Annotated in this window: 41 protein-coding genes, 2 tRNA genes and 3 pseudogenes; 30 read left to right on the plus strand and 16 right to left on the minus strand. The window is 42.3% G+C overall.

Translation table 11 applies throughout. The features are described 5' to 3' along the window. From V7K31_RS15550 to V7K31_RS15560, 3 genes are all read right to left on the minus strand, one after another. Positions 1 to 2,286 (minus strand): two-partner secretion domain-containing protein (locus V7K31_RS15550; protein WP_335095206.1); only part of this gene is annotated, 2,286 nt, incomplete at its 3' end. Positions 2,287 to 2,327: 41 nt separating this feature from the next. Continuing rightward, positions 2,328 to 2,975, minus strand: coding sequence for a DUF928 domain-containing protein (locus V7K31_RS15555; protein ID WP_335095207.1), 648 nt, complete (start codon positions 2,973 to 2,975; stop codon positions 2,328 to 2,330). Positions 2,976 to 3,136: 161 nt separating this feature from the next. After that, a complete protein-coding gene (locus V7K31_RS15560; protein WP_335095208.1) occupies positions 3,137 to 5,494 on the minus strand; it encodes a CHASE2 domain-containing protein in 2,358 nt (785 codons plus the stop codon). Between the two features lie 279 nt (positions 5,495 to 5,773). On the opposite strand from V7K31_RS15560, the gene V7K31_RS15565 reads away from it, so the two are divergent. Then, positions 5,774 to 6,028: a hypothetical protein gene (locus tag V7K31_RS15565; RefSeq protein WP_335095209.1), complete on the plus strand. Its 255-nt coding sequence runs from the start codon at positions 5,774 to 5,776 to the stop codon at positions 6,026 to 6,028. Between the two features lie 355 nt (positions 6,029 to 6,383). Here the strand turns inward: V7K31_RS15565 and V7K31_RS15570 are convergent. The 4 genes and pseudogenes from V7K31_RS15570 to V7K31_RS15585 all read right to left on the minus strand — a co-directional run. Continuing rightward, positions 6,384 to 6,602 (minus strand): annotated as a pseudogene (locus V7K31_RS15570) (zinc finger domain-containing protein); the annotation flags it as partial. Positions 6,603 to 6,647: 45 nt separating this feature from the next. Next, positions 6,648 to 9,446 carry a tetratricopeptide repeat protein gene (locus V7K31_RS15575; RefSeq protein WP_335095211.1) on the minus strand — a complete coding sequence of 933 codons (2,799 nt, stop codon included), beginning with the start codon at positions 9,444 to 9,446 and terminating at the stop codon, positions 6,648 to 6,650. A gap of 221 nt (positions 9,447 to 9,667) precedes the next feature. Next, positions 9,668 to 10,063, minus strand: a complete 396-nt coding sequence (locus V7K31_RS15580; RefSeq protein ID WP_335095212.1) for a hypothetical protein — start codon at positions 10,061 to 10,063, stop codon at positions 9,668 to 9,670. 119 nt (positions 10,064 to 10,182) lie between these two features. Beyond that, entirely contained in the window at positions 10,183 to 10,425 is a 243-nt protein-coding gene (locus V7K31_RS15585) for a hypothetical protein (RefSeq protein WP_335095213.1), read from the minus strand. Between the two features lie 46 nt (positions 10,426 to 10,471). Between V7K31_RS15585 and V7K31_RS15590 the strand changes: the two genes are divergently transcribed. Continuing rightward, a complete protein-coding gene (locus tag V7K31_RS15590; RefSeq protein ID WP_334826602.1) occupies positions 10,472 to 10,864 on the plus strand; it encodes a hypothetical protein in 393 nt (130 codons plus the stop codon). Positions 10,865 to 10,904: 40 nt separating this feature from the next. Here V7K31_RS15590 and ileS read toward each other — a convergent pair whose 3' ends face one another. Next, on the minus strand, positions 10,905 to 13,871 hold the full coding sequence (gene ileS / locus V7K31_RS15595; protein WP_335095244.1) for an isoleucine--tRNA ligase: 2,967 nt from the start codon (positions 13,869 to 13,871) through the stop codon (positions 10,905 to 10,907). Between the two features lie 160 nt (positions 13,872 to 14,031). Between ileS and V7K31_RS15600 the strand changes: the two genes are divergently transcribed. The 12 genes from V7K31_RS15600 to V7K31_RS15655 all read left to right on the plus strand — a co-directional run bounded on the left by V7K31_RS15600 (position 14,032) and on the right by V7K31_RS15655 (position 23,652). After that, entirely contained in the window at positions 14,032 to 14,400 is a 369-nt protein-coding gene (locus V7K31_RS15600) for a Crp/Fnr family transcriptional regulator (protein WP_335095214.1), read from the plus strand. 192 nt (positions 14,401 to 14,592) lie between these two features. Then, positions 14,593 to 14,958: a Lin0512 family protein gene (locus V7K31_RS15605; RefSeq protein ID WP_335095246.1), complete on the plus strand. Its 366-nt coding sequence runs from the start codon at positions 14,593 to 14,595 to the stop codon at positions 14,956 to 14,958. Between the two features lie 135 nt (positions 14,959 to 15,093). Continuing rightward, entirely contained in the window at positions 15,094 to 15,969 is an 876-nt protein-coding gene (locus V7K31_RS15610; protein WP_335095215.1) for a M48 family metallopeptidase, read from the plus strand. Between the two features lie 394 nt (positions 15,970 to 16,363). Further along, positions 16,364 to 17,308: a hypothetical protein gene (locus V7K31_RS15615; protein ID WP_335095216.1), complete on the plus strand. Its 945-nt coding sequence runs from the start codon at positions 16,364 to 16,366 to the stop codon at positions 17,306 to 17,308. A 162-nt stretch (positions 17,309 to 17,470) separates the two neighbouring features. Beyond that, entirely contained in the window at positions 17,471 to 18,595 is a 1,125-nt protein-coding gene (locus V7K31_RS15620) for an alpha-hydroxy acid oxidase (protein ID WP_335095217.1), read from the plus strand. Between the two features lie 104 nt (positions 18,596 to 18,699). Further along, positions 18,700 to 18,783: transfer RNA gene (locus V7K31_RS15625), tRNA-Leu, on the plus strand. Between the two features lie 33 nt (positions 18,784 to 18,816). Then, positions 18,817 to 19,068 (plus strand): hypothetical protein, encoded by a 252-nt coding sequence (locus V7K31_RS15630; protein ID WP_335095218.1) that lies wholly within the window; start codon positions 18,817 to 18,819, stop codon positions 19,066 to 19,068. Between the two features lie 602 nt (positions 19,069 to 19,670). Further along, positions 19,671 to 19,805, plus strand: a complete 135-nt coding sequence (locus V7K31_RS15635; protein ID WP_335095219.1) for a hypothetical protein — start codon at positions 19,671 to 19,673, stop codon at positions 19,803 to 19,805. Next, on the plus strand, positions 19,777 to 20,574 hold the full coding sequence (locus V7K31_RS15640) for a WecB/TagA/CpsF family glycosyltransferase (protein WP_335095220.1): 798 nt from the start codon (positions 19,777 to 19,779) through the stop codon (positions 20,572 to 20,574). The genes V7K31_RS15635 and V7K31_RS15640 overlap by 29 nt, the downstream gene beginning before the upstream one ends. 54 nt (positions 20,575 to 20,628) lie before the next feature. Then, on the plus strand, positions 20,629 to 21,894 hold the full coding sequence (locus V7K31_RS15645) for a glycosyltransferase family 4 protein (RefSeq protein ID WP_335095221.1): 1,266 nt from the start codon (positions 20,629 to 20,631) through the stop codon (positions 21,892 to 21,894). Positions 21,895 to 22,134: 240 nt separating this feature from the next. Next, positions 22,135 to 23,322 (plus strand): glycosyltransferase family 4 protein, encoded by a 1,188-nt coding sequence (locus V7K31_RS15650; RefSeq protein ID WP_335095222.1) that lies wholly within the window; start codon positions 22,135 to 22,137, stop codon positions 23,320 to 23,322. Between the two features lie 258 nt (positions 23,323 to 23,580). After that, positions 23,581 to 23,652, plus strand: a tRNA-Gln gene (locus V7K31_RS15655). A gap of 88 nt (positions 23,653 to 23,740) precedes the next feature. Here V7K31_RS15655 and V7K31_RS15660 read toward each other — a convergent pair. After that, positions 23,741 to 24,220, minus strand: a complete 480-nt coding sequence (locus V7K31_RS15660; protein ID WP_334826610.1) for a hypothetical protein — start codon at positions 24,218 to 24,220, stop codon at positions 23,741 to 23,743. A 203-nt stretch (positions 24,221 to 24,423) separates the two neighbouring features. Between V7K31_RS15660 and V7K31_RS15665 the strand changes: the two genes are divergently transcribed. Further along, positions 24,424 to 25,710, plus strand: a complete 1,287-nt coding sequence (locus V7K31_RS15665; RefSeq protein ID WP_335095223.1) for a hypothetical protein — start codon at positions 24,424 to 24,426, stop codon at positions 25,708 to 25,710. 189 nt (positions 25,711 to 25,899) lie between these two features. Here V7K31_RS15665 and V7K31_RS15670 read toward each other — a convergent pair whose 3' ends face one another. Further along, positions 25,900 to 27,102: an FtsW/RodA/SpoVE family cell cycle protein gene (locus V7K31_RS15670; RefSeq protein WP_335095224.1), complete on the minus strand. Its 1,203-nt coding sequence runs from the start codon at positions 27,100 to 27,102 to the stop codon at positions 25,900 to 25,902. Between the two features lie 413 nt (positions 27,103 to 27,515). Here V7K31_RS15670 and V7K31_RS15675 point away from each other — a divergent pair, with 413 nt between their 5' ends. Both V7K31_RS15675 and V7K31_RS15680 read left to right on the plus strand, forming a co-directional pair. Beyond that, on the plus strand, positions 27,516 to 28,226 hold the full coding sequence (locus V7K31_RS15675) for a hypothetical protein (protein ID WP_335095225.1): 711 nt from the start codon (positions 27,516 to 27,518) through the stop codon (positions 28,224 to 28,226). A 304-nt stretch (positions 28,227 to 28,530) separates the two neighbouring features. After that, positions 28,531 to 30,648, plus strand: coding sequence for an EAL domain-containing protein (locus tag V7K31_RS15680; RefSeq protein WP_335095226.1), 2,118 nt, complete (start codon positions 28,531 to 28,533; stop codon positions 30,646 to 30,648). A 257-nt stretch (positions 30,649 to 30,905) separates the two neighbouring features. On the opposite strand, the gene V7K31_RS15685 is transcribed toward V7K31_RS15680, so the two are convergent. The 4 genes and pseudogenes from V7K31_RS15685 to V7K31_RS15700 all read right to left on the minus strand — a co-directional run. Then, positions 30,906 to 31,112 (minus strand): phycobilisome linker polypeptide, encoded by a 207-nt coding sequence (locus tag V7K31_RS15685; RefSeq protein ID WP_335095227.1) that lies wholly within the window; start codon positions 31,110 to 31,112, stop codon positions 30,906 to 30,908. 223 nt (positions 31,113 to 31,335) lie between these two features. Next, positions 31,336 to 31,824 (minus strand): allophycocyanin subunit beta, encoded by a 489-nt coding sequence (gene apcB / locus V7K31_RS15690; RefSeq protein ID WP_069068902.1) that lies wholly within the window; start codon positions 31,822 to 31,824, stop codon positions 31,336 to 31,338. A gap of 65 nt (positions 31,825 to 31,889) precedes the next feature. Beyond that, the gene (gene apcA / locus V7K31_RS15695) at positions 31,890 to 32,378 is read right to left on the minus strand and encodes an allophycocyanin subunit alpha (RefSeq protein WP_335095228.1); all 489 of its coding nucleotides are present in this window, start codon (positions 32,376 to 32,378) and stop codon (positions 31,890 to 31,892) included. Positions 32,379 to 32,842: 464 nt separating this feature from the next. After that, positions 32,843 to 36,130 (minus strand): annotated as a pseudogene (locus V7K31_RS15700) (phycobilisome rod-core linker polypeptide); the annotation flags it as partial. A gap of 494 nt (positions 36,131 to 36,624) precedes the next feature. Here V7K31_RS15700 and V7K31_RS15705 point away from each other — a divergent pair. Beyond that, positions 36,625 to 37,155 carry a hypothetical protein gene (locus tag V7K31_RS15705; RefSeq protein ID WP_335095229.1) on the plus strand — a complete coding sequence of 177 codons (531 nt, stop codon included), beginning with the start codon at positions 36,625 to 36,627 and terminating at the stop codon, positions 37,153 to 37,155. A 225-nt stretch (positions 37,156 to 37,380) separates the two neighbouring features. Here V7K31_RS15705 and V7K31_RS15710 read toward each other — a convergent pair whose 3' ends face one another. Both V7K31_RS15710 and V7K31_RS15715 read right to left on the minus strand, forming a co-directional pair. After that, a complete protein-coding gene (locus V7K31_RS15710) occupies positions 37,381 to 38,220 on the minus strand; it encodes a glucosamine inositolphosphorylceramide transferase family protein (RefSeq protein WP_335095230.1) in 840 nt (279 codons plus the stop codon). 417 nt (positions 38,221 to 38,637) lie between these two features. Continuing rightward, positions 38,638 to 38,859 carry a hypothetical protein gene (locus V7K31_RS15715; protein ID WP_335095231.1) on the minus strand — a complete coding sequence of 74 codons (222 nt, stop codon included), beginning with the start codon at positions 38,857 to 38,859 and terminating at the stop codon, positions 38,638 to 38,640. 514 nt (positions 38,860 to 39,373) lie between these two features. On the opposite strand from V7K31_RS15715, the gene V7K31_RS15720 reads away from it, so the two are divergent. The 12 genes and pseudogenes from V7K31_RS15720 (at position 39,374) to V7K31_RS15775 (ending at position 50,144) form a co-directional block, all read left to right on the plus strand. Continuing rightward, a complete protein-coding gene (locus V7K31_RS15720) occupies positions 39,374 to 40,477 on the plus strand; it encodes a sugar transferase (protein ID WP_335095232.1) in 1,104 nt (367 codons plus the stop codon). A gap of 10 nt (positions 40,478 to 40,487) precedes the next feature. Next, positions 40,488 to 41,504, plus strand: a complete 1,017-nt coding sequence (gene galE / locus V7K31_RS15725; RefSeq protein WP_335095233.1) for a UDP-glucose 4-epimerase GalE — start codon at positions 40,488 to 40,490, stop codon at positions 41,502 to 41,504. A gap of 74 nt (positions 41,505 to 41,578) precedes the next feature. Beyond that, a pseudogene (locus tag V7K31_RS15730) lies at positions 41,579 to 41,773 on the plus strand (element excision factor XisI family protein); the annotation flags it as partial. Between the two features lie 82 nt (positions 41,774 to 41,855). Beyond that, a complete protein-coding gene (locus V7K31_RS15735; protein ID WP_335095234.1) occupies positions 41,856 to 43,037 on the plus strand; it encodes a class I SAM-dependent methyltransferase in 1,182 nt (393 codons plus the stop codon). Between the two features lie 547 nt (positions 43,038 to 43,584). Then, positions 43,585 to 44,025 carry an ATP synthase subunit I gene (locus V7K31_RS15740; protein WP_335095235.1) on the plus strand — a complete coding sequence of 147 codons (441 nt, stop codon included), beginning with the start codon at positions 43,585 to 43,587 and terminating at the stop codon, positions 44,023 to 44,025. A gap of 60 nt (positions 44,026 to 44,085) precedes the next feature. Beyond that, positions 44,086 to 44,847, plus strand: a complete 762-nt coding sequence (atpB, locus tag V7K31_RS15745; RefSeq protein WP_292801679.1) for a F0F1 ATP synthase subunit A — start codon at positions 44,086 to 44,088, stop codon at positions 44,845 to 44,847. 152 nt (positions 44,848 to 44,999) lie between these two features. Then, positions 45,000 to 45,248, plus strand: a complete 249-nt coding sequence (gene atpE, locus V7K31_RS15750; protein WP_196521630.1) for an ATP synthase F0 subunit C — start codon at positions 45,000 to 45,002, stop codon at positions 45,246 to 45,248. A gap of 325 nt (positions 45,249 to 45,573) precedes the next feature. Further along, positions 45,574 to 46,005 (plus strand): F0F1 ATP synthase subunit B', encoded by a 432-nt coding sequence (locus tag V7K31_RS15755; RefSeq protein ID WP_335095236.1) that lies wholly within the window; start codon positions 45,574 to 45,576, stop codon positions 46,003 to 46,005. A 162-nt stretch (positions 46,006 to 46,167) separates the two neighbouring features. Next, positions 46,168 to 46,740 carry a F0F1 ATP synthase subunit B gene (locus V7K31_RS15760; RefSeq protein WP_335095237.1) on the plus strand — a complete coding sequence of 191 codons (573 nt, stop codon included), beginning with the start codon at positions 46,168 to 46,170 and terminating at the stop codon, positions 46,738 to 46,740. Continuing rightward, positions 46,737 to 47,291, plus strand: coding sequence for an ATP synthase F1 subunit delta (atpH, locus tag V7K31_RS15765; RefSeq protein WP_335095239.1), 555 nt, complete (start codon positions 46,737 to 46,739; stop codon positions 47,289 to 47,291). The genes V7K31_RS15760 and atpH overlap by 4 nt, the downstream gene beginning before the upstream one ends. Positions 47,292 to 47,555: 264 nt before the next feature. Then, a complete protein-coding gene (gene atpA / locus V7K31_RS15770; RefSeq protein ID WP_335095241.1) occupies positions 47,556 to 49,076 on the plus strand; it encodes a F0F1 ATP synthase subunit alpha in 1,521 nt (506 codons plus the stop codon). Positions 49,077 to 49,196: 120 nt separating this feature from the next. Continuing rightward, complete coding sequence (locus V7K31_RS15775; protein WP_335095242.1) at positions 49,197 to 50,144, plus strand: F0F1 ATP synthase subunit gamma; 948 nt, start codon at positions 49,197 to 49,199, stop codon at positions 50,142 to 50,144. Positions 50,145 to 50,412: the final 268 nt, after the last annotated feature.

Raw genomic sequence — 50,412 nt, forward strand, 5'->3', positions numbered from 1 at the left:
ACTAGCACGATCAAAGGTGATAGCTCGACTGGCTCGAATCCTCACATTCCCCGCATTCCCTTGTCCAGAAGTTGAGGCATCAAGTCCAGCGCGATCAAGTGATAGTGTTGCAGCATTGATGTCGATATCACCTGCCTTACCCACACCCTCTACTCTCACATGGCTGAAGATGCTAGCATTATTTGCAAGGGAAACAGAATCTTTTGCACGCACTGTCACATTTCCCGCATTCCCTTGTCCAGAAGTTGAGGCATCAAGTATAGCGCGATCGCTTAATGAGAAAGAACCAGAATCGATAGTAATATTACCCCCATTGCCTTCAGTCCCAGTTTTCACAAAGCTGCCAATCCCACTTAAACCATTTTTCCCCCCAGCAATATCAACAGCGCCAGTCACATTCACATTGACATTTCCCGCATCTCCCCGTCCTGCTGGCTGGAGATCAGATGCATTATCAGTAACAGTTTGCAATTGAGCGCCATCAATTAGTGATAGTTTTGCAGCATTGATGTTAATATTGCCACCTTTTCCTACAGCCCCTGATTCCACCCTGCTGAAGATAGCAACATCTGCAAGAGAAACAGCATCTCGTGCCCGCACTGTCACATTCCCTGCATTCCCTTGTCCAGAAGTTGAGGCATCAAGTATAGCGCGATCGCTTAATGAGAAAGAACCAGAATCGATAGTAATATTACCCCCATTGCCTTCAGTCCCAGTTTTCACAAAGCTGCCAATCCCACTTAAACCATTTTTCCCCCCAGCAATATCAACAGCGCCAGTCACATTCACATTGACATTTCCCGCATCTCCCCGTCCTGCTGGCTGGAGATCAGATGCATTATCAGTAACAGTTTGCAATTGAGCGCCATCAATTAGTGATAGTTTTGCAGCATTGATATCGATATTACCTCCCTTACCTACACCCCCTGCTTCCACCGTGCTGAAGATGGCAGCATTATCTGCAAGAGAAACAGCATCTTTTGCACTCACTGTCACATTCCCCGCATTCCCTTGTGCATAAGTTGAGGCTTCAAGTCGAGCGCCATCAAGTGATAGTGTTGCAGCATTGATATAGATATTACCTCCATTACCTACACCTCCTGGTTCCACCGTGCTGAGGATGCCAGCATTATCTACAAGAGAAACAGTATCTCGTGCCTGCACTATCACATTCCCCGCATTCCCTTGTCCATAAGTTGAGGCAGTAAGTCCAGCGTCATCAAGTGATAGTGTTGCAGCATTGATATAGATATTGCCCCCATTACCTTTTAACCCCAAACCCACTTCATTAGAAACTATGCTCCCAGATGCAACTTTGATTTCCCCGGTAGCATTAAGCGTAATATCTCCTGCAACAGTATCAGGTGTTCCCAAACCTTCCCCAATACCAGCACTTAGGACAGTTCCTTCTAAAATCTCTAGATTCCTGCCATTGACTGCAATATTACCGCCACCAGCAGCTTCTACAAAAACACCGGCGCTATTAGTAAAAGATATATCTGCTCGCGTTACATTCTCAGGAAATTTCAAACTGAGATTATCACCATCTACACCCAGCGCTACACTACCAGGTTCCGCCAACCCTCCTAACTCAACTTGTCCACCATAAGCATTTAATCGTCCTTTATCCATGCTGACATTACCACCCACTAGCAGCAAACTTTTCCCATCTGGTACTCGTAAACCTAATGCATCAAAGCCTGCTGGATTTGTTCGGGCGGGTGCAACTGAGCTATTTTGAATCACTGCGTTTTGATTAATCTGATTAAACAGGAATGCTGAAGGATTAATAGTCAACAACGGTGAAGGGATATTTTTATCAGTGGCGCTAAAAAATCCAATATTTCCAAATTGCAGTGCATTCGCTGTACTCGCCACAAACGAACCACCAATATTTAATCTGGCATTTTCACCAAATACAATTCCATTAGGATTAATTAGAAATAGGTTAGCATTGCCCTTAGCACGAATTAACCCATTAATATTAGAAAATGACCCACCCGTAACTCGGCTAATAATATTTTGAATATCTACAGCATTATTAAAGGAGGCAGTGTCACCAGGAGAAACAGAAAACTCCCTAAAACTGTGAAACAAATTACTTCCTGCTTTCGTTCCTCCAGTGATATTAAAGATGTTTCCATCCCTTGCAACGCTAGAGTTATTAGGCAAGCTAGTATCTGGGGTAATTTGAGCAAAAGCTTGCTCTTGCAAGGAAGCAATTAACACACTTCCCACCACCAAACTACTACACCAACACCGCCAATCTTGAGTTTTCCCTGACATAGCACCCTCAATAAATTAGTAACTGCATCCTGTGAATAGTCTTATTTTTCCAAGTTGTAATCCTGTACAAGTGGCTCTTTAGCAATATCTTGCAAGCCAACTGCATTCAATAAGTCAACCCAATCTTTATTAATAGTTGTATTCTGCGGATTGGCGCGGCGCAGTTGACCTAAATTAGTTAGGGCATCATACCAAATATTATTAGCACTATAGGCAATGTACTCCCTTGGTTTTGCTGTTTTTAATTGACTATCAAGAGCCTCTGTCAGCGCCTGCTTTTGCACAAACCCATCTACATAAAAATTGTCAGATGTTTTTTCTGGATCACCACAATAAATATTAAAGTACCAGTGATATTTTTTATCTGCTTTTAAGGAATATTGTGGTTGTGGTGGTGGAGTAATGCTAATAATACCTGGTTTTTCAGACAGAGTAAGAGGTGTTCGATAGACATTCTGTACATCTTTACCATCCAGCACTTGTAACACGAATTCTCCAGAACGCATCGTTTCAGGTAGTTGGGGAACATAAAACCAAAAAGTTGGATTTTCTGCAACTGTTGATGCTAAAAATGATTTCCCTTCATCCCCAGGGACTAAAGCAGTAAGACGTGTCAGAGAGCTAGGACACTCAGGACTACGCCCAGCCCCTGCTCTGCGCCGACCTGTAGGTGCGCCGTTTCTGGGCAATTTTGGTTGTTGAAAGGATTGGAAGTGCGAATTTTTAACAGTGTTTTGAATCGAATTAGTCAGCTGTGCCTGCACTGATTGCAAGTAACTCGTTGTACTAATAAGGAGCAAAGTAACTACGCAAGCACATTGAATTTGTTGGTCTAATGACTTTTTTTTTATCATAATTGAGAATTCAATTGTTTTCTCTTGGCAACACGAGAATGTCTAAACCATAAAACTACCGCTACTTGGGTAGCTAACAACGCTAATACTGAGGGGATAAGTGGTACCCATCCAGCCAGTGTAAAAACGCCAAAACATAACCCAAACACTGTTAAAAGTGTTACTATTACCGCCAATCCCAGGTGGAGCGGTTTTGAATAATACCATGCTGTAATACCTCCTACTAATGACCATCCCCATACCCAAAGGAACTCCATCCATCCAGACCACCACCACAATAAAGGTCTGCGGTCTAATACTGCGCTGAGGATTTGACTTAGCATCTGCGCCTGTACGAATACCCCCGGTATCTGCTTTTCTTCCAGTTTCGCATTAGAACTAAAAGGTGTTTTCCAATAATCATTTGTATTGGTGGGGGCAGAAAGACCAATCAGAACAATGCGGTCTTTGAGTGATTGAACTGATTCTAATGAGATTTTTTCATTTAATACATCTTTCAAACTAACTTGCTCGGCAATTTTTTCAACAGAGGGGAGAGAACGATAATTCAACAATATTTGATAACCGGATGTATCCACTTTTTGATAACCGCTAGTGTGTTTTTTTAATTGCTGAAACACAACGTTACCAATCTGCAAATCACCTTCTTTTGTACCAAATGAGCTTTTACCTTCTTTATCTAAATAATCAAGTGCTAGCTGTAGATTAAAAGCGTATTCTGTGGAACATAGAGATGTTGGGAGAGGAGTCAAATCTAAAAGCTGGCGACGAGCAATATCTTGATCATCTGCAACAAAATCACTAAAGCTCAAACGTTTGCTTGAAACTCCATCGGGTGGCGGAATACCATCACTATCGCCATCATCATCAGTAGTCGCAACTTTGCACACAAAAAATAGACGATTATCCTCCTTAAAACGAGTAGCTAATTTTGGATCTACAACACCATCACGATAAATATCTAAACCAATACTTCGGGGTTGGTACTTATTTAATTTATCTAAAAGTTGAGCAAGAGCTTGATCAGATAATGACCATCGCATTTGCATTCCTTTATTGATTTGATACTGAATATCTGCTTCATCAATAGTAATAATTAAAATTCGCTGATCAGGTTGTTCAGTCACAAGTTGCGATCGCAACTGCATAAAATGGTCAAAAGCCTGTAGTTCCGATGTTTGCAGATAACCCCAATACCGCACCCCCATGACTAAACTTGTTGCCAACAAGCTTGTCAGCAATATTACTAAAATACTCTTGGTGGTAATCATTTTTCGGTGCAACTGCCAAGTCATTGGCGCTGACAAGGGATTTTGGCAAATTACTGGCAACCAAGTTGCACAAGGATATTCATCTTCTATTCCTTCCAGCCTTTTTCGCGCTTCATGCAGTGCAGAGTATAGTGATTGTCCGCTAGAAAATTCTGTTAGAAAATGTTTTAAAAATTCCTGCGCTACTACGTCTGGGACTGGTTCGCGCATGACAATAACTTGGGGAATGTGTAAATCCTCTAACGCTTCTGCTAAACCTAAGCCATCACAGGAATTGAAAATTGCCAAGTGCAATCCGCTCTCAATTGCTTTCTTTAGTCCATGTTTTAATTTATCCAGAGTAATTGTCGTAGTTTGATTAATTTGCAGAACTCCTCTTTCTTGACTAGAACTATGTCCAGCAAAAAATAGAATATCCCAACCTTTCCCCCAAAGTTCGTTACTTAACTCTTTTAGTTGTGGCTCTACCAAAAAATTTATTTTAGCTTGGTTTGATAAACTCTCTAATAAATATTTATCCTTACTAATATCAATTCCTTTATGATTACCAAAAATCGCTAAAATTCTGACTTTTTTTTTCTTAGTATATATTTTATTTAGTCTTTGTGGTTCCAAGGGACTAAGTGCGACTTCAGCATTCGGATAATCTTCAAAAAAATTCCATAAATGCCAAGGAAGTCGTCGGAGTAAGTTATCATAAGTTGCAATTATAAAGCAAATTTCTTCATTTGGATTTAATTGTGTGCGTAATTTTTGGTCGATTTTGCGAAACTGGTCTGAATGAAGCCAAATATTAATTCTAGATGATAATTGCTGACATAAATCGTTAAATTCAACTTCCGAAAAATTTGTTATATCAGTATCTTCGATTTCGAGACGTACAGACCAACCATAATACTGATAGAGAGCTGAGTATAGTATTTGCCAATTTCGATAAAGTTGAGAAATTTCTGGCGCTGCTGGTAAACTCCCGCGAAATTCCATCGCCCGTGGGTCATTTGTCAACCCAAGTTGAACTGTAACATCAGGAAAGCCTTTATGGAGATCGCCTGTACCCAAATTCAAGATAACTAATTTACTCATTACACTCTGATAAAAAAGTTTTAGATAACAAAAGTCTCCTTGGTTGTGTTCTGTTTCTGTATTTGTTGATAAGGGATTCTAATGAGCAGCCAGAAGATTATTCCAATTATGAAAATGATCTTTGATATGGATGGATTCATCTTGCTGATCTTCTTTGTTAACTCCAAACTGGTCGTTAATCTCATCATTCTCGCCCATAAGATGTACATTTAAAATCAATGCCCACCCTACCGATATTTTAAAAATCAGATAGGAATCCTATAGATATAGAGCCTTGAAATGGAACCAGATATTAAATCATCTTTCCACTCAAATCATTCCCAAGAGCAAAATCTTGGTTCTATACTCTCCGTGGGGAGTAGCATCATCGATATTCATTTTCACAAATGCTTGCGATATATAAATAGCCAATTACAAACAGGGAAAGGAGGTAATCTGGCGATCGAGGTGGTTTCACATCTGAGCGCTCAAGTAGTGCGGGGTGTAGCACTTGCCCCAACCGCAGGTTTGACAATGCGGCGAGATTGTGATTGATACTCAGCAACCGTTATAAGTTCCCTAAGAGGATGTTTGAAAAGTATTTTTGGTAAAACATCAAAGTATCAGGAACCTAACCCCCCTAGCCCCCCTTCCCTACAAGGGAATGGGGGTGTCAAAGCCTCTCCCCGAAGCGGAGAGAGGAATGGAGGCGGGGTTTTTGGTATACTTTACGACTTTTCAAACATCCTCTAAGAGGCGATCGCCTCTTAGAGAGAATGTTAACACCTATTTGGCGAAGTGATCGATGAGAAAGAGGCGAGTATGCTTTACTCATATTGTTCTCTCGGTGCTGTTTACTATCTATTCACAGCGTATACTGAGAGAGCTTTTTTATAACCTGTCAGACTTTTCAAACACCCTCTAAGGCTGCAACGCATCGATCGCAAATTAGGGGATGTTCTGCTGATTCTCCCATACGAATGGAGTAGTTCCAACAGCGATCGCACTTTGTGTAGGCTTTGCCAACGCATTTTTCCCCGTCAGCATTCACTACACCAATTACCCAGTCTTCTGTTTGTGCTGTATATTTTAATTTTTGTAGTGCATCAGCAGAATCTAATAATTCCACTCAACTAATTGTTTTCTACACTCTCAATTGCACAAAACCAATATTTTAATTACGAATTAATTTTTTAATAAATCGCCACAGCAGGGAAAAGGGTAAAATTAATATCGCCTTTAATATTTGCATAAAGTGACTTAATCGACCTTTGCGAATAGCGGGGGGATTAGACTGGCGTTGCAGGATTGTTAGATTTTCTCGAACTGTCGCTGTAGTGGGATGATTAACGCCTAACACCCGTTGACACATTGCCAGGGCTTCAATGTACAGAGGTTCGGCATCGCTGTACCGTCCTTGGCTTTTGTAGAGCAAAGCTAAATTGTTCAAGCTAGAAGCTACATTGGGATGCTCCCCAGCAAACAGGCGCTTTATCATTGCCAGGGCTTCAATCAACAGAGGTTCGGCTTCGCTGTACCGTCCTTGGCTATTGTAGAGCATAGCTAAATTGTTCAAGCTAGTAGCTACATCGGGATGCTCCCCAGCAAACAGGCGCTTTATCATTGCCAGGGCTTCAATGTACAGAGGTTCGGCATCGCTGTACCGTCCTTGGTTATTGTAGAGACCAGCTAAATTGTTCAAGCTAGTAGCTACATAGGGATGCTCCCCAGCAAACAGGCGCTTTCTCATTGCCAGGGCTTCAATGTACAGAGGTTCGGCATCGCTGTACCGTCCTTGGCTATTGTAGAGACCAGCTAAATTGTTCAAGCTAGAAGCTACATCGGGATGCTCCCCAGCAAACAGGCGCTTTCTCATTGCCAGGGCTTCAATGTACAGAGGTTCGGCATCGCTGTACCGTCCTTGGTTATTGTAGAGCAAAGCTAAATTGTTCAAGCTAGTAGCTACATAGGGATGGTCGCCTGCAAACAGGCGCTTTCTCATTGCCAGGGCTTCAATGTACAGAGGTTCGGCTTCGCTGTACCGTCCTTGGCTATCGTAGAGCAAAGCTAAATTGTTCAAGCTAGTAGCTACATTGGGATGCTCCCCAGCAAACAGGCGCTTTGTCATTGCCAGGGCTTCAATGTAGAGAGGTTCGGCTTCGCTGTACCGTCCTTGGCTATTGTAGAGCAAAGCTAAATTGTTCAAGCTAATAGCTACATCGGGATGCTCCCCAGTAAACAGGCGCTTTGTCATTGCCAGGGCTTCAATCAACAGAGGTTCGGCTTCGCTGTACCGTCCTTGGCTATTGTAGAGCATAGCTAAATTGTTCAAGCTACTAGCTACATTGGGATGCTCCCCAGCAAACAGGCGCTTTCTCATTGCTAGGGCTTCAATCAACAGAGGTTCGGCATCGCTGTACCGTCCTTGGCTATTGTAGAGGGAAGCTAAATTGTTCAAGCTACTAGCTACATTGGGATGCTCCCCAGCAAATAAAGATTGGCAAACATTTACGCAATCTTCACTCCAAGGTTCTGCTAATTTATATAGTCCTTGTCCTTCGTAAAATCTTGTTATCCCTACAAATATCCAAATTACTTCATCGCTGGGAACTGATGCTAAAGAAATTATCTCTGCCTCTTTTGGTTCTTTTATCTCTGCAATTATACGTTTACCCAATTCTTCGAGATGGGGAACGATATCTCTGATGCTTTCAATCTGCTCAGAAGTTGGTGAATCAGGAAGGATTTGGGCAAAGCCTATCATCGCAGTGACGAAGGTTGTTTCCAAAACTAATTTCATCTCGCCAGCATCGGCTAACTGCCCTTGCAAAAACCACCGCACTAAGGCATGAATTTTATAACATCCTGTTCTCTCTTCTAAGAGTTGCAGCAAGTTGCACCCGTAGAGTTGGTTTTTAGCTGCGTTTAATTCATCTTTTGACCAAGTTAGCTGTTTTTGTTCCTGATTTTCTGCTTCCCCTCCACTTGTCGCCACCCAAAGAACTAAATCCCAAAGAATCTGTACAGGAGAAAATAAACTCAAAAATATTCCTAGTTGTTGCGCCAGTGGGTCGAGTTCTGACCAAGTTAAAGCAAAGGCGGCTTTGACTCCTAGTTGAGTTGAGTTGAGATTTTCCCGGTCTTGTAAAGCTGCTTCTGCTAATTTACGTTCTTGCAGTCGCCCAAACATGATATCTAAAGATATGTCCGGATCGCGTACTAAATAGCCTCCCACTAATTCTATGCCCAAGGGCAAATATTCTAGACATTCACATATTGCTGTTGCGGCTTGTGGTTGATTTTCAACTCGCCTATCTGTTTTCCTCAACAGTCGTTTTAATAGTTCTAAAGCTTTACCTGGTTCTTTTTGGGGCGAGAGAACATCTAAGGGAATCTCTTGAATAAAATTCGCGTCTAAATCCCGCAGTCGAGTAGTAACTAAAACTCGGAAGCGGTTATCCTTGGGTACGACTTGTCGGAGGTTGTCTAAATCAGTTACGTCATCGAAGACGATTAAAATCGGCAACTTAGAGTTAGGATATCTAGACCAACACCAGACGACTTGTTGTTCAAGGCTTAAAAATCTTCCTCCTGATTCTTGGGGAATCTCCAAACCGAACTGCAATGAGAAAAACTCTAAAACTTCGGCGGCGAGATTGGTTTCCCTATCGTTAAACCAGGCAATTCCCCCATAATCTTGTTCGTATCGTCTGGCGTATTGGGTAGCTAATTCAGTTTTACCCACGCCACCCATTCCCGCTATTGCTACATAATTTCCGCGCTGCAAGTCTTCATGTAGCATTGTCAGTTCGGTTTCTCGCCCGACGAAATTAACAGAACCGCGATAAGGAATAGATTTTGTGGGAGTTAGCTGTTTCTGCCCTTCAATAATTTGAGTCCCAATATTAACTTGAGAACCAGGGGCGGCGTAAGCGCCAACTTTGTCAGCAAACTTCCCAGAGTCTTCAGACATATATAGTAAAGTTAAATGCCGTTACACTTAAATTTTGCATCACTTGCAACACCCGCCTCAGAATGAATTCTGAGGCTAATAGCTAAAGTCTTCTAAAGAAGACTGAGAAAAAAATGGTTTTAGTCCACTTGAGTGGACTTAAGCTATTAGCCCGGAAATTTATTTCTGGGTGGGCTGTGGAGCTAATCGAGAATCATCTTAAATTTTGAGATGAATTTAGATTAAAAAGATTGATGTTCAATATTACCTGTCCCACCTGGCATGACAACCTGACCAATTTTATCTGCTAATTTTTGCAGGTTAGGCATAGCCAGAATTTCCGCAAACTTGGGATTTGGTTCTGCTTTAGCTGCGGCTGCCAATTCCTGTACAGCTTGAGCCACTTCTGGATTAGCTTTAGCAGCCAATTCAACTTCTAGTACAGCTTTGCCATAATCGAGTGGTTGTTCTGGTGCTTTCTCGATCGCAGCTACAGTATGGGGAGACTGTTTTTTCAGGGTGACGAGAAACTTGCCAGTCTTATCCAATAAGGTTTCTGTTACCTTTTCGGTGGTTTTTTCTAAGGCTTTGGTGGCTATTACAGAACCAATTGCGATCGCCGCAGTTTCAAGTATCATATCCTGCCTTGACTATGTGTTCGCTATCTAACTTATTAATACACCGCCTTTGTTCTAAATTCCAAAGACGCGATAAATCGCCGTCTCTACAAAGGATTGATTATTGTGGAGACGGCGATTTATTGCGTCTGGTGCCTTATCATCGCATCTCTTGGTGCAACGTTTTCATCAACAAAAGCAACTGTTTCATCAACAAAAGCAACTGTTTCATTAACAAAAGCAACTGTTTCATCAACAAAAGCGACTGTTTCATTAACAAAAGCGACTATTTCATCAATAAAAGCATCATTTTTGTGATCAATACTGGTATTTTCGACATATTTAATACTGTTAAATGAGGAATTTACTGAACTTAGATACACCTTTAGTAAGGCAAACTAGCTCTAAGGCAATAAAAAGGATACATTTATGACTGCTCAAAAACGTACATACCGCGTTTTAGAAAAAGCTGAATTAAGACTGACGGGATTTAAAGCGATCGATCCGAGTATGGATTTTGGGGATATTCGTAACTTGCAAAACGTGACACAACTAATTGAGCAGTACCGTAGCAAGATAAATGCTTATAATACTGCTCTAGCCGTGATTAACTCTTCTAGAACTGAAATGGATGAATTAGACAAAAACTTAAATGACTTGGTTGAGAAAATGCTGATTGGAGTTGCTTTCAAATACGGTAAAGACAGCCGTGAATATGAAATGGCGGGTGCTGTTCGCAAAAGCGATCGCATCCGCAAAAGTCAGGCGACACGTTTGAAGAATTCAGAGCAAAAATCCAATCAGAATGCAAAAACCAGCTAGTCTCATCAGGCTTTGTTTGTAGCCAGGAAGTTTTATGCTGTTAAAACTCTCCGGCTAAGGCTGCAACACACCGTTCGCAAATTAAGGGATGTTCTGCTGATTCTCCCACATGAACGGAGTAGTTCCAACAGCGATCGCATTTTTGCCCATCTGCTTCTCCAACCAAAATATGTTCTTCGTTGAGTGGGAAAGATTGTGAAGGTCCTAACATTAAATCTTCTATATCTTTAGGCTCCATTAGTTCAACTTGAGAAACCAAAAATATATAGCGTAATTCATCTACGCCATTACTTTTTTCAGTTGAACCACCAAATTTGGGATTAAGAGTATGTAAGCGTTGACGCAATTCTTCATCAGGGACATACAGCTTTACCTTAGTTTCTAAAGAAGACCCAATTTTTTTGTCAACTCGAAGCTCCTCAATAAATTTGTTGACCCTGGTGCGGAGTTGTCGTAGTGTTTCCCAAAATTCCGCTAACTCTGGATTACGCCATTTTTCCTCAACCTGAACCCAACCAGCCTCAAACACCGATTTGTAAGGTGTTTTATAAGGGAGATATTGCCATATATCCTCTGCGGTGTGGCATAATACTGGTGCGATCGCTCGTGCTAAATTATCTATTGCTATCTTCAGCACCGTTTGACAACTGCGACGGCGGAAAGCATCCTTTGCACTGATGTACAGCCTATCTTTGGCAATATCTAAATAAAAGTTGGATAAATCCACGACGCAGAAATTCTGCACCGTTTGGAAAAAGCGGAAGAATTGGAAACTCTCAAATGCTTCGGTGACTTCCTCAAACACTTCAGTGATGCGGTGCAGCATATAACGGTCAAGTTCTGGCAATTCCTCGAAGGGGACTGCATCTTTTTCCGGGTCAAAATCATCCAAGCTACCCAACAAGAACCGCGCCGTATTGCGAATCTTGCCTCTAACATCATTCATCTGCTTGATGATGTTTTTACCAATGCGGACATCGCCGGAGTAATCAACTGATGATACCCACAATCTCAATACATCTGCACCGTAGGCTGGTTCTACTTTTTGATTTTTTCCGCCTTCAATAATTATATTTGGGTCAACCACATTTCCTTCTGACTTACTCATCTTCCGCCCTTGTTCGTCCAAAGCGAAGCCGTGAGTTAGCACAGTTTTGTAAGGGGCAATGTCATTCACTGCTACACTGGTGAGCAAGCTTGATTGAAACCAGCCGCGATGCTGGTCTGAACCTTCCAAATATATATCAGCAGGGTAGCGTAACTCTGGACGCTGTTCGACGACAGCCGCCCAAGATGAACCAGAATCAAACCATACATCCATTGTGTCTGTACCTTTGCGGTAAGACTTACCATTGTTCCGATAAGATTCCGGTAATAACTCAGTTACCGAGAGTTCCCACCAAGCATCAGAACCTTTTTTGGCGATAATTCCTTGGACGTGGTTGATAATTTCCTCATTTAACAGTGGTTCCCCGGTGGCTTCATCGTAGAAAACGGGAATGGGTACACCCCAACTCCGCTGACGAGAGATACACCAATCGGAACGTTCCGCCACCATTGGCGTAATGCGATTTTCACCTTGGGCTGGAATCCATTTTACCGTTGCGATCGCTTTTAATGCTTCTTCTCTAAATCCCTCCACGGAAGCAAACCATTGTTCAGTAGCGCGGAAAATCGTTGGCTTCTTCGTCCGCCAATCATAGGGATACTTGTGGGGATATGCTTCTTCCTTCAACAAGGAACCAGCCGCACTTAAAGCATCAATCACCGCCTGATTCCCATCACCCAGCACATTCAACCCCGCAAACTCTCCCGCTTCTTCGGTAAAATTGCCATTGTCATCCACTGGCGCAAGGATGGGCAAACCGTAGCGCAGACCAACAATGTAATCTTCTTGACCATGACCGGGTGCAGTATGTACCAACCCCGTACCCGACTCAGTAGTAATGTAATCACCGCCCACAACAATCGGACTTTCGCGGTCAAATAGAGGATGACGGTAAGTAGTATGTTCTAAATCATTCCCCTTAAACGTCGCTTTTAGAGTTAACTTAACTCCCAACGTCGAAGATAAACGTTCCACTAAATCAGCAGCAACGATGAGATAGCGAAACCTCACTCTTTCCGTTAACGGAGAATGAGAAGAAACTTCCTCACTCCCCCTCCCTGCTTGCGGGGAGGGGGTTGGGGGGTGGGGTTCTACTTCCACCACTGCATAGTTCAAATCTGCATTCACCGCCACAGCCAAATTCGCCGGAATTGTCCAAGGTGTAGTTGTCCAGATAGCCACACCCAAATCTGACTGATATTCCGCCAACAGTGGTTTTACAGCTTCCGCCAAAGCTGTGATTGGAAAAGCTGCATAGATACTGCGAGAAATGTGACCTTCTGGATATTCCAACTCAGCTTCGGCCAAAGCAGTTTTAGAACTCGGACTCCAGTGAACCGGCTTCAAACCGCGATAGATGTAGCCTTTTAAGAACATCTGACCAAACACGCCAATTTGAGCCGCTTCATATTCCGGCTTCAGAGTTAGATAAGGGTTGTCCCAATCACCCCAAATACCGTAGCGTTTAAAATTTTGGCGCTGGTCATTTACGGTAACTAAAGCAAATTCTTTCGCTTTTTGGCGCAGTTGTAAAGGCGTTAAATTTTGCCGTTCTGCTGACTTCATGTTCTGCAAAACTTTCAACTCAATTGGCAAACCGTGACAATCCCAACCAGGGACGTAGCGAACTTTACGCCCTTGTAGTAGTTGGTAGCGATTAATAATATCTTTGAGAATTTTATTTAAAGCGTGACCAATATGCAGAGAGCCATTAGCGTAGGGAGGCCCATCGTGCAGTATAAATAATTCGCCGGGGTTATTTTCAAAGAGGCGATCGTAAATTTTATTTTCTTCCCAAAATTTTTGGATTTCCGGCTCCCGCTTGATGGCGTTTGCCCGCATCTCAAAGTTAGTCTTGGGTAGGTTTACAGTATCTTTGTAACTTCCTGATTCGGTCACAGTCTCATGCCTAGAATTAGGTGTGTAGGTTTTATTAATTATAGAAGATGGCATGAAAACCAAAATTAGTTAATCAACATAAAGTAGTATACTCTTCTAGGTTCGCCTATTGTCTATCCAAAAGTTTCGTTTAAAAACAAAGAATTTTGGGGTTGCTCTAATGCTAAGTCCTGTAGTCACACTCAGTATCTTTCAAAAACAACCCGACCCTAAAGTATTTTCAGCAGGCCAAGTCATCTTTGAAGAAGGACAGCCTGATGATGAAATATATGGCATTCTCGAAGGAGAGGTAGATATATTAGTCAATGGCAAGATTGTCGAAACCATTGAAACGGGGGAAGTTTTTGGTGTCGGGGTACTTGTAGGAGTAAAAAATAGAACTTACACAGCTATTGCCAAAGTTGATACCAAACTGGTTTTCCTTGATGAGCAAAGGTTTCTCTTTGCCGTTCAGGAAACACCCATGTTTGCCCTAGAGGTGATGAAAAGTTACTCAGAACGTCTAAGTCGCTTGCAGCATCTGCTTTAAAGCACATCATCAGGTAGGAGTTCCAAAACTAATCACAATCTGCTCTTACTCTTACCTTCTTTGCAGAAGTCCATCATATATTATATGCTCTCGCTTGGGGAGTCAAAAGTCAGAATTCAGAGAACTCTAAATTTTGGCTTTTGACTCCTGATTTATATAAAGTCAAAGGTGCAAAATTTACTAGAGGTAGCAATGGCGCGTAAACGGTTAATTATCGAGATGGGGATGGGAATCGATCAACATGGACAAGATCCTACAGTAGCAGCATCTAGGGCTGTACGGAATGCGATCGCTCACAATGCTTTACCTGGTGTTTGGGAAGTTGCAGGTTTAAGTCACCCCAATGAAATGATTATAGAGGTTCAGGTAGCAGTACCATACCCAGAACAAGTTAGGGAAGAAGAAGTACTAGCTGTACTGCCATTTGGTCGGAAAACCCTCACCCTAGAATCTGGGGGGATGGTAGTTCAAGGGCGGGCAATTCCCGAACTCAACGATAAAAATGACGAAATGTTGATTGCGATCGCAGCTGTAACAGTTCTGATTGAAAATGAGTAGCTGAGGTTGCGTTGCATAAATGCGAGGTTTGGGTGTCACCTGCCCACCCTACTTAAATCGTTATACTAACTGTGGGAGGCTGTGAATCTTACTAGCCAGCTTCCATAGTTGTGTTTTTTTATAGCTTGCTGCACTATGTCCTTGATCAAAACCCCGCTAATTGGTTTAAAAGCTGACTCATTTCGTCATCCATTAGACCTGGAAGCTACCAGAACGCTCAAGCAGATACCAGGCATAGATATGTTGGTGCGAAATTGGCTCGGGCCAATGGCAGAGCAGGTTTTCTATGTAGAAAATATTGCCTCCAGTATTCTGGTGGGTGAAAAGCAACTGCCCGATTTATACAAACTGTTGTTAGATGCCTGTAAAATTCTGGATATAGAGCCTCCCCAGTTGTACGTCCGGCAACATCCGGCTCCCAACGCCTATACTTTTGCTATGCGGGGTAAACAGCCATTTGTTGTCCTACACACATCCCTGATTGATATCCTCACACCAGAAGAAATACAGGCAGTAATTGCCCACGAGTTGGGGCATCTCAAGTGTGACCATAGCGTTTACTTGACTCCTGTAAATTTATTAATATTAGCTGCGGCGATTGTGCCCAACGTCGGAACCTTTGTTGCTCAAGCGATACAGACACAGCTTTTAGAATGGGTACGCTGTGCTGAGTTTACCTGCGATCGCGCCGCATTACTAGCAACCCAAGACCCCAAAGTTGTCATGTCAGTGTTGATGAAGTTGGCGGGTGGTTCCCCTACCTTAGCGCCACAATTGAATCTCGATGCCTTTGTTGCTCAAGTCCGCGCTTACGATGATATTAGCAAGACCGAACTAGGCGAAATGGTCAAAGTCGCCCGCACAGCCCAATTAACCCATCCAGTGCCAGTGCTACGAGCGCAAGAAATTGACCGATGGGCAAGCAGCACAGAATATCAAATGCTATTACACAGTCACGGACTTAAGTATACCAACGAAGTTACACCCAAAGGCGGGTGGCGCAACTGGTAGAGTTATAAATAAAAAAAGACTCAAGTACTTATTGTCGGGTGGACGTCTCGCCATTGGTGTCAACTTAAGCGCAAACCTTTTAAAACCTCGTTTCCAGCAAGAAGGCTGGAAATGTACTTCAATTGCGGCTCTGCCGCCAGTCTTGAGGCGGCGCCCCCCCATTAGGCATTTCCAGTTTCCGACTCTTGACGAGACAATCTCTAAAAGATAGTTATAGACTGGCTTTTACGTTAATTTGACACCAATGGCGTCTCGCACGCCCTACAAGATTGGATAAATGTATTTCTCAATATTATGAATGCGATGTCAGACGACAAGCCGCTTCTCTACGAGACGCTCCGAGAATACATCTACATACTCATGTAAAATATTGATACAGCTAAATAATCAGCTAATGACCAGGTTTCCCTACGACCAGTTTGCAAAAGACTATCTTAAAGAATTGTTACAGCCATTGGGAGAAGTGGAAACAAGTCGGAAAGTTCCGGCCCAAATCCGAGAAATTGATGTTTATTTTGTCCCTTCACCGCAATCTCCAAGCGATACAATAGAATTAGGACTGTTAGGAAAATTTGCGGCTGAACCTGCATTAATTGAACCATTTAGAAATGCGGCGACAATTGCGGAGATCCGCAGTTGCATAAATAAGTTGTTTGATATCTTTGCTGAAGTAAAACGTCAAGCTAAAGGTGAGAAAAATCGGCTTGCAGAATCAGAATTACCACGTTTGTGGATTTTGTCACCCACAGCTTCTGAATCCATATTGGATGGTTTTAGAACTAACCTAGATGAAGAAAATTGGGGAATAGGAGTACATTTTTTAGGCGATTATTTGAGAACAGTAATTGTGTCAATTCACCAATTACCATGTAGGGAAGAAACATTATGGTTGAGAATTTTAGGTAAGGGAAGAGTCCAGCAAAAAGCTATAGATGAACTAGAAGCACTTTCCCAAAATAATCCATTACGTTCAAAAGCAATTGATTTATTATTGAGTTTAAAGACTACCTTAGAATTCAATCAAAATATAGACGAGGAGGATAGAGATTTAATTATGCGTTTATCACCTATTTACGAGCAAAAATTAGCAGAAGCTAAACAAGAAGGAATCCAAGAAGGAATCCAAGAAGGAATCCAAGAAGGAATTCAAGAAGGAATCCAAGAAGGAATCCAAGCAGAACGTCGTAATGTTATAGAGAATTTGTTGCGAGTTCGCTTTGGTTCTTTAGATGCAGAAATTAGAGTAATTGTTGAAGCTTTATTGGCATTATCTCCAGAGGAATTTACTCCTTTATTATTGCAACTATCCAGGGAAGAATTATTAGATAGGTTCCTTTAGAATAACCTGACATTTAATCGTAAAACAAAGGGTTTAAGACACCTACCTCTAGAGGTAGCTCGGAGGCGGAGTGTCTCCGACTCCGCTCAGTTTCAGTCGGAGTTTAAATCCCCTTATGTAAATGCCTAAAATGTTTGAATGTGTGAATTTTGAATTGTTAATATGTCTACCTACTTATCCAACGACGATCGTTTTCAACCCATAAATCTTTTTGAGTACGAAAAATTAGCAAAAGAGCATCTGTCTCAAATGACGCTCGATTACTATAGCAGTGGTGCTTGGGACGAAATCACATTGCAGGATAATCGTGCAGCCTTTGAGCGAGTCAAGCTGCAACCTCGGATATTAGTCGATGTTAGCGATCGCAATCTAACTACCTCTATTTTAGGACAACCCCTACAACTACCTTTGCTAATTGCGCCGATGGCTTTTCAATGTCTAGCCCATCCAGACGGAGAAGTGGCCACCGCCCTAGCTGCCGCCTCAGCTGGTGTGGGCATGGTGTTAAGTACAATGGCAACAAAGAGCATTGAAGAAGTAGCGACTGCATCTGATAAATTTCTAGATTCCCTGCGATGGTTCCAGCTTTACATCCATAAAGATCGGGAATTAACTCGTGCTTTAGTAGAAAAAGCCCATAAAGCAGGCTACAAAGCACTTTGTCTGACTGTAGATGCACCTGTTCTCGGACAGCGCGAGAGAGATAGACGTAACGAGTTTGCCTTACCCCTAGACTTACATCTGGCTAATCTTGCCAGCATCTCAGGGCTAGATATTCCCTATGAAAAAGGCGAATCTGGGTTATTTACCTATTTTGCCCAACAGCTAAACCCAGCAGTAACTTGGCACGATTTAGAATGGTTACAGTCTTTATCTCCACTACCTTTAGTCATCAAAGGAATTTTACGTCCAGATGATGCTGTGCGGGCTGTGGAATATGGAGCCAAAGCAATTATTGTTTCCAATCATGGTGGCAGACAACTCGATGGTGCGATCGCTTCTTTAGATGCCCTAGCCCAAATAGTGGCCGCAGTGGATGGTAAAGTAGAAGTGCTGTTGGATGGAGGCATTCGTAGAGGCACAGACATTCTCAAAGCTCTGGCATTAGGAGCAAAAGCGGTACTGATTGGACGACCCATTTTGTGGGGACTGGCAGTAGCAGGACAAGCGGGTGTATCTCACGTTATCTCACTGCTACAAGATGAGTTAAATGTGGCAATGGCCCTTAGCGGCTGTGCAAAACTACAAGATATTGATCCTAGTTTATTAACCCTGCCACGCCTTTAAGTCTTAGAATTATCGGAGCTGATTCCAGCAAAGGTTTGAAAATTAATTTTCCCACTTGTTACAAAATCCCTCAATTAGAGTATGATAGTTAAGATTGGATATAAGGGCGGGTGGCGGAATTGGTAGACGCACCACACTCAAAATGTGGCGGCCTTACGGTCATAGGAGTTCGATTCTCCTCCTGCCCACTACCAAACAATTGATAGAGAGGTTAAAAATTTATGCGCCTGAAAAGATGGGAATCTCCCCGTAAAGAAGGCAGGAATGACAAAGGTAGAGGCGGTTCTGCTAGGAAGCGGCAACTCAAAAAGCAAAGGCAAATGTTACGGCAAAGACTCAAGGAAAGTAACAAACCAGACAACCAGAAAAACAATAAAGCAGGGAAAGATAAACTTATCTTTCCCTTATTTTTTGGGCTTTTATTTCATAAAAAAATAAATTTTAGGAATTTTTCAATATATAGACTAAATTAAATTTGTAATAAATTTCGACAGTTAAGTAAGTGGGTCAAATTAAATATAAAACCTCACCCTGCCTCCGGCTTCCCTCTCCAAAGCATCCCAGAGGGATTGAGGGTGAGGTTTGATCTTATAAGTACCTGTGCAAAATTAATTGCATACTTGCATCGCCTGAAATGCTTGTCAAAAGGTCATTCCAGATTAAATAAATGTGTAATTAATTTTGCGTTAGTACTTATTTAATTACGCCTACCTACTTATAAGAAAAAATTATTATCCTATTCTTCAAAATATACTAATTTTAATTGAACCTCTTAAGCGGATACTTACGTATCAAAATCATCAAACTAAATATCTGCTACTTTGGTTCGCCATTTAATTTTTATGTGTAGCAAATATTACGCAATTAAACACATATTTATAAAGAAATTATCGCAATTGTAATGCTTAGATGAACAAATCAAAAATTAATTATGAAGGAAGTATGAATTTTGTCCAGCAGTGTCTTAAATCCCTTGGTTAAAACGGTAAACTAGGACACAACAGCAAATAATTCTAGTATTAAGCCAAAAGTATACTAAGAAGGCAATTGCATCTCCATGTGTTAACTTCCAACGATGACACAAGCCTACAAAAAGTCAGGAGTCATCCAATCCGAATTCTTCAATATTCCGATTGGTCTAGGTAATCTATGGATTTTTTTCTTGGACACAGGAGTTATTGATGGTGGCGAGAGTGCTTCTACCTACTAAAAAAGTGCTTGATTTTCCTATTACTGCTTTACGCTTTGACGACCAAGTACAAACAATACTAAAGTGGTCGAGTCGGCGTGAGAGTAAAAGTGTATACGTAGCTAATGTACACATGCTCATTGAAGCTCATTGGAATCCAGAGTTTGCCACAGTATTACGAAATGCAGATATAGTTACTCCTGATGGCATGCCTCTGGTATGGATGATGCGAAAAATGGGAGCGGTTTATCAAGACCGTGTGGCAGGAATGGATATTTTCCTAGCATTGTGTCAGCTAACTCAAACACAAAATCTTAGTATTTTCTTTGTAGGTTCCCAAACAGAAATTCTTTCTAGGATGCGAAAAAGGTTAGAGGAGGAATTTCCGCAGATGCAGATTTCGGCGATGGAACCTCTACCTTTTCGTCCCCTGAGTGAAACTGAAGACGAAGCTTTGATTCAAAAGATTAACTCTAGTGGTGCTAGTGCCGTCTTAGTGTCTCTGGGATGTCCTAAGCAAGAAAATTGGATAGCTCAACATAAGGGTAAGATACAAGCTGTAATGATTGGGCTGGGTGGAGTTTTCCCCGTTTATGCAGGAATTCACAAGCGGGCACCCCGCATAGTTCGAGATTTAGGACTTGAATGGCTGTATCGATGGATTCAAGAACCGCGCCGACTTTGCGGCCGCTATGCTAAGACCATTCCACTATTTATCTGGCTGGCTACGAAGCAACTATTATCATCAAGTCGAATTGCAGCCGTCTTTCTTCACGAGACTGGGGATTAACAGCTTCTGAGCAATGGTTAGAACGATATTCGCGACATTAAGGAAATGTCGGGCATGAAACATTTAAAAATTCTCATCTGTGCATATGCTTGTGAACCGGGAAAGGGTTCTGAACCAGGAGTAGGCTGGAATGTTGTTAGGGAGGTAAGCAAGTATCACCAAATTTGGGTACTCACATCAAACTGCCACCGTCAAGGTCTTGAAACTGAACTAGCACGTAACCGCCTGCCCAACCTGCACGTTGTTTACTTAGATCCTCTAGGCTGGATCATAGACTGGAGTCATCAGAGGATAGGAAAGCAATGGGGGGTTTATCTTCACTATTACCTTTGGCAAATTTGGGCATATTTTATCAGTCGCTCACTCCACAAGCAGATTGGCTTTGATATCCTACATCATGTAACTTATGCGAAGTATTCAAGCCCTAGTTTAATTTCACTGCTACCAGTTCCTTTCATCTGGGGGCCAGTTGGGGGCGGGGAATCATCTCCCAAAAGTTTTTGTCAAGATTTTAGTTTCCGTGGGAAGATATATGAGGTTTTGCGAAATTTGGCTCGCTGGATAGGAGAGTGTGATCCCTTAGTTCGCCTCACTGCACAACAAAGTGTCTTAGCCCGCGCTACCACAGAAGATACAGCTAAACGTTTACGCCAAGTGGGGACAAAAAATGTCCAAGTTTATTCTCCATTAGGTTTATCTCAAGATGAAATAGCAAACCTTTCAGATTCTCTAATTCTCGACAATTCTGGAATTAGATTTATCAGCGTAGGTAGACTTTTGCACTGGAAAGGGTTTCATTTGGGATTAGCAGCATTTGCCCAAGCAAACCTACCTAATGCTGAATATTGGATTGTCGGAGAAGGATTTGAACGCAAACAGCTAGAAATATTAACTCAACATCTGAATATTAATAAACAAGTCCAGTTTTTAGGTAATCTGTCTCGTGAACATACATGGAGTAAAATACAGAACTGCCATCTGTTAGTTCATCCCAGCTTGCATGAATCTGGAGGATTAGTGTGTTTAGAGGCAATGGCAGCAGGGCGACCAGTGATTTGCCTAGATTTAGGAGGTCCCGCAGTTCAGGTTACAGAGGAAACTGGCTTTAAAATTAAGGCAAATACACCTGAGCAAGTAGTAAGTGATATTGCTAAGGCTATGACGTATTTGGCTAGTAACCCAGAGCTAAGATTATTGATGGGTCAAGCCGGACAGAAGAGGGTGAGAGAGACTTTCAGTTGGGAAAGTAAGGGGAGGCAGCTAATTCAACTCTACGAAGAAATTTCAAACCAGAATAAATCCTGCTTGAAATTGAGTTAGAGCTATGGCTCTAGCGATGATTAATGATAACGTCATAGTATATATCTTCTCAATAGCTCCTTTAGCGATACTGGTAGCATACGTAAAAAACTAATTAAATTTCATCAAAAATTGGCTGTAGTGTCACCGATTATAGAAAAACTGGCTATAGAACAGTAAAACTACTGTAAATCAGGGTGTAATTGCTTTGCATGATCTACTAGTTGGTTCTTTCCTTCGACTATTCAGAGACTTAACTGGATGAAAGTGCTGTTGATACATAACCATTATCGACTTGCAGGCGGTGAGGATGGAGTGGTGAAAGCTGAACAATCCTTACTGAAAGCAAATGGTCATCAGGTATATTTACTGGAAGTTAGTAATCATGACATTAAAAATACCTGGGATAAAGTTGCAACTGGTATTAGTGCAATTTACTCATATTCAGCAAAACAACAAGTTCGCATCAAAATTTCCCAACTCTGCCCTGATGTCGTCCATGTACATAACTTTTTTCCTCTACTCTCTCCTTCGATATATGATGCTTGTCGGGAGTATGGGCTAAGTATTGTCCAAACTCTTCACAACTATCGGCTTGCTTGTCCCAAAGCAATACCTTTTCGAGATGCAAAGGTTTGTGTTGATTGCTTTGGACAAATAGTGCCGTGGTCTAGTGTTGTACATGGCTGCTACCGCAACTCACGTCTACAAAGCTCGGTGATAGCAGCAATGAACAGCTGGCATCGGTTGCGAGGTACTTGGCAAGAACAGGTAGATGCCTATATTGTCTTTACCCAATTTCAAAAAGACAAAATGTTACAGGCTGGACTACCGGCAGAAAAGTTGTACATCAAACCTAATTTTGTGTTTGCTCCAGACTCTCGAAACCAAAATAGTGAGCATAGTGATTACTTACTTTTTGTTGGTAGATTGTCTGAAGAAAAGGGAGTTTCTGTTTTAATTGATGCCTATGTAGAGAAGAAATTATGCACACCACTAAAAATTGTGGGTGATGGTCCTTGGGGTCAAAAGTTACAGCAACAGATTAAAAATACCAGTTCCGAAAATTTCATCGAATTTTTAGGCTTTCAGGATAAGTCAACAGTGTTGACACTAATGCAGAATGCACGGTTTTTAGTATTTCCTTCCATTTGGTACGAAGGTTTTCCCTTAACTATCGCTGAAGCTTTTGCCTGCGGTCTACCTGTACTGGTGTCCAAATTAGGTAGTATGGTAGAAATTGTCGAGGATGGAGTAACTGGTTTACATTTTGAAGCCGGCAACCATAGAGATATGGCAGCTAAAATTGAATGGGCAACCACTCATCCTGAAGCGATGAGAACTATGGGCAAAAATGCTCTCCAGGTTTATGAGACTAAGTATGCTCCTGAAGCTAATTATCAGCAGTTGATGGCAATTTATCAACAAGTCATCAATAAGAAGAAATAGTCTATCCCTAGTAAAGGAATTGCGATCGCACAATTTTGTCCCTTAACCCTCTTTGATCATTATCGGATAAATTAATGTGAGTTCGACGATACAGCCAAACGTTGATTCAATAGTTCATCACTTTGTGATGAAAGAGGCTAAGTGCAAGGATTCCGACCAATCAATCTCCGGCTGTAAAAACCCATTATCTGAAATCAACTATTAAAGTACTTGACATTAACCCACGAGTAAGTGCTATATTAACTAGAGTAAAGTCGTTGGGGCGTCGCCAAGTGGTAAGGCAGCGGGTTTTGGTCTCGCCATCCCTGGGTTCGAATCCTAGCGCCCCAGTAAATCTAAAGACAGTCATAATAGCCTGTCTTTAGATTTTTTAATTATATTTTTAAGATGCGTCTCAATGCATCTAACTCTGTAAATGTTACTTATCAGGCGATTTGAGAGCTTGATCCAAAATCTGCCGAGCCTGTTCCGCTTTAGATCGCGCTTCCTGGTAGCGCACATTAGCTTGGGCAAAATTTTTGAGAACTTTAAAACCTTCTTTAAGTCGAGTAATTTCCTCTTCTGTCACCGACTCGTCGGTGAACAGAACATCAACCGCTTTGCGAATTTCCAACGCTTCAGATCGTGACTCTTGAACTTTCAACTTGAGCGTGGCCAGATTACTCAAAACCTGGACAGCTTGTGTAATGGTATCCTCACCGCTAGCAGGATCAATAGTTGGCTCTTTAACCTCAATTAATTGTTGAGGTCCAAATCCTTCTTCCAGTTCCGTGGGTAGCTTACCTGCATCCATCAGTTCCATCAGCTGATCCATTGCTTTATCACGGGCTTTAGCTGAATCTTTTCCAGAAACAGTAAGGATAATTTCTGGGCTTTGAGCGAGAGTGTACTGAACCATATTTGAGCCGAAAATTTGCTGGTTAACCAAGCTGAAGCAAATAATTATAACATGTTGCGTGTCAGGTAATTTGTCGATTTGCCAACTTCATGTGATTTATATATTTAATGATTTCATGCTTCAATCCTGCCCCTAGCAAGTCGCTCAAAATAAAACTTTATACTTAAGAAAAGGGAAATAAGTTTCAACAGGAGAGGAGAGCAATGGCTCCCAGTCCCACCATCATGCAAGCCGTGGAACAACTGGGCTACCGTGTCACCGTTGGTGATGTGGCAACTCAGGCAGGATTGAACGTCGCTGAAGCTAATCAAAGCTTGTTAGCCCTGGCATCTGATGCTGGGGGACATTTGCAGGTAGCGGATTCAGGTGATATAGTTTACCTTTTTCCACAAAATTTTCGAGCAATTTTGCGTAATAAATACTTCCGGTTACGATTGCAGGAATGGTGGAAAAAGGTCTGGAGTGTTCTGTTTTACCTGATTCGCATTTCTTTTGGAATTTTCTTAACTGTTTCCATCGTCCTGATAACTGTTACCATCTACATTATCATTACCTATGCCAACTCAGACCGGAACGGCAACAATCGGGGCAGTAATTTCGGTGGTGGGTTCTTCTATTTTCCAAATTTATTCTGGTATCTTAGCCCAAATTATGACGCCCACAACCAGGAACGGCGACGTGAAAGGCGCCAAGAAAGCAATCTGAATTTCTTTGAAGCTGTGTTTTCGTTTTTATTTGGCGATGGGAATCCTAACGCCAATTTAGAAGAACGTCGGTGGCAAGAAATTGCTACGGTGATTCGGAGTAACCGTGGTGCAGTGGTAGCGGAACAAATTGCCCCATATTTGGATGACATTGGCGAGGGATATACAAGAGAGTATGAAGATTATATGCTGCCCGTTCTGACGCGATTTAATGGGCAACCGGGGGTAAGTCCTGAAGGGCAAATTGTTTATTACTTCCCAGAGTTGCAGGTGAGTGCAACTAAAAAGCGCCGTCATGCAATATCAGATCACTTGGAGGAATTTCCCTGGCGTTTTAGTGCCGCAAGTTCCGGACAAATTATGCTGAGTGCTGGGTTGGGTGTATTAAATTTTGTTGGTGCCTTAGTACTGGGAAGTTTGTTGAGAGATGGCACTATTGCCGTCAAATTAGGTGGACTGGTAGCTTTTGTGCAAGGAATTTATTGGCTGCTATTGGCTTACGGAGCAGGTTTCTTAGCCATACCGTTATTGCGTTATTTCTGGATTCGGTGGCGTAATCGCAAAATAGGCGATCGCAACCGCGATCGCCTTTCCAGAGCAAGACTATTGGTAAGTCCTGATGCACCTTTGCAACAAAAAATCGACTATGCTCAACAATTTGCAACAGAAAAAGTCATTGGCAACGAAGATTTAGTGTATTCTAGCGAAACTGACTTACTCGACCAGGAAGTTGAGCGTTCTGCACAAATTGACGCTGAATGGCAACGGCGGTTAGACCAGTCATAAATAATTCGCTCACTCAAAATTTAGAATAATTAGAAGGTAACAAAAATGGGTGGGCATCTTGCTCACCCAACTGAGTTTTTGAGGAAGTGCGATCGCTTGACTTTTAAGACAGTCGTTACAGCCTATAACTGAGCGCTAGATGACGATGTTACTACCAACTACCAGATTTTTAGTCTTATATCTGGGGTTTTAATTCTTATTTTTCTGAAAAGCTCGATGTCTGCGCCCATTTTCAAACAGGGGTTTTCGCAACGGTACTACCTCAGCTTCACTACTCTCGCGTGCTACCCGAATCAGCAACCCAGCAGATATTAAGCTGGCAATCATGGAATTACCACCATAACTAAACATGGGCAAAGGTAAGCCCGTAGTTGGTAAAGAACCTGTAGCAACACCGATGTGGAGCAATGATTGTCCTACCATCAAAATCGTCACGCCGATCGCTACCAATCGATGTACTGTATTTTTAGCCTTCAGCGCCACGATTAATCCGAGAGTGGCGAATGTCGCTAAAAGTGCTAATAACACCATACTGCCAACAAAGCCAAACTCTTCAGCGAACACAGCAAAAATAAAATCGGTGTCCTGAATTGGTAAATAAAACAGCTTTTGTTGAGAAAGCCCATATCCAGCTCCCCAAGTTCTACCAGAACCCACGGCTAGTAGACTTTGCACTAACTGGTAGCCATCTCCTGTAGCATCCGCCCACGGATTGAGGAATGACATTACCCGCTTACGCTGATACTCTTTAATACTAATACTGAGTATTGCCAACATCACTCCACCAATTGCTGTTCCTCCCAGATATTTGTAAGATAATCCAGATGCGAGAGCAATTAGCCAGATAGTCATGCCGCAAAGTGCTGTTGTACTCAAGTTAGGCTGGGCAAGAATTCCTAAAAGTACCAGAGCGAAAATACCCAACCAAGCCAAGCGAACCCGCCAACTGATTCGTTCCCACTGACCAAAAAGCCGCGCACTTTGCAGCACCAAAAAGGGTTTAATCAATTCTGAAGGTTGAATCGGAATTGGCCCGATCGCAATCCAACGCGCTGCATCAAAAGCTTTTTTTCCCAATCCTGGGATCAGTGTGACAAAAATTAATGCCAAAAACAGCAACAAAAACCAATGGGATAATCCCAAAATTTTCTGCAACGGCAAATTAACAATAATATTGAATCCGATTAAGGAAACTAACACCCAAAGCAGTTGACGCTTAAAGTAGTACAACCCATCGTGTTGACGGGCATCAGCGACGGGATAAGATGCGGAAAATAGCATGATCAAGCCGACGAACAGCCAAATCAACGTTAACCAGCGCAACAACCGCGCTTCTAATGCCCAGTTGGAGGCGGAAATATCAAAAATTGGAATCAGGCGGCGTAGATTCACGATCAGTACAGGTAAAAAGTTAGAAATTAGGAGTTAGTAATAAAACTCATAAATCATAACTTATAACTTATAACTCTTAAGTAGCTTTGACAACGATACATTTGATAATGGTCAACTTTAATACACTCAGCTAGCAACTATTAATCTAATTCTCAGTCGCCTTGACTGGGGTTGTTCTAGCGATCGCTAGTTGATACAAAGGATATTTTTCTCAGACCACTACCAAATTTGACAACACAATACTTTTTGCTTTCCTTGATTTAACTTTTGACAAACTGAAAAATTTTTAATTTATCATGCATCCAGAAAGTTTCTCATAAAAAGCCCAGATAAAGTTTCAGTAATATTACGGTAGTAGCTTCACTTTCTTGGGGCTATGGTTAATTGAACTTATTTCAAAAGCTTGCGTGAATATGACGAAGAACAGCAAAACCACTACAAACACAATTGTGCGTAAATCTACTCGCCCAGCATTAGTAGGTGAGTTTCACATTCATATAGATGCTCAAACGCTTTCAACTCCTTTTGAAAAATTTCTGATCGAGACTCAGAACTTTTGGAATTCCGATTTCTCAGGTCATCCCGAAGGACTTGCTCATCGTCCTCCAAAAAAGCACTTGACAATGAAAACTAAATATGGGTCACAACTTCGAGAAAACTTTGCTAGTATTCTCCGCTACTTAGAGGATAATTCTGAAGCTATAGAAGGGTACATTGAGGCGGAATATATCCCCGTTGACGTAGAAATTGAGGAAAAATCTTTCAATCCAGAAATCGAAATTCCTTTTAAGCTTAAGTTGGCATCTTTAGCACCTGGAACATTTCGTCAAGATGAGCTCCACATCAGTTTATCGCGGCAGCAGTCAGACCCAAGATTAATTAATTCCTTGCGAGATATGGGATTCTACTCAGTCTATATGGAAAAATTATTTGGGGAAGTAGAAATCTTTACTGCCCAAGGAACACGCAAAATGATTCGTCAGCTTTTGCCAGAGGTTATTATATATCTAACAGCTGTGGGGGGTGCGGTACAGTGCAGCGTTAAAGAAGAAAGAATTATTCGCTGGTGGATGAGTTCACCAGAACTTCTACTACCTTCTGTTATCAACACTGTTGAGAGTTAATTAGCTCTGTTTGATCACTGTAGTGGGAGTAATATTTAGAGTAGCTCCTATAAAATGCCAGCTAATCTAAAACCTTTGCTGCAATAAACTTTTAGACTCTTCCGAAGGGCTTGATAGAACACCTAACCGTAGTAGCGCTACGTAGAATTCAAAATTAAGAAAGCTTACCAAATAAAGTTTTCACTCATTTTAAATGGTTGCTTTATTTGCGCCCTGCTGTACGGGTTAGAGTACAAGAATGAAGGCTACTTCCTTTGATTTATATAAGTGTAGCAGAATTCTTTACTCTAAAAGCCAGAATCTTGTGAAGAGTCAACCCAATCTCATCTGTCGATTTATCCCATTACAAATTCGTTCAAACAGGATATCAGACATCCTGCGTCGTTTGAGTTTGAGAAATAAAATTATTGGCGGCTATGCTGTAGCTCTGAGCATTGCTCTAGGAGGAACGATCGCTGGATTGACTCTTGGCAATTACTACCAGCAACAAGCGAGTACCAGTCAAGATAGTGCTAATCAACAAGGTGATCTGTTGGGTGACTTGCAAGTAGCCATGCTTCGGACTCTACCTACCAGAGAGTTTGTACCTTTACTCAAAAAGCCGAAAGAGTTTGAGCAACACAAGTCGGAATTGTCTGAGCGAGCAGAACAAATTAAGCAGCTGATCAACGAACTCCAGCGATCACCACAAACCACAGCTACAAAAAACTTGGATCGTTTGTTGTCCAAAGATTATCAGGCGGCGGAAAAATTCTACCAACAGCTTGAAGTCGTGCTCAACCAGATAAAGCCGCAGATGTTACAACCACAATCAAGTGGTGCAGCTAAGAAACAAATCACAGACTTTACAAGTGGCCCCGAATTTGGTGCAATTGTTAGCTCTGCTTACGATCTCACAACTTTTATTAAAAGCGCTGGAGAGCAAGAGAATAAAGCAAAGGATGCCTTGACAGAAGCAGAGGACTTGCGAAACCAGATTATTGCTATCGGTATGGTACTCTCAGTCTTGTTCGCTGCTGTCTTAGCCTTCTCTACCAGTCGAGCGATCGCCCGGCCGATTGAAGCTGTGACTCAGGTTGCTCAACTTGTTAGTTCTTCATCAGATTTTACTTTGCGAGTTCCGGTCACCACATCAGATGAAATCGGTCTATTGTCAATATCCTTCAATAACCTCATACAAACGATCGCAACTTACATTCAAAAACTTTCACAAAAGAATCGGAAACTAGAGCAAGCAGAAGAGGCGTTACGAATAGCACATGATCAGCTAGAAACTCGTGTCAGAGAACGAACAGCAGAACTAGCGAAAATAAATCAGGAATTGCTAATTGAAGTTACAGAGCGTAAGCGAGCAGAATCACAACTGCTACATTTGGCATCTCACGATGCATTAACGGGGTTGCCAAACCGCACTTTATTTATGAATAGCCTCAGAAATGCGATCGATTATTCAAAGCGGCATTCAGATTATTTATTTGCCGTGCTGTTTCTAGATTTAGATCGCTTCAAATTTATCAACGACAGCTTGGGACACACATTTGGTGACCAAGTACTGCTGACTATTGCTCAAAGGCTAAAGGAATGCCTACGCTCTATAACTGATATGCATATTCAGGTAATGGCACACTTGCAGTTGGAGACGGCTCTGCGACGAGCTATTGAACGTCAGGAGTTTCGGATTCATTATCAACCAATTGTGTCACTCACTACCGGAAGGATAACTGGTTTTGAAGCACTGGTGCGGTGGCAGCATCCAGAACGGGGTATTATTTTTCCAGAAGATTTCCTGCCAACTGCTCAAGAAACTGGGCTGAGTATTTTAATTGATGAGTGGGTGATGCGTGAAGCATGCCGCCAGACACAGCAGTGGCAAGACCGATTCCCTCCAAAATCAGGGAAGTTGGGTGAGCAAGCCTTGACCATTAGCGTCAATCTTTGTAGTTCTTGGTTCAGTCAACAAAAGCCACTGCTGCATATCAATCAAGTCTTACAGGAGACTAGTTTAGATATACAGAGTTTGAAATTGGAGATCACAGAAAGCGTAATTATGGAAAACGGCGAGAATGTCACCACCACGTTAAATCTACTCAGAAATTTAGGAGTTAAGTTGGCAATTGATGACTTTGGTACAGGCTATTCTTCATTAGGTCGCCTTCACCACTTTCCGATTCATGAGTTGAAGATTGACCGCTCCTTTGTTAGTGGAAGCAGTGTTGGTGAAGGAAATTTAGATATTGTTGAGACAATTGTCACCCTGTCTAAAAAAATAGGTGTAACTGTGACAGCAGAAGGCTTGGAAACGGCAGAACAACTAGCACTCCTGAGAGCAATGAAATGTGAAAATGGCCAGGGAAACTTTTTCTCGAAGCCCTTGGACGGTTCGACAGCAGAAGCTTTAATCGTGGCTAATCATCAGTGGTGATTATGGCAATTTTTTACACAGTTGCAGACAACGACTTCAACTAACAACAAATCTTATTCTGATGCTATTTACTTAACATAACTCAATGACTTAATCCGATTAATTGCTTGGCTTTTAGGAGATATGATGATGCAAGGATTGTTAACAGAATCACCAGTGAGCGATCGCATTTTCTAACTTTCAAAAATCCAAGCAACAAAAAAGAGGTCTTTTTCGACCTCTTACCAATTCCCTAAAATAATCTTCTATTTACAGAATTACAACAAGCCAGTATTAGCACCTTGCTTACCAGTTACCAGCTGCACCTTGATGATTTTGCCGCCTGCTTTTTGAATGCGTTGCTGTTCGCGGAACCAGTTCTCATAGGGAACTAGCTTAGTGAAGTAAGTATTTTGCAGTTCGCGTTGGGTACGAATTCGGGTTTGGCTGGGAACTAGAGCAGTAATTTTAAACAAACGTGACATATTTTGAAAATCTCCTGTATACTTTGTGAAAACTTTTTTTATCTCAAAATCTTGAGTGCAAATCTTTTAATCATTCAAAGGCTGGAAATCAGACATCAATATTAGACCACCAACACTCATCACTGATAATTTACCAAGATAAGCAATATAACGTTCTAACACTCACGGTTGATTTCCAGACCTTAATAAAGCCGCACCTAAATTCTTAAGCGCAAACTAGCTCTTAGCTTAAGCCAGAGGAGATATAGTCTAAGTAAACGCCCATTTCCTTACCGGCGTCAGAACCAACCAAGCTAGCGGTTACTTCCTTGATTGCTTGGATAGCTTGCACGGTAGCACCAACGGGAACTCCTAAAGAGTTGTAGGTTTCCTTCAAGCCATTTAATACACGCTCATCCAGAATGGAAGGATCGCCAGCTAACATAGCGTAGGTAGCATAACGAAGGTAGTAGTCCAAATCACGGATGCAAGCAGCATAGCGGCGGGTGGTGTACATGTTACCGCCGGGACGGGTGATGTCAGAGTATAGCAAAGATTTTGCTACAGCTTCTTTGACGATCGCAGCAGCGTTAGCGCTGATGGTGCTAGCAGCACGTACCCGCAGTTCGCCAGTTGCGAAGTAGCCTTTTAGCTTCTCTAAAGCAGAAGAGTCTAAGTATTTACCTTGAACGTCTGCGGAGTTAATGACAGCGGTAATTGCGTCTTGAGCCATGTTGTTAATTCCTTATTTCCAACCGTATTGCAATACTTCTGTTTCAGTAGGTAAACAGCTTTACCTTATCCTAGAAGGGCACCAACTAGGTAGTCGAAGTAGCTACCAGCTTCACTAGCGTCATCACCAGATAGCAATGTACCAGAGACATTCTTCAGCCCACGGATACCTTCAGCAACACCATCGATAGGAGTTCCCAAGGACTTGTACAGTTCACGGGCACCGATAACACCAATTTCTTCGATGGGGGTAACATCACCAGCAACGATACCGTAGGTAACGAGGCGCAGGTAGTAATCGAGGTCACGCAGACAAGTAGCGGTCAATTCTTGACCGTAGGCGTTACCACCAGGAGACACAACATCAGGACGCTTTTGGAACAGTTGATCGCCAGCTTGTTTAACAAGCCGTTCACGATTTTCTGACAAAATTTGAGCAATCCGCACACGGCGCTCACCACTTGCAACGAAGGATTTGATCCGATCTAACTCACCAGGGCTGAGATAGCGGGCTTCTGCATCAGCATTCACGATAGCTTTCGTGACAATACTCATTAATGGATTCCTCCAATACGAATGAAACCAGGATTTGATTAAACTGGCGCGACTTTAAATTTGGTTTACTGAGTTTGTTTTCTCGTTCTTTTAGACACAACAGTTTCATAACTGCTACGGCTAATAAATTACGAGTTTGCTTGAGTCAACATAAGTACACAAGCTTTTAAACTCAATTACCTTCCGCAAAACATTTTCCGGCATTCTGTTGAGCATTTATGACTGCTCTTAACACTTTGTAATATTGCTTTTCAGAATTTACTGTTTTAACTGCAATCTGAGAGCAATATTACGAAAGGTTACGAATAGGCATTGGGCATTGGGCATTGGGCATTGGGAAGAAAGTTAAGTCCTTAGTCCCCAATACCCAATTCCTACTCCGCACTCCCTACTCCGCACTCCCTACTCCCCACTCCCCACTTCCTACTCCAGACTCCCTAATCAACCCCTACACTGCCGAGTTAGTTACCTGCTGGCAGAGACGGGAAGCGGTTGTAAGGCACAACATCTTCACCGAAGTAGCGGCTATATTCTGGGCTTTCGACTATAGCTTCTACAGCAGCCGACAAACCACTATCGGCTAGCAGCTGGTTATACTGGTAAATTTCTGACTGAGTTGCGGGTGTACGCCCCAACAAGTGACGGAAGAGGAACTCAATCACCTTGGCATGAGGATAAGGTGACAAGAAGCGCTGGCGATAGATTTCGGAACTGGCTAGTTCACGCACAAACTCGCGGACGGAAATTTCCCCATTTTGGAGTTTGCTGTCTAGGTCAGTACGGCGGAAATTATCAGGCACTTCACCACTAAATACATCCAACACTTGACAGTAAATAGCGTTGATTGTTTGTAGTGTTTCAGTTTGGTTTGTGCTTTCCGTCAGACGGTAAATGCGTGCATTTTTACGCACACTTAGTTCTACAGCTTGTCCGCTACCATCGTTGTAGGAACGACCCAGTTCAGCAAAGGAGGGCTTGTTCTGGTTTATACCATTTGTTCTCGCTGCTATATCTGCGATCGCCTGGGTCAAAAGTGGTGTATCGCTAGCTCCTACGCGGGCTTGTACTGGCTTAAAGCTAGGTACAACTACGTCATCATTTTGCTTCGTAAGCTGGTTATAAAGCTTCTCCGTATTCGGGAAGTTTGCCGCAGGTAGGGTCGGGAAGCGACGGTAAGGTACCGTATCTTCACCAAACACCTGGTTATATTCCACACTATCTACCAAAGCACCAATAAAGGCACGAATACCTTGAGTAGCCAAAATCTGGTTATACTTGCGGATTTCTGCTTGGTCTAGTGGCGCACGTCCTAAGAAGTGTTTGGTTCCCAACTCAATTACTTTGGTGTTGGGGTAAGGTGTGTAGAACTCTTTCAGGTAGAGGTTAGAGTAACCCAAACCTTCAATAAATTCCTTCACACTAATTTCGCCATTCCCTAGCTTGCTTTCCCATTTTGTAAATTCGTTTTTGGCGATGTAGGGTGCAATATCCCGCTCAAAAATTTGACGATACGCAGCGCTAATCAAAGTTTGGACTGCAACTTTGTCACTGATATTCGCCACCAACTTGAAGATTTTGGTTTGTTCGCGTTGCTTGCTGACGCCTTGGTTAATGCGGAACTGAATATCTGGTTCTGACCGGTTTTCTGTCACTGTACCCAGTGTCACAAAGCTCGGCGTTACTTCCTTCTGGACTTTCGCGGCAACATCATCACGAATGCTACCAACGCGCAATTGTCGCCCTGATACACCACCAGGAGTCAGATACCGTTCGTAAGGAATTGTATCTTCACCAAATGCTTCGTTGTATTCTACGCTGTTAATAATCGCATCAACTACCGCGTAAAAGCCTTGTTTAGCGGCGATGTCGAAGTACTTGTTGATTTCTTGACGACCATAGGTCGGACGACCCAACAAGCGGCGGTGAATATACTCGATCGCTTTACAAACATATAGCGATGTCCAGTAGAGATTGCGGAATACATCCGACTTAGCCAAACCACGGATAAACTCCCGCACGGAGATGTCGCCGTTTTCCAGCTTGATTTCCAATACCTTCGGACGCTGACCTTCGTAAAGATCACGACCAAAAACTTGCAGGTAAGCAGCTCTAATCACTGCTTGCGTGGAGCTTTCAGAGTATTTGACGCTGGAATTTTTGGCAGCCTTTTTACCTCTAGTACCAGGCAGTTGATCTAACTTAAACACCTTGGGACCAAGAGTACCAGGAGCTTCACCCCGCGCCTTGGGATTACTATTTTGGTTATTAATCCCTGCCCCTTGGTGAATCAGGATTCGTTTAGTATCCTTACCAAAAGGAGCCGGACTCGTGCTGGGGTTGCGAGTTTCTTTCGGGAAAATCGCCCCAAACTGAATTTCCAAGGGGTCATTACCAGAACCATAAGGATGTTGATCTGGTAGGGGTTGCTCGTAAGCAGCAAATGTGGTGATGAACTGAGGTATCTTGCGGAAAGGCGCACTGTAGTTAAACAGGTCTTGCTGCGGTCCCCAGTTGCGACATTCTTGTGCTTCTTGACCCAGACCCCGAAGATAGGGTACCGTTTCCTCGCCAAAATAGTCGCCGTATTCAGCAGAATCTACTAAGGCATCTACCAAGGCCGGTAGACCACCGTTAGAAATAATCGAAAAGTATTTTTGTACTTCTTCACGGCTACTTGGCCCCCGTCCCAAAATGTGACGGAAAGCTAGTTCGATGACTCGGCTGTTAATAAAAGGCTGGTAAAACTGTTTTTGGTAAAGGGGAGATTTAGTTAGACGACGGACAAACTCTTTCACAGAGATGTCGCCATTTTTCACCTTGGATTCTAGGTCAGATATAGACAAGCTATAAGCACGGGTAATGTCGCGCTCAAAGATTTGCCGATATGCAGCTTTGATTACCTCATTTTTTTCGCTAGCTGATAACCCAGTCTTCATCACAAACTTGGGACGCCGTTCTGCCGCATTAAAGTAAATTTGGGGCAGTTGCAACCCTTGCTGGTCGCTAGAAGGGCGTTGGCGAACTTTATTTGAAGGTGTGGCTGCTTTGAATTCTGTTAACAAAACATCCATGTACTGAGACACAATCTCTGTAGCCTCAGCATCGTTGCGGAAAAACGAAAGTGACCCGGCTTTGATTTCCTGCAAAGCTACCAGCGTTGCTTCACCAGAGCAGGCATTTTCAATTATTTCCCGCAAACCCCGTGTATTCACCGCTATGATGTTGGGGTCGCCAGCAACGATCGCATAAGTAGCGTAGCGCAAGAACCAGGATAAATCCCGCAAGCTCTTGGCCATGTTGCTCGGACCATAACGAGCAATGTTAATTGGTCTGAAACCTGCGGGTGTCGGGCCACTGGGGGATGAGTTAAATATTGAGCGTAAATTTTCTAGGAACCCACCACGACTTTCAACGTAGGTTACGGTTCCCAGTTGCATCCCTTGTTGAACATTAGCACCACCACCAGCAGTTACTAGTTCTGCTTCTCTAGGCTTTTCTAAAAAAGCCATTGGCGAACCACCGACAAAAATCCGGTTGGCAGCGCGAGATACGATAATCTCGGCATTTTCCGTCAGCGTCTGGGAAATTTCTAGACGCTTTGCACCAGATGCAAAATAGCTTGCCAGTTCATTTAGTTCACCATTTCCCAAAAAGCGGTCTTGCTGCTCCGCTTGGGTAATTGTAGCTACTGCTAGGGTTTGATATAGTTGCGGACGCGCAACTGAGCTTCCACCACTCGCCTTAACACTCATCGGATTTGTAAAACTCCCATCATAAGCGTTTATGTTTTAAGTCTGGATTGTTTTGAGGCTTGACACATCGTTGTGTCTATGCTTTATGAGCTTGAGAGTATTGCCTGCAAAACTGCCAGTAAATTAACCCAGTTAGCTTTTAGATTAGAACGTTTTGCGTTCTCAAGGCTGGTTTATTAAGAAGTATGTAGAACCTGGCTCTTGAATGTATCCAGTCTTAAGAATGGGTACTATTCTTTGGCTGAGACAAAATATAAGTTTTGTAACTAATTATCGGTAGACAGTGGACAGCCGACGATTATTGCAACTGGTACAAAATCTCTGTTGAAACCAAATTGACTTTAGCAACGTCAGTGGACAGTAGTCATTATGGGATGTTAAGTTATTTTTGCTACCACTAACTTTATCTTAATAAATAACGCCATTGGGGAAATAATTGTCAACTTGTGTTGGTTTTAGCTTTAGCTATTAGCATTATTTAACAGGAAAATACTATGCTCAAAAGTTCTAAATTTAACTATTTATTCAATGCTACCCTGTCGGCGATCGCAGTTATTTTGGCTGTCAGTCCTGTAAATGCGCTTCCAGAACAAAACATCAGCACCGTTGTTAAGTGGGCAAAAACCAGACCTCAACTACCAACTCTGAGATACAACAGGGAAGCCCACGGCTACGAGGGTACAAAGGGAAAATTATATTTTTATGCTGATGTCACTTCTCAAAATGGGACAGTGACTAAAGAAGGAATAACCGTTAGTGGTGACTCAAGCCTGAAATTCACCACAAAAAATGCCAAAGCAGTGAAATTGTTAGAAAATATTTATAATTCTAACATTGCCAATGACTTCCAGAAGTCTCGATATATCACCAAAATTGGACGTGACCAGTTTTATCGCGGGGAAAAGTTTGCTTACATAGCTGCTGCGGTGCAGGATGGGTCATCATTTCAGATAATTCCCTTGAATAAGTTGCAGGGATTTATAGATAATGCCAAATATTGCCAAACGAATCAATGCGACATTTAATTAACCCTGTTTTGAAATTTGACATTTTATGCTGAATGGTTCACGTAAATTTCTCGGCTTGATTCCTGGTTTCGTAGTAGCTAGCAGTAGCAGCATACTTTTGAGTTTCAATACCCAAAAAATATTGTTAATGCTCGTTCGCTTTTGTGAGTTGTGACTGGGAGGACGGGAGCTAGTTTGAATCCGCGAATGTGAACCTGTTAAAAAGTATATTAATATCAGGATTTAAGCTCGACCATCTACACAAGCGATCCATTTTCCCTCATCGATGAAATGAACGTCGATGTGGTGCATACCAGTACTATTCCAACCAGAATTACTCGGTTTCAACACGAAATTTTGTTCAATTGGTCTTTCTTGATAACTTGTAGTCGTTAACTCGGTAATCTCAAATGCTCTTACCTGAGTACCATAAGCTGGCTGACAGTCTTGGGCAAAACGAAAAATCTGATCGTTCATCACCAAAACTCTACCGCCTGGTCTAGCTATGTGTGCATTGTTACTGACAATTGGACTCTTTGGGTGTTCTAACCAAGAACCGAGCAAATCCTCTGCATAGTAAAGACGCAGGGTGTCATGTTTGTGATCAGGATTAGTTTCAGCAAACATCCACCATTTGTCAGCGTAACGGAAAATAGAGGAATCTAGAAAGAACCCATCATTAATGAGATTGCCAACGAAACCCCATTCTGTGGGAAAATTTGATGCTTTGTAAAGTCGGATTGAGTTTGCTTGATAACTTTCTGGAATCAAGTAATATTCATTATTCCATTCAAAAACGTATGGATAAGATAAGTGAAATGGTTCGGCAATTACAATCTGTTCATATTTCCAATTAGTTCCATCTTCACTCGTTGCAAGTCCAATTTCCCCTCGACGTGTACCGTTATTTAAAACCTCAAAAAACATAAACCAGGTTTGACCAACTTTAATCATAAAAGGGTCTGCAACAAATGCGGCTCTAACATCAGATACATCTTGGTGAGTCAATACTGGATTTTTGACATTTGCAGGTGCAGTTAAATTAAAAGGAGAATCACCAACATAAATTCCAATAGACCACATATTTCTATTAATTAAGCTAGTGATTAATAGTAGTTGATTAGCTATAGTTTTAGGAAGGCTATTAACCAATTTATAGTACGGCTTTCTAATTATTTTTTTTAGTAATTTCATTGTAAATGATAATTTGAAGAAGAATTCAGCTATTCTGAATTCAGGAGTCAGAATCAATCAGTCGGGGATTCAGACCCGCGACTGTCTTATTGACCACCAAATTTAAAATTTGGTGGGGGTCTTAAACCCATTTATTCATCCGCTCTTTCGGTCAGAATACCCAACTGAATTCTGACTCCTGACTCCTGAATTCTGTTCGGATAAACAACAAGGAAGTTTTGTTAGAGAAGAAACTAAAAAGGCGATTTGAATCAAAAACCGTAAACATGGTTTGCGAAAAAACCATTCTCAAGAAAAGTTGCGTTTTTACTTCAAACGCAAACAAGGACAGTTAACCTTAGTTTTAATTGCTTTACTGAAAAGCAACTTGCCTTCTGCTTCATAAATTGGCTTTTGTCTGATGGCAATTAAAGCTGAGAGTCCAAAAATAGAGGCAGTCACCGCAGCTATGACTAGCCACCGCCTTTTCATAATCAGTGAGCATTGTTGCAAATCTAGGGAGTTTTGGTCTTCTTGGTTAGAGGGCATGGAATATATTGCGAATATCTGAAATACTTACTAATTTTGCTTCACAATCTTGGTAGTCCAAAATAGTTATTTGGACATACTTAGGTTTAATTATTTACAAAATTAAGCATATAAAAAATACCAGACCTATCTGTAATTTTTTCAGATGGCTTTCATTTTTGTTACATATTTTCAGTTGTTATCCCACAAAAATCATCTAAATTTCAAGACATTTCAATATTATTTATCGAAAGTTTAAATTACTCTAATACCAAATCTATGTCAATATTACTGTATCTTCACCAATTACAATCCTTGACATGAAGTTGATAACAGTATTTTATCAATTACAATCCTTGACATTAAGTTGATAGCACTATTTTGTCAGATAGAATAAATTTTTCTTATTTACTTTATCACTATGTAAATATGTACTTTAAAAGTAAATTTACTGTAATCATTTAAATTTCAAGTTTATAGAGACGACACTCATGGCATAATCCAAAAAGAAAAGGAAGAACTTTAAATCTCTAGTGTGAGTCGGACAGGTATTAGCAAACAGAACCCGGTATCGTGGCGGAGTGTCTTTCTACCTAGCTTGGGAATCTTTACCATTTGGGCAGTTATATTGCGGTTGGTGGCAGTGAAATTGGTGCGATCGCACGAAGAGAAAAGTCGTTGGTTAATACTAGGAGGGGGAGATAATGCGATCAAATTTGCACAAAAATTGCTGGGACTTAATCCTTTAGGAAAGTTGACTGTCCTAGCGCAGGAAAATCAAAAAAGTATAGACTTACCAAAAAGCAATCTGAGTTATCAGGGAAATCTCAGGGATTTGTCGCAATGGAGTCAAAAATCCTGGTCTGGAGTTATAGTTACAGCGCAGATAAATTTTTCCACATCTGAAGCACAACAGTTAATGCAGATGCGCTTGCGAGGTATTCCGGTTTACACATTACCGGATGTTTACGAAGCATTTTGGTATAAACTACCTTCATCGCTGCTACAAGATAAATGGTTGGCATTTAGCGATGGTTTTAACCTAATGCCTGGTTACTTCAGCAAGAAACTGAAGCGAGTTGTCGATGTCATATTGATACTGTTTTTACTAGTATTGGTTGCACCACTTCTGTTGTTGGTTGCATTACTAATTAGATTAGATAGTCCTGGCCCAGTATTGTACAGTCAGCTGCGAAGTGGGTTGTACGGTAAACCATTTAGAGTTTATAAATTTCGCTCCATGTATCAGGATGCAGAGAAGTTGGGGGTGCAGTGGGCTAGTCAACGCGATCCACGGATCACCAGAGTCGGATACTGGCTACGTTTGTTACGTATTGACGAATTACCCCAAATATGGAACGTCTTGCAGGGTGAAATGAGTCTGATTGGGCCTCGTCCAGAACGACCAGAATTTGATGTCAAACTCAAAGAAGCGATTCCCTACTATGAAATACGCTATCTAGTAAAACCGGGAATTACAGGCTGGGCACAGGTTATGTATCCCTATGGAGCATCTATTGAAGATGCTTACGAAAAGCTTTCTTACGATCTGTACTACATCAAAAATTATTCCATTTGGTTGGATTTAGCGATCGCTTTCAAAACTATTCGAGTTGTTTTGTTAGGTAAAGGTAGATAAGGAAAAAGAAATGAAAAATAAAATATTGGTAACTGGCGGTGCTGGTTACATTGGCTCCCATGTAGTTCGTCAACTGGGGGAAGCTGGTTATGATGTCGTGGTTTACGACAACTGCTCTACAAGTTCACCAGCATCTGTACTACACGGGAAACTAATTATTGGCGATTTAGTAGACACTGAGCATCTTTATCAAATTTTTGCCCAGCATCAATTCAGCGCCGTCTTACACTTTGCCGCTAGTCTGATTGTTCCAGAATCAGTAGCTCATCCCCTCGACTACTACGCAAACAACACCCGCAACACCTTAAATTTGCTGCACTGCTGTAGCGTTATGGGTGTTACCAAGTTCATTTTTTCCAGCACAGCCGCAGTGTACGGAGAAGTAGAAGAAAATCTTGTTACTGAGTCTAATCCCACACAGCCCATTAATCCTTACGGACGTTCCAAGTTGATGAGTGAGTGGCTGATCCAGGACTATGCGGCAGTATCTTCACTACACTACGTAATTCTACGTTACTTTAATGTAGCAGGTTCTGAACCAAGTGGACTATTGGGGCAAATGTCACCGAATGCTACTCACTTGATTCGATCTGCTTGTGATGCGGCACTCAAGCGCAAGCCAGAAGTACGGATTTTTGGTACTGATTTTCCCACGCCTGATGGAACTGCAATCCGAGACTATATCCACGTCGAGGATTTGGCGACTGCTCACTTAGATGCTTTGGATTACTTAGAAAAAAGAGGGGAAAGCCAAATTTTTAACTGCGGTTACGGGCAAGGATACAGCGTGCGACAAGTTATTGAAAGAGTTAAGGCTATTTCTGGTGTAGATTTTCCCGTTATTGCCGCACCACGTCGTCCGGGCGATCCTGCCTGTGTTGCAGCTTGTGCTGATAAAATCCGTAGGGTTTTGGGTTGGCAACCAAAGCACAATGATTTAGACGAGATTATCAACACAACCATTACTTGGGAAAAACAGAGGAGTAACTTGGTAAGCCAGAGGCATCTAAGTATGGCATATACATAATTAAAACTGTCATATCATGTCCGCCTGAATACTTACGATAAAATTGACGCTGAGATGTTCAAATATAAGAACTTTGGAAAGAACAACGGAGATTTTATGGAGTCATCATTCATGTTGATATTAAAGACAAAAAAATTTGGATAGAAAGAGATGGTACAGAAATCGGCATCGCTAATGAATTAATCGCGGCTGGCGTACCTAAAGAAGATATTGTATTAGGATTTTACGCTCCTTATAAACGCCAATTTACTGACTTTGCTATTGAATAAATAGCAGAAAATAAACAATAGTAACCTTTGCGCTAATCATCCACTATCCGCTAAACTCAAAAATGCTGCGTTATTGCTGATCATGTCCGATTCTCAAACTGTTAGTGCTGCTGTTGCCAAACTCTACAATACCTACCCCTTTCCGCCAGAAGCCCTCTTGGATGAACCACCTCCAGGCTATAACTGGCGCTGGAATTGGCTAGCTGCTCATAACTTCTGTACAGGTCAAAAACCCCAAAGGCAAGATATTCGGATTTTAGATGCAGGTTGCGGTACTGGTGTGGGTACAGAGTACTTAGTTCACCTCAATCCTCAAGCTTCTGTTGTGGGAATTGACCTCAGCACTGGCGCTTTAGCTGTAGCCAAAGAACGTTGTCAGCGTTCAGGGGCTAACCGCGTCGAATTTCATCACCTCAGCTTGTTTGATGTGGAACAATTACCGGGTGAGTTTGATTTAATTAACTGCGTTGGTGTTTTGCATCATACCCCCGATCCCATTCGTGGTATTCAAGCCTTGGCGAAGAAGTTAGCCTCAGGCGGCTTGATGCACATTTTTGTGTATGGAGAATTGGGGCGCTGGGAAATTCAACTCATGCAAAAAGCGATCGCACTTATTCAAGGTGACAAAAAAGGCGACTACCGCGATGGTGTCCAAGTCGGGCGGCAAATATTCTCTTCTTTACCAGAAAATAACCGAATTGTCAAATCCGATAAACAACGTTGGTCACTAGAAAACAACAAGGATGAATACTTTGCTGATATGTACGTTCATCCCCAAGAAATTGACTACAACATTGACACGCTATTTGAATTAATTGATGCTTCGGGATTGGAGTTTATTGGTTTCTCGAATCCGAGTTTCTGGGATTTAGAGAGACTTTTGGGCAAAGCACCAGAGTTAGTAGAACGGGCTAAAGATTTGAGCGATCGCCAGCTTTACCGTCTGATAGAATTACTAGATCCAGAAGTAACTCATTACGAGTTTTTCCTTGGTCGCCCTCCCATAATCAAGGCCGACTGGACAGACGATAACGCGCTATTGGCAGCGATTCCCGAACTTAATCCTTGTATTGAAGGATTTCCCAGTCAATGTTTCTTTAATTATGATTACCAGATTGTTAATTTATCAGTAGCAGAGTTTGAGTTTATGCAAAGATGTGATAATAATTCCACAATTGCAGATATTTTGGCAAGTGTGCAACTGGGATTGGATGGGGTAAGAACGCTTCTCCAGCAGCAGCTGATTTTATTGACATCTGCTTAATTACACTGGATTGCGATACTGAGTTAGTAAAACAAATTTATACTCATGGTGATGAGCGATCGCCCATCACCACTTTTGGTAAATTAATGTAAATTAGGAAAGTGTCCCAGAAACGGGGTATTGTACATCTCAAAAGTTGGAGTTTTCTGAAATTCAGCAGTCGTGCGATGTTTAATGACAAGCCGCTACTCTACGATTTCTGATTTGCGGTACGTCCATACCCTCCTCAAGCACCAGTTGATTTTCTTGACACCGACTTAATTCAAACACCAAGATGCTATGTAACGTCTTTGGAGGAAATTATTCTCTCAAAAAATCTCGAATTGGAAGAAATTTTGAATTTTCAGGTAGCGATTATTGATTATTCACCCCCTCACTCCCCCAGATCATCAGTCGCTCTCTCGCTTCTGGTAGCGCGACTTTACTTACTGTCTAACGTTGACAAGAAGTTAATTGTTTTTTCCTAAAGTATTGTTACCGCATCGTGATATGATTCAGCTGACTGAATGTGCAGTCATAATGTTTAACTGTACTGGTTTCAAGTCCCGTGAGCTTGTCAGACGAATCAATTGCGCCCACTCCGACAACGCAACAAGATGCTAAAACTGATTCTGAAGACACAGAATCAGGTAACTCCATGCAAGAGTTCTATCAACTCTTCCAGCGATTGTTGGTAATCACGCTTGTCTTGACGGGGGTTATTTTTATCTCTGTGTGGATTTTTTATTCCTTGAACATTGCTCTTAATTATTTAATTGGGGCGTGTACAGGTGTCGTTTACTTAAAAATGCTGGCTAGAGACGTTGAGCAGCTCGGTAGTGAGAAAACCAGTTTGAGCAAAACTCGTTTTGCTCTATTTATGGGAGTAATGATCGTAGCAACTCAATGGCGTGAGCTACAGATTCTACCCATATTTTTGGGATTTCTCACTTACAAAGCCACGCTCCTGGTCTATATGGTGCAAATTGCGTTCATTACTGATTCTTGAAAAGTCAGGCTCACAAAGATAGTAATCCCATCCTCGATCGTTGGGGAAAATGCTTGAAGAATGCAAATGCTTAGTGTCTTAAACGCCTTTAATTCTTTTCCCCTCGCCGCATTAGAAGTAGGTCAACATTTCTACTGGCAGTTGGGCAATCTTAAAATTCATGGGCAAGTTTTTCTCACATCATGGTTTGTGATTAGCATTTTAGTAGTGGCTTCAATAGCAGCTACTCGCAATGCACAAAGAATTCCCAGTGGCATCCAAAATTTGATGGAATATGCCCTAGAATTTATTCGTGGTTTGGCGAAAGACCAACTAGGTGAGAAAGATTACCGCCCTTGGGTGCCATTTATTGGCACATTGTTTCTGTTTATTTTCGTATCGAACTGGTCGGGTGCGCTAATTCCTTGGAAGCTCATCAAGCTACCTTCGGGTGAATTGGCAGCTCCCACCAATGACATCAATACGACTGTTGCATTGGCACTGCTGACCTCTTTAGCGTACTTTTACGCAGGTTTTAGCAAACGGGGTTTAGGCTACTTTAAGAAATATATAGAGCCAACACCCATTCTATTGCCGATCGCAATTCTCGAAGATTTCACCAAGCCCCTCTCTCTAAGCTTCCGGCTATTTGGTAATATTTTAGCCGATGAGCTGGTAGTAGCGGTGCTGGTGCTGCTAGTTCCTCTATTTGTACCTCTGCCTGTAATGGCCTTGGGTTTATTTACCAGTGCCATTCAAGCCCTGGTTTTTGCTACCCTAGCGGGGGCATACATTCATGAGGCAATCGAGGGACACGGTGAAGAAGAGCATGAGGAGCATTAAACTTCTCAGTTGATAGCACAGTTCCAAGAGCATATTCGCTCAAAACATCGCAAAAGCGATTTGTCAGAACTCGGTGCAGCGAACGTGAAAAACACGTTTCTAATCGTTAACGTACATTTGTTAGTTTTGTAATCAAACCAAGGAAAATCAAAATGGATCCATTAGTGCAGGCTGCTTCAGTTCTCGCTGCTGCTTTAGCGATTGGTTTAGCTGCAATTGGCCCTGGTATTGGTCAAGGAAATGCTGCTGGACAAGCAGTAGAAGGTATTGCCCGTCAACCAGAAGCTGAAGGAAAAATTCGCGGTACTCTGCTATTAACCTTGGCGTTCATGGAATCCCTGACTATTTATGGTCTAGTTATTGCCCTGGTACTACTATTTGCTAACCCCTTCGCAGGATAAGACCTAAAAGTTTTTATGAGTGTGGAGACGTGAACCATCACGCCTCTGCAATCTAAATATTTTAGGCATTAAATCGTTCTGATGTAGTTGACTAAGAATTTGAGATTTTAGCTCGCACCAAAGGTGCGCTTCCAGCGCAATTTGGATTTTGGATTATCAACAGTTTTCGGAACATACCCCTAAGCTTGTCGGTGGAACAAATCTAAAATTGCAAATCTAAAATCCAAAATCCCTTGACCCTTGTTGGCTATGGGTCTCTAAAATATCAAAGGTTGGATAATGTTGCTAGCCAGGAAAACTGCTACTCCAGCCAAAGAGGAGAGAAATGTTTGATTTCGATGCTACCTTGCCCTTCATGGCATTACAATTCCTGCTATTGGCAGCTTTGTTGAATGTAATTTTCTATAAGCCACTGACCAAGGTACTAGACGATCGCGATAATTATATCCGAACTAATACCCTTGAGGCGCAAGAACGCTTGGCGAAAGCTGAACGTTTAGCTATTGAATATGAGCAGCAACTCGCAGACGCTCGCAGACAATCGCAAGCTACTGTAGAAGCAGCTCAAGTTGAAGCTAAGAAAATTACTGCCGAAAAAATCGCCCAAGCCCAAAAAGAAGCTCAGTCTCAACGAGAACAAGCTGCTGTTGAAATAGAGCAACAAAAGCAGGAAGCTATGCGTACCTTAGAACAACGAGTTGATGCTCTAAGTAGGCAGATTCTAGAAAAACTATTGGGACCAACTCCTGTTAGATAAACTAACACGACTGGTTCTGTGAAAGCATACGCGCAACTGGGCGGTAATCCCAGAGCGCTTAATTAAGTGTCAAAAAAAGGCACTTTTTCCCTTCTGGGAAAGATACTTTATTTCCCGGAAGGGAAAATACAACGTATTAGCAAGCGAGCAGCGCACTTGTAGATGGGTATCATGGGCACATTCTTATTACTTGCCGCAGAAGCGAACGCTGTTAACTCTGAATTGGCAGAAGGCGCAGCAGAAGGTGGTTTCGGTCTAAACCTAGACATTTTTGAAACCAATCTCATCAATATAGCGATTCTGATTGGCATACTATTCTACTTCGGACGTAAAGTTTTAAGCAATATCCTGAACGAGCGACAATCCAATATTGCCACCGCAATTCAGGAAGCAGAAGGGCGCTTAAAAAAGGCACAGACTGCCCTATCCCAAGCGCAAGAGCAGTTGACCCAATCTCAGGCAGAAGCACAACGTATCCGCAAATCAGCTGAAGAAAACGCCATCAAGGCTAAAGAAGCCCTGTTAGCGAAAGCAGTGCAAGACGTAGAACGCCTGAAACAAACAGCAGCAGCCGATTTAAACAGCGAAACAGACCGAGCGATCGCTCAACTGCGGCAACGAGTTGCTACACTGGCATTGGAAAAAGTCGAATCGCAACTCAAAGGCGGGATTGCCGACGATGCTCAACAAACTTTAATTGACCGCAGCATCGCACAACTGGGAGGCAATGTATGACCAGCAATGTAGCAGCAGCCGAAATAGCCCAGCCTTATGCACAGGCACTTTTGTCAATAGCGCAATCGAAAAATTTGACAGAAGAATTCGGGGAAGATGCGCGGACTTTCCTGGGACTGCTCAGGGCAGACAAACAGCTACATAACTTCTTCAGCAACCCGTTTATTCAGTCTGAGAACAAAAAAGCTCTGATCAAACAAATACTCGGTGAAGGCGCCAACCCCTACTTACGCAATTTTTTGCTAATACTGGTAGATAAACGGCGCATTGCCTTCTTGGAATCGATTTTTCAACAATATCTGGCGCTGTTGCGGCAGCTGAATCAAACCGTTTTAGCGGAAGTAATTTCAGCCGTTCCCCTCACAGAAGCTCAACAGCAGGCAATCATCCAAAAGGTGATTGCCATAACTAATGCTCGCCAGGTAGAACTAGAAACCAAGGTAGACAGTGAGTTAATTGGTGGCGTGATCATTAAAGTAGGTTCGCAGGTAATTGATGCCAGTATCCGGGGTCAGTTGCGCCGCCTTTCATTGCGCTTAACCAGTAGCTAGAAAGTTAGGATTAGAGACGCGATTAATCGCGTCTGTACAAGAGTTAGGAGTTAGGAGAGACGCGATTAATCGCGTCTGTACAAGAGTTAGGAGTTAGGAGAGACGCGATTAATCGCGTCTGTTAGGAGTTAAGTAACAGTAATTTATTTTGACTTTTAACCTTTGCTTTTTTAACTCATAATTCTTAACTCATTACTACTCACTCTTAACTCAGCACTCAGCACTCAGCACTGAATTCCATCTCAAAGCAAAAAAGATAGACACATGAGCATATCAATTAGACCTGACGAAATTAGTAGCATTATCCAACAACAAATCGAGCAATACGATCAAGAGGTCAAAGTTGCTAACGTTGGTACCGTCTTACAAGTAGGTGACGGTATTGCCCGGATCTATGGTCTGGAAAAGGCTATGTCTGGAGAACTCTTAGAATTTGAAGATGGCACAATTGGCATCGCCCAGAACTTAGAAGAAGACAACGTGGGCGCGGTGCTTATGGGTGAAGGGTTGGAAATTCAAGAAGGTAGTTCTGTAACCGCTACTGGTAAAATTGCCCAAGTACCCGTAGGAGAAGCCTTAATTGGACGAGTTGTAAACGCTTTGGGTCTTCCCATCGATGGTAAGGGAGAAATCAAATCCTCAGAAAGTCGTTTGATTGAATCTCCAGCACCAGGTATCATTGCTCGTCGATCTGTACACGAACCCATGCAAACGGGGATTACAGCTATTGATTCAATGATTCCCATCGGTCGCGGTCAACGGGAATTGATTATTGGCGATCGCCAAACCGGTAAAACTGCGATCGCGATTGACACCATCATCAACCAAAAAGAAGAAGATGTAGTTTGTGTCTACGTTGCGATCGGTCAAAAGGCTTCCACAGTTGCTAACGTGGTGCAGACATTGCAAGAAAAAGGCGCGATGGATTACACCGTCGTTGTCTTTGCTAGTGCCAGTGAACCAGCAACCCTGCAATACCTAGCTCCTTACACAGGCGCAAGTATTGCTGAGTACTTTATGTATAAGGGTAAAGCTACCCTGGTAATTTACGATGACCTCTCCAAGCAAGCCCAAGCTTATCGGCAGATGTCCCTATTGCTGCGTCGTCCACCCGGACGCGAAGCCTACCCCGGAGATGTATTCTACATCCACTCTCGGTTGTTAGAAAGAGCAGCAAAGCTGAGTGACGAATTAGGTAAAGGCAGTATGACCGCCCTGCCAATCATCGAAACCCAAGCTGGTGACGTTTCGGCATACATCCCCACCAACGTAATTTCCATTACCGATGGTCAGATATTCCTATCTTCTGACTTGTTTAACGCTGGTATCCGTCCGGCTGTAAACCCTGGTATTTCCGTATCCCGTGTGGGTTCTGCGGCTCAAACCAAAGCAATGAAAAAAGTTGCCGGTAAGATTAAATTGGAACTAGCCCAATTTGACGACCTGCAAGCCTTCGCTCAATTTGCTTCTGATTTGGATAAAGCCACTCAAGACCAGTTGGCACGGGGTCAACGGTTGCGCGAACTCCTCAAACAGCCACAAAATTCGCCCCTCTCGGTATATGAGCAAGTAGCAATTTTGTATGCTGGTATTAATGGCTACTTGGATGATGTGCCTGTAAATCAAGTAACCACCTTCACCAAAGGTCTGCGGGAATACTTAAAGACTGGTAAAACCGAGTATGCCCAAGGAGTACAAGCATCTAAAGCATTAGGTGACGCAGAAGAAGCTGCGTTGAAGGAAGCGCTTACCGAATATAAGAAGACCTTCAAAGCAGCAGCGTAATTAAAGTGAGGAGTGAAGAGTTAAGAGTTAAAAGTTAATGAAACACTCCTAACTCTTAACTCCTAACTCCTAACTCCTGTACAGACGCGAGGAACATCGCGTCTCTCCTAACTTAAAAATATGGCCAATCTAAAAGCAATACGCGATCGCATTCAGTCGGTCAAAAACACCAAAAAAATCACAGAAGCCATGCGCCTAGTTGCAGCAGCTAGAGTGCGTCGGGCGCAAGAACAAGTGCTAGCGACTCGCCCCTTTGCCGATCGCTTGGCACAAGTATTGTATGGTTTGCAAAGCCGTCTGCGCTTTGAAGAGGCAAACCTACCACTACTGAAAAAACGCGAAGTTAAGTCAGTTGGGCTGTTGGTAATTTCAGGCGATCGCGGTCTATGCGGCGGCTACAATAATAACGTTATCCGTCGTGCAGAAAACCGCGCCAAGGAAATCAAGGCAGAAGGTCTAGACTACACATTTGTGATCGTCGGACGCAAAGCTATACAGTACTTTCAACGCCGCGATCAGCCCATTGATGCTACTTATAGCGGCTTAGAGCAAATTCCCACCGCACCGGAAGCCAATCAGATTGCCGACCAACTACTTTCCTTGTTCCTATCGGAAAAAGTAGACCGCATCGAGTTAATCTATACCAGATTCCTTTCCTTGGTTAGCTCCCGTCCTGTGATCCAAACCTTACTGCCCCTCGATCCGCAAGGTCTAGAAGCAGCCGATGATGAAATCTTCCGCTTGACAACCCGTGGCGGTAAATTTGAAGTAGAACGGGAGAAAGTGACTAAGCAAGTCCGCGCTTTGGCTCCTGACATGATTTTCGAGCAAGATCCAGTCCAGATTCTCGATTCTCTATTGCCCCTGTATCTGAGTAATCAGTTATTGCGGGCGCTGCAAGAATCGGCGGCTAGTGAACTAGCAGCCCGGATGACAGCCATGAGTAATGCCAGTGAGAATGCCGGTGAACTGATTAACACCCTCACGTTGTCTTACAACAAAGCCCGACAAGCTGCAATTACCCAAGAACTCCTTGAGGTTGTTGGCGGTGCTGAAGCACTAACTTAGGGTATAGCTAATTGTTTACTTCTAAAATATAGCTAAATTGCTAATTATTTTAAGGTTAGCAATTGGCTATTTTTAGTATTTTGGACTTTTAACTAAATAACATTAACTGCATACAGACACTCTCAATACACTTATTGAAGCAACAGTTTATCGGCTAGTTCTTCCCTTAAACGTTTAGAGGATGTTTTAAAAGTTGAAGCGGGTCAAAAATTATGCAAGTCGCCTGACCATAATACGTATCATCGCAATATAAATAAAAGTCTCAGAG

This window comes from Nostoc sp., assembly GCF_036917675.1.
Classification (GTDB): Bacteria; Cyanobacteriota; Cyanobacteriia; order Cyanobacteriales; family Nostocaceae; genus Nostoc.

What these genes read in the sequence shown, in the direction of transcription:
- V7K31_RS15560 (WP_335095208.1), bottom strand. Translation starts at nt 5,494, where the DNA reads ATGAGTAAATTAGTTATCTTGAATTTGGGTACAGGCGATCTCCATAAA.
- V7K31_RS15565 (WP_335095209.1), top strand. Translation starts at nt 5,774, where the DNA reads ATGGAACCAGATATTAAATCATCTTTCCACTCAAATCATTCCCAAGAG.
- V7K31_RS15575 (WP_335095211.1), bottom strand. Translation starts at nt 9,446, where the DNA reads ATGTCTGAAGACTCTGGGAAGTTTGCTGACAAAGTTGGCGCTTACGCC.
- V7K31_RS15580 (WP_335095212.1), bottom strand. Translation starts at nt 10,063, where the DNA reads ATGATACTTGAAACTGCGGCGATCGCAATTGGTTCTGTAATAGCCACC.
- V7K31_RS15590 (WP_334826602.1), top strand. Translation starts at nt 10,472, where the DNA reads ATGACTGCTCAAAAACGTACATACCGCGTTTTAGAAAAAGCTGAATTA.
- V7K31_RS15600 (WP_335095214.1), top strand. Translation starts at nt 14,032, where the DNA reads ATGCTAAGTCCTGTAGTCACACTCAGTATCTTTCAAAAACAACCCGAC.
- V7K31_RS15605 (WP_335095246.1), top strand. Translation starts at nt 14,593, where the DNA reads ATGGCGCGTAAACGGTTAATTATCGAGATGGGGATGGGAATCGATCAA.
- V7K31_RS15610 (WP_335095215.1), top strand. Translation starts at nt 15,094, where the DNA reads ATGTCCTTGATCAAAACCCCGCTAATTGGTTTAAAAGCTGACTCATTT.
- V7K31_RS15615 (WP_335095216.1), top strand. Translation starts at nt 16,364, where the DNA reads ATGACCAGGTTTCCCTACGACCAGTTTGCAAAAGACTATCTTAAAGAA.
- V7K31_RS15620 (WP_335095217.1), top strand. Translation starts at nt 17,471, where the DNA reads ATGTCTACCTACTTATCCAACGACGATCGTTTTCAACCCATAAATCTT.
- V7K31_RS15630 (WP_335095218.1), top strand. Translation starts at nt 18,817, where the DNA reads ATGCGCCTGAAAAGATGGGAATCTCCCCGTAAAGAAGGCAGGAATGAC.
- V7K31_RS15635 (WP_335095219.1), top strand. Translation starts at nt 19,671, where the DNA reads ATGACACAAGCCTACAAAAAGTCAGGAGTCATCCAATCCGAATTCTTC.
- V7K31_RS15640 (WP_335095220.1), top strand. Translation starts at nt 19,777, where the DNA reads ATGGTGGCGAGAGTGCTTCTACCTACTAAAAAAGTGCTTGATTTTCCT.
- V7K31_RS15645 (WP_335095221.1), top strand. Translation starts at nt 20,629, where the DNA reads ATGAAACATTTAAAAATTCTCATCTGTGCATATGCTTGTGAACCGGGA.
- V7K31_RS15650 (WP_335095222.1), top strand. Translation starts at nt 22,135, where the DNA reads ATGAAAGTGCTGTTGATACATAACCATTATCGACTTGCAGGCGGTGAG.
- V7K31_RS15660 (WP_334826610.1), bottom strand. Translation starts at nt 24,220, where the DNA reads ATGGTTCAGTACACTCTCGCTCAAAGCCCAGAAATTATCCTTACTGTT.
- V7K31_RS15665 (WP_335095223.1), top strand. Translation starts at nt 24,424, where the DNA reads ATGGCTCCCAGTCCCACCATCATGCAAGCCGTGGAACAACTGGGCTAC.
- V7K31_RS15675 (WP_335095225.1), top strand. Translation starts at nt 27,516, where the DNA reads ATGACGAAGAACAGCAAAACCACTACAAACACAATTGTGCGTAAATCT.
- V7K31_RS15685 (WP_335095227.1), bottom strand. Translation starts at nt 31,112, where the DNA reads ATGTCACGTTTGTTTAAAATTACTGCTCTAGTTCCCAGCCAAACCCGA.
- apcB (WP_069068902.1), bottom strand. Translation starts at nt 31,824, where the DNA reads ATGGCTCAAGACGCAATTACCGCTGTCATTAACTCCGCAGACGTTCAA.
- apcA (WP_335095228.1), bottom strand. Translation starts at nt 32,378, where the DNA reads ATGAGTATTGTCACGAAAGCTATCGTGAATGCTGATGCAGAAGCCCGC.
- V7K31_RS15705 (WP_335095229.1), top strand. Translation starts at nt 36,625, where the DNA reads ATGCTCAAAAGTTCTAAATTTAACTATTTATTCAATGCTACCCTGTCG.
- V7K31_RS15710 (WP_335095230.1), bottom strand. Translation starts at nt 38,220, where the DNA reads ATGTGGTCTATTGGAATTTATGTTGGTGATTCTCCTTTTAATTTAACT.
- V7K31_RS15715 (WP_335095231.1), bottom strand. Translation starts at nt 38,859, where the DNA reads ATGCCCTCTAACCAAGAAGACCAAAACTCCCTAGATTTGCAACAATGC.
- galE (WP_335095233.1), top strand. Translation starts at nt 40,488, where the DNA reads ATGAAAAATAAAATATTGGTAACTGGCGGTGCTGGTTACATTGGCTCC.
- V7K31_RS15735 (WP_335095234.1), top strand. Translation starts at nt 41,856, where the DNA reads ATGTCCGATTCTCAAACTGTTAGTGCTGCTGTTGCCAAACTCTACAAT.
- atpB (WP_292801679.1), top strand. Translation starts at nt 44,086, where the DNA reads ATGCAAATGCTTAGTGTCTTAAACGCCTTTAATTCTTTTCCCCTCGCC.
- atpE (WP_196521630.1), top strand. Translation starts at nt 45,000, where the DNA reads ATGGATCCATTAGTGCAGGCTGCTTCAGTTCTCGCTGCTGCTTTAGCG.
- V7K31_RS15755 (WP_335095236.1), top strand. Translation starts at nt 45,574, where the DNA reads ATGTTTGATTTCGATGCTACCTTGCCCTTCATGGCATTACAATTCCTG.
- V7K31_RS15760 (WP_335095237.1), top strand. Translation starts at nt 46,168, where the DNA reads ATGGGTATCATGGGCACATTCTTATTACTTGCCGCAGAAGCGAACGCT.
- atpH (WP_335095239.1), top strand. Translation starts at nt 46,737, where the DNA reads ATGACCAGCAATGTAGCAGCAGCCGAAATAGCCCAGCCTTATGCACAG.
- atpA (WP_335095241.1), top strand. Translation starts at nt 47,556, where the DNA reads ATGAGCATATCAATTAGACCTGACGAAATTAGTAGCATTATCCAACAA.
- V7K31_RS15775 (WP_335095242.1), top strand. Translation starts at nt 49,197, where the DNA reads ATGGCCAATCTAAAAGCAATACGCGATCGCATTCAGTCGGTCAAAAAC.